Below are 57,671 nucleotides of genomic sequence, written 5' to 3'. Positions count from 1 at the left end.
TGGGCTCGCCGCGCACCGATTCGGCGATCGCCGGCCTGCCGCCGGGAATCGGTTCGGTGTACATCGTCGTCGACGACGCCGACGCCGCGGATGCACTCCACGAACGCGCTGTCGCGGCGGGCGCCACGATCACGCAAGGATTGCGCGACGAGGACTACGGTTCGCGGGGGTTCACCTGCCGTGACCCGGAAGGTGTGTATTGGAGTTTCGGCACGTACGCCGGGGAGTAAGCCTCGCTGCGACCTATCGGGTGGCCCAGTGCTCTGCTGGAACCACTTCCGACGGGATGGGCGGATGAGGAGGTGTCCCGTCCCCGAACGGTCGGCCACCCAATTGTTCGCGGCCGTGCGGTTCGAGCCAGTGTGTCAATTCCGGTCCCTTGGGCACGATTCCGGAGGGATTGATCTCCGAATGCACGATGTAGTAGTGAGCTTTGATCTGTGTGAAGTCGATGGTGTCACCGAATCCGGGAGTTTGGAAAAGATCGCGCGCGTAGTCCCACAGCACCGGCATTTCGCTGAGTTTGCTTCTGTTGCACTTGAAGTGACCGTGATAGACGGGATCGAATCGCGCCAGCGTGGTGAACAGGCGCACATCGGCTTCGGTGATGGTGTCTCCTACCAGGAAGCGTTGCCGGGCAAGACGTTCGGTGAGCCAGTCGAGGCGGGCGAACAGCGTGTCGTATGCCTCGTCGTATGCCTGCTGTGATCCGGCGAACCCGCAGCGGTAGACGCCGTTGTTCACGTCGCGGAAAACGTACTCGGAAACTTCGTCGATTTCGTTTCGCAGTGGCTCCGGGTACAGGTCCGGTGCGCCTTCGCGGTGGTACTTCTTCCATTGCGTCGAGAAGTCGAGGGTGATTTGAGGGTAGTCGTTCGTGACCACCTTGCCCGTGGCGATTTCCACCATGGCGGGCACCGTGATTCCTCTGGGGTAGTCGGGATCTCGGGCGAAGTACGCATCCTGTAGTCGCGGGATCTTCAGCACGGGATCGACGCCGCCGGGGTCGAGATCGAAAGTCCAGCTTCGCTTGTCGTGAACCGGCCCGCAGATGCCCATCGAGAGTACGTCTTCGAGGCCGAGCAGTCGGCGGACGATGATGGCGCGGTTTGCCCACGGGCAGGCGCGCGCGACGATCAACCGGTATCGCCCTGGTTCGACCGGGTAACCGTCGCGACCGTCCTCGGTGATGCGGGTCGGGATGTAGTTGGTGTCGCGTGTGAATTCGCGACCCTCTTCGACGAATGTCGGTTCGCTCGCGTCGTCTTTCGTACTCATCTGCGGTCCCTCTCGTTCGAGTGTCAACTGGGCAGGTGCACGTGTACTCGAGCGTATGCCCCCAGTACGTCGAATTTGGCTTTACGTGGAAGCGTCGCGCCCACGGCGCTGCCGCGACTCGTGCGTAGTTGCGGGATCAAACCCGAATCCAGAGCGTCCTCGGCAGCGAGAAGCGTTACTGCGCAGCCGATTCCGCGACGGCGGTGCGCTGGAGCCGTCAGGGTCGTGAGATCTGCCACGAATCCCTGGAATTCGGAGTACGCCGCGCATCCGAGCACCTCGTCGGAATCGGTGAGGGCGGTGAACCACCGCGTTCGGCGCTCGAGGTCGGCTGTGGTGCTGTCGTCGGGTGGACACAGGGAAGCGACGGCGAGGGCGTCGTCGATCTCGTGGGAAATCAGCAGTTGCTCGTCGGGCGGCGTGTCGGTGTAGTCGCCGAGAAAGGCGAGATCGACGGGACCGGTGATTCGGCCGCCGTGATCGCCCGCGATCTCGAGGAGGCGCGCCGGTTGCAGAAGTGCGTCGACGGAGATGTCCGCCGTGCGCTCGATGAACCACTGTGGCCCGACGATCGCACCGGCGCCTGCAAGTTCGAGAACGTGGATGTCGTCGCCGACGACTCGGGCTGTATGTGCCGGGCGCAATGCCGAGTCACCGAGGCCCAGCTCACGTGCCCAGGCAAGTCGGATGATGTCGAGGTGATGATCGTCCACTCGCTACAGGCTAGTCCGATTCGAACGGGTTGATCGAGACGGCCGAAGGTCGTATATTCCATGTGGACTATTTCAGGTGGAATAGTCAAGAAATAGTCAATAGCGGCTTGTCAGGGAGGGGGATTCATGGGTGACGTGTCACTGACGCCTCTGGGAATCACCGTTCTGGGCCTGCTGTCCGAGCGTTCGATGCATCCGTACGAGATGTATCAACTTGCCTCGGTTCGTCGGGGCGATCAGTTGGTGAAGATCAAGCCGGGATCGCTCTATCACACGGTTTCCCGGTTGGAGAAGCAGGAACTTCTGGCTTCGATCGGGACCGATCGTGAGGGCAATCGGCCCGAGCGGACGACGTACGAGATCACCGCCCGAGGCCGTGAGGCGCTCGAGCATCAACTACGTGAGATGTTGGCGGTTCCGGTGCGGGAGTATCCGCGGTTGCCGCTCGCGCTCGCCGAAATGCACAACCTCTCCGCATCCACCGCGTGTCAGATGCTTCGGATACGTCTCGCGCACCTCGACAAGACGATTGCGAAATTCGAGGCCGACTACGAAGCGGTGAAGGCAGCGGAAAAACCACGAATCTTCACGGTGGGCGCGGACTACGCCCACGCACTCACGATCGCCGAAAGAGAGTGGATCGGCGCGTTGGTGACAGACATCGAGAGCGGCGAAATGCCCTGGCTCTCACAAGAACTTCTCGACCGGCTGGCCGGCTCCGCAGGCTCGTCCGCACTACCTAAGGACTGAAGATGGAAAAGCAGGTCAATCCCTGGCACGCGCTGTGGGCGCTGTGTATCGGGTTCTTCATGATTCTGGTGGACAGCACCATCGTCGCTGTCGCCAACCCCGCGATCATGGAGGACCTCGGCACCGACATCAACAAGGTCGTCTGGGTCACCAGCGCGTACCTGCTGGCGTACGCGGTGCCGCTGCTCGTCACCGGTCGACTCGGTGACAGGTTCGGTCCGAAGAACCTGTACATGATCGGCCTCGTACTGTTCACCGGCGCATCACTGTGGTGCGGTCTGTCCGGCAGCGTCGAGATGCTCATCGTCGCAAGGGCTTTCCAGGGCCTGGGTGCTGCCATGATGACGCCTCAGACGATGGCCGTCATCACTCGCACGTTCGCGCCGAACAAGCGTGGCGCGGCAATGGGCCTGTGGGGCGCCGTCGCCGGTGTCGCCACCCTGGTCGGTCCGCTCGCCGGTGGCGTCCTGGTGGACAATCTCGGCTGGGAATGGATCTTCATCGTCAACGTCCCGGTTGGTGTCATTGCCTTCCTCCTCGCGTGGAAGCTCGTTCCGTCGTTGCCGACCAGCGAGCACAAGTTCGACATTCCCGGCGTGATTCTCAGCGCCGCAGGCATGTTCCTGCTGGTGTTCGGAATCCAGGAAGGCAGCTCGTACGACTGGAACGGATTCGTCTGGAGTCTGATCGGCGCCGGCGTGGTGTTGCTCGCGGTGTTCGTGTTCTACCAGTCGCGCAACAAGAACGAACCCTTGCTTCCCTTGGAACTCTTCAAGGATCGCAACTTCTCACTCGCCAACGTCGCCATCACCGCTATGGGCTTTGCGATCACGTCGATGGTCCTTCCGCTGATGTTCTACACACAGGCAGTTCGCGGACTCTCCCCGACGCAGTCGGCGTTGCTGCTCGTTCCGATGGCAGTGCTGACCGGTATTTTTGCCCCGATCATCGGCAAACTCGTCGACAAGACGCATCCGCGCTACATCGCCGGCACCGGCTTCCTGCTGTTCGCGGTCGCCTTGGGCTGGCTGGCACTGGTGATGTCTCCCGACGTCGCGATCTGGGAACTGCTTCTGCCGATCGGTCTGATCGGCTTCGCCAATGCGTGCATCTGGTCTCCGCTCGCGGCCACCGCCACACACAACCTGCCTCCGATGCAGGCGGGCGCGGGCGCCGGCGTCTACAACACCACCAGGCAGGTGGGTGCGGTTCTCGGCAGCGCTGCGATCGGCGCTCTGATCACCGCGCGACTGGCTGCCCAGGGTCTGACCGGCGGTAGCTCCGAAGCCGGGGTGGGTCACCTCCCCGAGTTCGTCCGTGAACCGTTCAGCACGGCGATGTCGGAGTCGATCTGGCTGCCCGCAGGGGTGCTGCTCATCGGTTTCGTCGCCTCCGTGTGCTTCGCTCGGCCTCTACGTGGCGACGCCCACGACGACGCGATGGCCGTCAGTGCCGAAGCGCGTCGGGAAACATCACTGCGCGATTGAGATAGTCGCTCGGGTCCAGGGCTCGCTTGATCGCCCACATCGTGGCTATGTCCTCCGCCGAGAGGGCCAGATCCAGATAGTTGCGTTTGAGCGAGCCCACCCCGTGCTCGGAGCTGACGTTTCCACCGTGATCGCGAACCAGTTCGAGGACGCTGCGGTAGACGGTGTCGGCGTTCGGGCAGTTCAGGACGTTGAGGTGGATGTTTCCCTTGGCGATGTGTCCGAAGAGAACGGGGATCGCCTCCGGTGCTCGGCTCGCGATCACCGCGGCGGCGTCCTCGGCAAAGGCGGCGAGCGAGTCCAGGGGCAGTGCCGCATCGAATTTCAGTGGGGGACCGAAGAGTCCGACCACTTCGGCGAAGCATTCCCTCGCCGCCCACAAGCGCGTCGAACTCGGGCCGTCGACTGCCACCGACGGAGTTTCCGGCGGGTCGATGCGTTCGAGTGCTTCGGCCAGGCTTTCCATCGGATCGTGAGCCGCGGATACCTCGGCGAGGAGATACCACGCGCGCCCGGTCGGCACTGCCGCGTTCAACCGTCGAGCGGCCAGTTCGAGTCCGCGGCCGTCCAACAACTCCAGGGCGTCGACGCCGTCGAGGGTGCGCAACGTCCGTCCCGCGTCGACGACGTCCTCCAGTCTGTCGAAACCGGTCAGCGTCGTGACCCGATGAGCCGGTACCCGGCGTAGTTTCAGGTCGACTGCTGTGACCACGCCGAGAGTTCCTTCGCTGCCCACCCACAGAGCGGGCAGGTTGTATCCGGAGTTGTCGGACAACACTTTCGGTGACCGGCGCACCGTTGTCCCGTCGGGGAGTACCACCTCGAGGCCGAGCACCTGTTCGGCCATGTTCCCGTATCGAACCGTGTGCAGGCCACCGGCATTGGTGGAGACCATGCCGCCGATCGTCGCAGTGTCCCGCGACGCTATGTCGACACCGAACTTCAGACCGGCGGCGGCCGCCGCGGAATGTACCTGAGCGAGTGTCACTCCCGCGCCGACGGTGATCAGCCCGGTGTCCGCGTCGACGTCGCCGATCGTGGTGAGGCGTTCGGTGGAGAGCAGGACGTCGTCGTGCTCGGGCACCGTACCCGCGACCAGGCCGGTTCGTCCGCCCTGGACGGTGACCGGAACTCCGCGAGAGCGGCACGCGTTCAGCACCGCCGCGACTTCGGCGGTATTTCCCGGTCGGACCAGAGCGCCGGCACGCCCGCGGTAGCGCCCCGTCTGGTCGGTGGAACGGGTCGCCAACACGTCGGCGTCGTCGACGACGAACCGGTGTCCCACCACGTCCGCGAGCACATTTCTCAGACCGTCCACCCGACGATCGTAGGCCGGTTCGATGTGGCAGTGTGGCGGCATGACTGCTCCCGAATCGCACCCCACCCGTCTCGAGCGCTTCACCACCGATCGTGGTGCCGAGGTGGCTGTCCTGACGTTTGCGCACGGACCACTCAATCTGTTCGATCAGGCCATGTTCGACGCGGTCATCGCCGATGTTGCAGCGCTGACCGAGAACCCGCCGCGCGCAGTGCTTCTGCGCGCCGAGGGCAAGGTCAACTCGGCCGGCGTCGACGTCCACGTATTCGACGAGCTGAACCCGGAGCAGGGCGCGGAATTGTGGCGCGAACTGTTCGCCCAGATCTGCCATCCGCTCGAGGCCTTGCCGTGCCCGGTCATCTACGCGGCGCACGGGCTGACGCTGACTGCTGCCTTCGAGATCTCCTTGGCCTGCGACATCATCCTCGCGGCGCCCAAGGCAAAGTTCGGGCTGGTCGAGACAGTGGTCGGTCTGACGCCGTCCATGGGTGGACCGCAACGCCTGGCCGAGCGCGCCGGTTCCGGACGGGCCCGCGAGTTGGTCATGACCGGCGATCTGTACGACGCCGCTACCCTCCACTCCTGGGGCGTGGTCAATGCAGTTCACGAGGATGTCGACAATGCGGCGCGGGCCCTCGCAACCAGATTGGCAGACGGACCGACGCGAGCCCACGACGCCACCAAGCAGATCGTGGCAGCGTGGCGTTCCGGCGGCATCGCCCACGCGGATTCGGTGACTCCCGGGGTGTCCGGCGCGCTGTTCGACACCGACGACCTGCGCGGCGCTGTCCGTAGTTTCCTCGAGGTGGGACCAGGTAAAGCCGTCTACTCGGGAAAGTGAGTTTGCGACCTTTATCGCCAGAGACCTCCACGAACTGTGATCCACGTCATATAGTCGAAGGGCCGGTGGGTTTGTCAGTGACGTGGAGGTATCGATGCGGTCGACGCTCGTGGAATACCCGTGTTCGACTCAGCTCCTCGCCGACGCCCGCGTCACCCGTGCGGGTGACGGGGTGCTTCGGTACAGCCAACTCGACCCTTCGCTGTCCGAACTCCTCGATATCGCCGTTCATCGATTTTCCTCCCGCATTGCGGTCGAGGAGGTCGACGGCGAGCAGGTCACCTTCGCGGAACTGTGGGCCGAGGCGTCGAGGGTCGCAGGCGGGCTGAAGTCGCGCGGTGTCGAGATCGGCGACCGCGTGGCAATTCGTGTGGCCGCGGGGGTACGGTGGATGGAGGCGTGCCTCGGAGTCATCCTCGCCGGAGGTGTTCCGGTCTCCGTGGGTGTTCACCTGAGTGACGACGCGGCGGACTTCGTCATCGCGGACAGCGGCTCGGTGTTGGTGCTCGACGGGGAACTCCCACACGGTGTTCCGTTCATCGACGACGGTGCGGCCCCGGACGAGATGGCGATCCTCGCGTACACCGCCGATTCTTCGGGCGAGATGCTGGGCGTCGAGTTGAGCAACGAGAACGTGCTCTCGGCCATCGTCGGTATCCTGCACTCGCGCGACTACGGCGTCGAAGGTGTTCGGAATCTTCTGGTGGACAACGATTTCAAGTCTGTGCGTCATTTCGTGCACGTGCTTGCGACGCTGGTGGTCGGTGGAACGGTGGTCCTCGCCGGCGACTTCTGGCGCGAGAGTGTGCATACCGTCGACATCGTGACCGGGCGGCCCGAGGACTTGCTCGAACCGCGGTTGCTCACGCTCGGGCCGGCGGCGCGTGCCGGTTCGAGGTCGGTGCAGTGGATCGACTGCAGCGGATCGCCGATCACCGCGGAACAGGAATCCAAGCTGCTGACGTTGTTCCCGGCCGCTCGGCATGTGATCGGCTGGGGCAAAACCGAAACTTGTGGGGCCGGTCTCATTCTGCCGAGCGAGTCGGCACCGACTCACCTCGGAAGCGTCGGAATCGCTTTCGGCGGAATGGAAGTGGCGTTGTACGGCCCCGATGCTCCAGGTGGTTTCGGTGAGTTGCTGTGCCGCGGACCGAGTGTCACGCGCCGGTATTGGAACTCGCCGGAAGCGACCTCGACGAGGTTCACCCAGGGGTGGTTCTGCACTCACGACACCGCGCAGATCGACCCCGATGGCTTCGTCCGTATTGTCGAGCGCAACGTCGCGTAGTCACGCGGGCGTGGTCGACAAACGAGAGGGACATCATGGCGGACGAGGTTCTCACCGAGCGGCGCGGGCGGACACTGATCATCACCATCAACCGACCCGAGGCGCGCAACGCCATCAACTCGGCGGTCAGTCACGCGTTGGCCGCTGCGGTCGAAGAGCTGGATGCGGACGACGATCTGTCCTTGGCGGTGCTCACCGGTGCGGGCGGAAACTTCTGCGCGGGTATGGATCTGAAGGCATTCGTGGCCGGCGAGAACGTACTCGTTCCGGGGCGCGGTCTCGGATTCACGGAGGGGCCGCCGCGTAAGCCGATCATCTCGGCGGTCGAGGGCTTCGCGTTGGCCGGAGGCACCGAACTGGTGCTTGCCACCGACCTGGTGGTGGCGTCGTCCGAAGCGAAGTTCGGGATCCCGGAGGTCAAGCGAGGACTGGTTGCAGGCGGCGGCGGATTGTTGCGCCTGCCCAAGCGGATTCCGTACCAGAAGGCGTTGGAACTGGCTCTCACCGGTGACAGCTTCACCGCCGAGGAGGCCTACCGGTACGGGTTCGTGAACACGTTGACCGAACCGGGCAAGGCGCTCGAGGGCGCACTCGAGCTGGCTGATCGAATCACGCGCAACGGACCGCTCGCGGTTGCGGTCACCAAGGAGATCATCGTCAAAGCCGGCGGTTGGTCCGACGACGAAGCTTTCGCGAAGCAGTTGCAGGTGATGGCGCCGGTGTTCGCATCCGAAGACGCACGCGAGGGCGCAACGGCGTTCGCCGAGAAGCGCGCCCCGGTCTGGAAGGGGCGGTAAACCGAGATGGCCACACCCGTCGCAGAACTGCACATGCACATCGAGGGTTCGCTCGAGCCCGAACAGATCTACCGGCTTGCCGAGCGCAATCGAATGGATTTGCCGTACAAGGACATCGACGATCTGAAGTCGAGGTACGAGTTCACCGACCTGCAATCGTTCCTCGATCTCTACTTCGCCAACATGGCCGTCCTGCGCACCGCGGAGGATTTTGCCGACCTGACGCGGGCGTATTTCCGTCGGGCCGCAGCGGCCGGAGTCGCGCATGCCGAGTTCTTCTTCAATCCGCAGGCTCACGTGGTCCGGGGTGTTCCGCTGACCGAGGTCCTGGACGGGATCATGGACGCGGTGGCATCGAGTGAGCGCGAGTTCGGGCTCAGCAGTGCGGCAATCGCCGCCATCCTCCGTGATCAGCCCGTCAAGGACGCCGAAGAGATCTTCTCCGAAATCATTCGCTTGCAGGCGCCGATCGTCGGGCTCGGACTCGACTCCGCCGAGGTCGGCAACCCGCCTTCACTGTTCGAGGACGTGTTCGCACGTGCGCGCGCCGAGGGCTTGCACGTCGTTGCTCACGCCGGCGAGGAGGGACCGCCCGAATACATTTGGCAGGCACTCGACATCCTCGGCGCCGAGCGGATCGACCACGGCGTCCGGGCACTCGAGGATCCTGCCCTGATCGAGCGTCTGGTCGACGAGGAGATTCCACTGACGGTCTGCCCACTGTCGAACGTTCGTCTGCGCGTGTTCGATTCGCTGTCGGATCATCCGCTTCGATCGATGCTCGAGATGGGGTTGATCGTCACGGTCAACTCCGACGACCCGGCCTACTTCGGGGGATACGTCGACGACAATTTCACCGAACTCGGCCGAGCCCTGGGGCTGACCGAGGCCGAGCGAGACACCCTCGCCCGGAATTCGATCAAAGCCTCGTTTGCGAGCGACGCGCGAAAAGCGGAACTGCTGCGGCGCTGACCGTCAGTCGCCCAGTACCTGACGCAAGTACTCGTTGTCGAAGACACGATTCGCGTCGTACTTGTCTCGAACGGCGACAAAATCGTCGAGTCGGTCGTACGTGGGACGCAGGTCGTCGACGGTCCGGTTGTGCATTTTTCCCCAGTGCGGCCGGCCGTCGACGGCGCGCGCGATGGCTTCCACCGCGGCGAAGTATTCGGTTTCGGGTCGGCGGTGGTACTGATGAACCGCGATGTAAGCGGTATCGCGTCCGTGCGCGGTCGAGAGCCAGAGGTCGTCGGCAGCGGCAAAACGTACCTCGACGGGGAACGCGACGTTGGTTCCGGACTTCTTCATCCAGCGATCGATTTCGTGGAGTGTCTCGGTGACGTGTTCGCGGGGAATCGCGTATTCCATTTCCTTGAACTTCACCCGGCGCGAAGACGCGAATACTCGGTAGCTGCGATCGGTGAACTCCCGGGCACCGAGCAATCGAGATGAGACGTTGTTGATTCTCGGGATCGCGGCCGGCGCCAGGGTGGCGACGCGATTGACACCTTCGAAGAGTGTGTTGGAGAGAAGTTCGTCGTCGACGAATGCGCGGACTTTGCCGACAGGATCGGGTTCGGTGTCTCCGGGCAGTCGCGTGTTGCTCTTGGTGAGGACACGGTCGGTGTGCGGAAACCAGTAGAACTCGAAGTGATCCAGGCCCAGGCGGTCGCTCTCCAGGGTGTCCAATATGTGAGACAGCGTGTCGGGTTCCTCGATTGCACGGAGTGTGAATCGCGGAACGCAGGCGAGAGTGATCTTCGAAATGATGCCGATTGCGCCCAATCCGAGGCGGCCCGCTTCGAACAATTCGACGTTTTCGTCGGCGCTTGCGGTAACGACGGATCCGTCGGCGAGAACGATCTCGATTCCGCGGATCTGCGTGGCGATACCGCCGAAGCGGGCGCCGGTTCCGTGTGTGCCGGTGGACGTCGCGCCGGCCAGTGACTGGACGTCGATGTCACCGAGATTGGCCATGGCATATCCGCGCTGCCACAGGGCGTCGTTGAGGGCGTGAAGGCGAGTGCCTGCAAAAACTGTCACCAGCGCGCCGTCGTCGGTTGGCGTGATCGAATCGATTCCGCTCAGATTGTCCAGGCTGACGAGGACACCGTCGGTGACCGCGACACCGGTGAACGAATGGCCGGCGCCGACCGCTTTCACGCGTTGGCCACGCGCCGCGGCCTCGGCGACCAAAGACGAAAGTTCACGGGTATTTGTCGGCGTCGCAAAGCGACGCGGCGCGGCGCTTTGAGTGCCCGCCCAGTTCTGCCAAGTGTCCGAAGCCATTACGCAATAATGTACTTGGACGGTCGTCCAGGCAAGTATTGCGCGAAGATTTTGTCATTTGCGTTCTACGATCATTGGATGCTGAACAGGCTCCCGGCGGACGAACGCCGCACACAATTGGTCGAGTCCGCGTTGTCTATTGCGGAACAACGCGGTGTCAGTTCTGTGACGGTAAGGGCGGTGGCAGAAGAGGCCGGAGTATCACTCGGCGTCGTTCATTACTGCTTCGAGAGCAAGGAAGCGCTGATCGCGGCGATGGGTGAAACGCTCATCCTGCAGCTCAGTGCGTCGATGCAGTACGCATTCGCGCAGGTGCGACACGCTCCGGATCTCAGTGGTGTGCAGGGGCTCAAGGAATTGCTGCATATCGGGTTGACGGGAATGTGGCCCACGATCGAAGCAACGCCGGACCGGCAGTTGTTGACCTACGAAATCACCGCGCAGGCCCTCCGTAGTCGCAATCTCGGAGCTGAACGTGCCGGGGCCGTCGCCCACGACCAGTACCGAATCATGGACGAGCTCGCGGTGTCGTTCCTCGAAGAATGCGCGAAGATCTCCGGCACCGTGTGGACCGAGCCGTTGAGTTCGATTGCGCGACTGAGTCTTGCGCTCATCGACGGGCTCGTCCTGCGATGGCTGGTCGATCGCGACTCCGACGCGACAATTGCGGAGTTCGGAGAAATGGTTCAGGTAATCGCCAACAAAGCAGTGGTCGCGCCTCAGTAGAACCGCCATCCTGGACATACGTCCAGGATTGGTGATTGACTGGTCGCACGCCGCGACGATTGGATCATCTGTGACCAGGACCCTCGATCGACTCACTGCTGCCACGCGAGAACTCGACCCGCCTCTGGCTGCTCTGGATCTGACCACACTGCGCAGTAACGCAGCCGACCTGGTGCGCCGCGCCGGTGGAACTCCAGTGCGAGTGGCGAGCAAATCGGTCCGTTGTCGTACGGTTCTGGCCGAAACTCTCGGCGACACACTGACCGCGTCCGGTGGATTCCGCGGAATCATGGCGTACTCATTGCGTGAGGCTCTGTGGCTCGTCGGGCTCGGCGCACGGGACATCCTGATGGGATACCCGACCGCCGATCGCGGCGCCATCGCGGATCTCGCTGCCGATGACACCGCACTCGCATCGATCACGCTGATGATCGACGACGACGCACAGTTGGATCTCATTCGTTCGGCGTCGACAGGAGATGCGCCCGTCCGGGTGTGTCTCGACGTCGACGCGTCACTGCGGATCGGCCCGATCCATCTGGGAGTACGACGCTCACCGCTGCGCGAACCTGCCGCGGTCGCCGCACTCGCGGCGCGTGCTCGCCAGCGCGGTTTCTCCGTCGCAGGAGTGATGTTCTACGAAGCGCAGATTGCCGGCCTCCCGGACACCAGTGCTCCGATCGGTTGGGTCAAGAAGGCGTCCGCCCGAGAATTGGCGTCCAGAAGGGGCGCAGTGGTTGCAGCAGTCACCGATGCCGTGGGTGCACTCGAGATCGTCAACAGCGGCGGTACGGGGTCACTGGAGGTCAGCTCGGCCGATCCTGTGGTGACCGAGGTAACAGCAGGATCTGGACTGTACGTACCGACCCTGTTCGACCGCTACCGCGCCTTCCGTCCCGATCCGGCACTGTTCTTCGCGCTGTCGGCAGTGCGCAAGCCGACCCCGTCTGTCACGACCCTGTTCGGCGGCGGATACATCGCGTCGGGACCTGCGGGAGCCACCCGCGTTCCGTCGCCGGTCTGGCCCTCCGGTCTCAAACTGCTCCGCAACGAAGGCGCAGGCGAGGTTCAGACGCCGGTCACCGGAAAGGAAGCCGGAAACATCGCGATCGGCGACCGCGTGTGGTTCCGGCACGCCAAAGCCGGCGAGTTGTGCGAGCGCTTCGACCGCGTGTACGTGGTCGAAGCCGACGGCAGCAGAACCTCGGTTCCCACCTACCGTGGCGAAGGACAGTGTTTCGGGTAGGGCAGTGCTTCGGGTAGGGCAGTGCTTCGGGTAGGGCAGGCATCGCCTAGCTCGTCAACCTCATGAACGCGCCCAGTTCCACCAATCCAGCGGGCGTGCTCGGCATGTACTGCGTCAATGCGTGCGATCGAACGATGATCGCGCACCACTTGCCGCGGGAGACGGCGACGTTGAGGCGATTTCGCGACAGCAGGAACGACATTCCTCGCGGAACGTCCTCGACGGCGGAGGCGGCCATCGACACGATTGCCACAGCGGCCTCGCGGCCCTGGAACTTGTCGACGGTCCCGACCTCGACCTCCGTGAGACCGGCCTCGGTGAGATCGCGCTCGACGGTGCCGACCTGGGCGTTGTACGCCGCGACCACGAGGATGTCCGACCGCTCCAAGGGGCGGGTGCCCTCGAACTCGCTCGGGTCGGTCCATGGCGTACCGAGGAGGCTCTGGATCTGGCGAACGATCTCCTGGGACTCTTCCGGGGAGTACGTGGAATTGCCGCGGTGATCGACGAACACCGTGTGTACTCCAGCAGCGAGTCCGTCGAGTTTCCTTGCCGCACTCACGGTTTCCTGGGAATGCAGCTTGCCCTCGTACGACAGTGCGGACACGGGCGCACACAGATCGGGGTGCATCCGCCACGTTTTCTCGAGGAAGTAGCCGAGTTCGGGTGGCAGTGCGCCGTGTCCCTCGGCGAGCCAACCGAGTGCCGATTCGTCGACAGGTTCGGGGTGCGTACCTTGGCTGACCTGGGGTAGCTGCTGGGGATCGCCCAGTAGCAACAGGTTGCGTGCGGAAATCGCGACGGCAATGGTGTTGGCGAGCGCGAACTGGCCGGCCTCGTCCACCACGAGCAGGTCCAAACTGCCTGCCGGAACGCGATCGGTGTTCGCGAAGTCCCACGCAGTGCCGCCGATGACACAGCCGACGCCTTCGGCTTCGGCGATGAATCCCGCATATTCTTCGGATGCGATGTCCTGCCATTCTGCGGTCTTGCTGCGGCTGCCCTTCTTCGCGACCAGTGCAGGGTCCACGCCGGCCTTCAGAATGCCGCCGAGCATGTTCTCGACCACCGAATGTGATTGCGCCACCACTCCGATTCGCCAGTGATGCTGTTCGATCAGTGTCTTGACGACACGGGCGCCCGTGTAGGTCTTGCCCGTACCGGGGGGACCCTGCACTGCCACGTAGGAATCATCGAGGTCGAGAAGTGCGGCGGTGATGGCGTCCGCGTAGTTGTTGTCGGTCCCGACGGGCGGGAGCGGTGAACCCGAGAGTGTCCTCGGGGTGCTGCGCCGGAGAATGTCGACCGCTGCGATCCGTGGCAGCTCGGGCAGGCTCTCGCTGGCGCCGGACGCGGCAGCGGCGATCGACTTCTCCATGCGTCCGGTGGGAATCGGACGACCGGGTGCCAATGCGACGGGGGCGTCGAGGTATTCGTCACCGCTGAGCAGTTCTTCGACGGTGACCACGTCGAGTCCTTCGGACTTGACCACGGCGGTGACCTTGACGCTGCTGGTGCCGCGCTGGGTGGGGTTCTCGCTTGCAACGGCATCGGGGGAGGGGGTTGCGTAGAGAGCGAACAGATCACTGCCCGGGCTCAAAGACGTTCCGGTGCCGAAACTTCCGGTCAGCTGAATGTGGCGACGAAACTTCTTCTGCCGCGGGGTGCTCTTGTGCCAGTCCGCTTCGATCTCGGACTGATCTACCACCATGACGTCACGGACGTCGACGAGGTCTTCGATCGGAGTGACCAATCGGTCGAAATGCGCCCACCAGTACGGCTTCCGTTCGCGATTGTGGTATCCCACTGCAGCGGCCAGTAGCGCCGCAGCCTGCTGATCGGGGGTGCGTGTCGAACCGGCCTTGTGGCCTGCGAAGTCGCGGAGCGCGATTTCCGATTCGGTGAGTTCCTCGAGTGGAATTTTGATCTGTCCGGTGGGCTCACGCAGTTCCACGCCGTGTTCTGCGGCGCGCTCGGCGAGCCAATCGCGCAGGCGCAGGGTGGATTCGCAGTCGTACTCGTTGTAGTCGGAGATGCCCTGAAGAAGTTCCCTGGCCTGGTCGGCCTGTCCGCCGTCGCGCAGTTCGCAGTAGTCGGCATAAGCGACGACCGAAGCGGCGGCATTGGTGACGTCACCGTCGCGGCCGTGCTCACCCATGTAGAGCGGCTCGAGTTTCTTGATGCTGTACGAGCGTTGTCCGATCCGCAGGCAGGCGCGGACTATCGGATAGAGGTCCACGAGCACGTTCTCGCTGAGCAGCGTGTCCACCGTTTGCTCGCCGACGCCGTGACGTGCGGCCAAGCGCAACAGCGCCGATTTCTCGTACGCGGCGTAGTGATAGATGTGCATGCCGGGGTGAGCTTCTCGGCGCGCGGTGACGTAATCGAGAAAGTCGAGGAGCGCCTGGCGTTCACCCTCGCGATCGTGTGCCCAGAAGGGTTTGAACACGTAGTCGTCTGCCGGGCCTTCGACCACGCCGAACAGGTACTCCAGCCCCCAGTCGGTGGATCCGTCCTCGGCCCAGAGTGGGTCCCCCTCGAAGTCGAAGAAGATGTCGCCGTCGTCGGGGACGGGCAGACCACCGAGCGCCGAGGGTTCGTAGACCTCGAATTCGGCGTCGCCGGATTGTTCCTGGCGTAGTTGAACCGCAGCCTGTGCACGGAGTTTGTCGAGTGTTTCCCGGCGGATTCCTTCGACTGGTCCAGTGCTCACGGCGAGTTCGTCGATTGTCGTGATTCCCGAGACGATCAGTTGTTCGCGCTGGTTGCCGCGGACGCCCGCAACCAGCAGCAGATCGCGATGGTTCTCGACCTCGACGCTGCAGGTGTCGCAGCGGCCGCAGCGCAGGTATCGATCGTCGAGCCACTGGGTGGGTTTTCCCTCGGCGCGATGCTCGTCGAGGACTCGTTCCAGTTCGGCTCTGCGCGCCGCGAAAACCGGTGCGATGTCGCCGATGTCGTGTGACGACGTGCTGCCGTCGCCGAGAAGCAGATGAACCTGATCGGAGGCTGCGATTGCATTGCGCTCCAATGCGTCCGCGTACGCGGCGAGTTGGAGGAGCGCCGACACCTTGGCATGCCGGGAGAGTTTGCTGTCGTAGACCGCGTACGTGTCGCCCTCGCGGACGAGGAAGTCGCAGAAGCCGAGGAATCGGCCGTCGAAGAAGGTTCCCTGATAGATCACGGGAGCGCCGGATCGGGCCGCCTCGACGGTGGCCAGGGTGGCGGCTGTCAGGCCTGCGCGCGAGTGTTCCGGTCGCGGCATGACGACCACGCCGTCTCCGTGTTGATCGATGAACTTCGCAAGCTGTTCGCGCTCGTGGGAGTCGCCGAGGCTCGACGTCCGCTCGAGCATCGGATCCGCCTCGGCCTTCTCGGCTGAGATCAGACCGGTACGGGCGTCGAGTTGCCGCAACAGCGCGAACTCGCACGAAGCCGCGGCCGAGAGGTCACTGGCGCTGTAGACGATCTGATCATCGAGTAGGAACACACGGAGATTGTGCCATCGCTCACCGACAAGGCAACCCACCAGTAATCGCCCACGCGCCGCGGATACCGGCAACGGAGTGCAGAATGACGATCATGCCTTTCTTCGACGGACGAACCGGTCAAGTGCACTTTCGGCATTGGCCGGCGGCAGGGGGTGCGGCGCCGAAGGTGTCATTGATCTTTCTGCACGGTCTCGGTCAGCACAGCGGGCAGTATCACCGCTTCGCGAGCGCCATGACGGTGTCGGGGATCGACGTGTGGGCGATCGATCACACCGGACACGGCTTGTCGGAGGGTGATCCGGGAGTCGGGGCTCCGCTCTCCGATCTTGCTGCCGATGCAGCCACGCTGGCTGACATCGCTTTGGCCGAACTGCCCGAAGTTCCGCAGGCGGTGATGGGGCATTCGTTAGGTGCCGTGACGGCGCTGACGGTGCTGGCTCACCGCGATCACGAGTTCGCGTCCGCCGTGTTGTGTGGCATTCCGCGCAGCGCGGTGGAGCAACACGGGTGGGCGGAACTCTCCGAAGCTGGTATCCCAGTCCTGGTCGTTCACGGCACCGACGACCGGATCGCCCCGGTCGATCCCGTCCGAGACTGGGCGCGGACGCTGCGCAACGTCGAAATGCGCGAGTTCGAGGACGCCGGTCACGACCTGCTGCACGAGAAGGTTCACGCCAGTGTCACCAACGTCAGCCGTGAATTCCTTCTCGCGCATTCCAGGTAGTCCTCTCAGGAGAGCGCGTCGAGCACCTCTTTCGACGTGACGGGATGCGAGAACATCGGGTAGTCGTAGGTGATCGCGTTCTCGTGTTCGGCGACCGACGTTCCGGCCACACAATCGGTGAGTGTGATGACCCGGTAGCCGTTCTCGTAGCCGGTGCGCATGGTTGATTCGACGCAGCAGTTGGTCAGGAAGCCACCGAGAAGGATCGTGCGAATTCCTTTGCTGCGCAGAATGAAATCGAGGTTGGTGCTGGCAAATGTGTCGAGTCCGCGCTTGCCCTCGATGACGATGTCGCCGTCCTTCGGGGTGAGGTCGTCGACGATCGCGGCTCCCCACGAACCCTTCACGAAAGCCTTGCCGTCGACGACGCCCTTGAGGATTCCGTAAGGATGCGAGGTGATTTCGTTGTACCCCTCGGCGAAGGTGATCGGTGCGTGCATCACGGTGACACCCGCCGCGCGCGCCGCATCGACCAGCGCGGCGGTGTTCGCGAGGAGTCCGTTCGATTCCATGACCGGTGCGACGGCCTCGTGGAGGACACCGCCTTCGGTGGTGAAGTCGTTCTGGTACTCGATGAGCACGACGGCGGTGGTTGCGGGATCCAGTTCGAGCTTGTCGGTCATGGTCGGCACCTTCTCTGTTGTGGTCCGGGTCACGAATCTTCTCAATTAAACAGTTTGTCAGACAAGCAGGCAAGGGGTGGTAGCGTCGCGGCATGGATACGACTCCGTTGTCGCGCATGCCGCTCAGCCTTGCCGTGTCGGGAAGAATCCGCGCTGCCATTCTCGACGGCTCGCTTCCCGTCGGGGAGGCATTGCCGACCGAACAGGAACTCGCGCAGACGTTCTCGGTGGGTCGATCGACGGTGCGCGAGGCACTTCGCGTGCTGCAAGCGCAGGGATTGTTGACCGGGGCGGACACTACTTCGACTGCCAGGCCTCGGGTGACGCACGAGCATACGGCCGATTCTGCGGCCACCGCTCTCAGTACGGCTTTGCAGGTGGGGGCAGTTCCGCTCGGCGATCTTGTCGAATTGCGGGTGCTGCTCGAAGCCGCAGCGTTGCGCACACTCGTAGCCGTGCCAGGCGACGCCCGGGTTGCGATCGAGCGGATGCGAGTCGCGACGCGTGCCGACGACTCGGTCGCCTTCCACGACGCAGACGTCGACTTTCACGTCGCGCTCGCCGGAGCAGGCGGGAACAAGGCATTCGGGTTGGTCATGACGGTTCTCCGCGACAGCATTGCCGGCTACCTGCTGAGCGAACTCGACTCGCGCGAGAACTCGGCAGCCACGCTGGGCGCACTGCTGGCAGAACACGAGGGCATCGCCGACGCGATCGAGCGCGGCGCAGCCGACGAGGCTGCCGATCTGGTCGAGCGCCATGTGCGCGGATTCTACGAAGGACGAACGGAATGACCACGAGTATCGACCTGTTGGGTGAACGCTTGCAGAAAGCGCTGGGGGACAGGGCGACAACCGACCCCGACCGCATGGGCGCGTACGTCCGCGATCAATCGCTGCTCACCGCGGCCGGAAGTCCCGCTGCGTTGGTCAAGGCGAAGACTGTCGACGACGTCGTCGCGGTCATGACCGTGGCCCATGAACTCTCCGTTCCCGTGGTGACACGAGGGGCGGGTACCGGGTTGGCCGGCGCCGCCAACGCACTCGACGGATGCATCGTTCTGAGCGTCGCGGGGATGGATCGCATTCTCGAGATCGATCCCGCTGCACGTACCGCCACGGTGGAGCCCGGAGTGATCAACGGTGACCTGGCGGAAGCGGCTGCACAGCAGGGCCTTTGGTACGTTCCTGATCCGGGAAGCCGGGACATCTCGAGTATCGGCGGCAATCTGGCGACAAATGCAGGCGGCATCTGTTGCGCCAAGTACGGCGTCACCGGTGATCACGTCGCTGCCCTGACGGCGGTGCTGGCCGACGGGCGTGTGATCCGTACCGGTGCACGGACGCGCAAAAATGTTGCGGGACTGGACCTGACACATCTGCTCGTGGGGTCGGAGGGGACTCTGGCGGTCATCGTCGAAGCCACGATGCGTCTGCGTACAGCGCCGACAGCCGCGACCACCGTCGTCGCCTTCTTCGATTCCGCGGAGTCCGCAATCGATGCCGTCCTCGCCGTGTCGGCAGTGGCCGAACCGTGTCAGCTGGAGTTGATGGACGACGTCACGATCGGCGCGGTCAATCGCCTGACGAAGATGGGGTTGGACGAATCGGCCGGGGCGATGCTGCTCATCCAGTGCGACGGTAGGTCAGCGGCCGCCGAGGCAGCGGACTGTGCCGCGGCGTGCGAAAGCGTCGGGGCGCGAGAGGTTTTCCACACCGACGATCCGGTGGAAGGTGAAGAGTTCACTGCCGCCCGGCGGATGGCGTTGCCCGCTCTCGAGGCGTTGGGTACGGTGCTACTCGACGACGTCGCGGTGCCAGTTCCGGCGTTGCCGTCCATGCTGGGGTGCATCCGCGAGGCAGCTGAGCGTCGCGGTGTCACGATCGGAACTTTCGGTCACGCCGCCGACGGAAATCTCCACCCCACCATCGTGTTCGATGCCGCCGAACCCGGAGCGCAGGATCGTGCGCGCCAAGCGTTCGACGACATCGTTGCCGGCGCCTTGAATTTGGGCGGAACGATCAGTGGTGAACACGGTATCGGCGTTCTCAAAGCGCCGTACATGGCAGATATGGTCGGCCAGACCGAACGCGAAATGATGCTTGCAGTGAAGGCCGCATTCGATCCGAAGAACATTCTCAATCCCGGACGAGGTATCTGAGCGATTCGTCCGACCCTCACTCGTCGAGAATTGCGCTACCAGACGAACGTGTTGCTGCACGACGCTTTTCGAGTGACGATATCCGTCATGAAGCTGTTGATGCTCGGAGGAACACGGTTCCTCGGCCGTGCTCTCGTCGACGACGCTCTGGCTCGGGGCTGGGAAGTGACAGTGCTCCATCGGGGGCTCACCGGAGCGCCGCCGTCTACAGCGGAGGTCCTGTTCGCGGATCGCACCGATCAGCGAGCGATGGTTGATGCGCTCGGTGATCGTCGATGGGATTTTGTGGTCGACACGTGGTCGGGTAGCCCCCGAGTGGTCGCTGAGAATGCCCGGATCTTGCGCGGCCACGTCGACCGGTACGCGTACGTTTCCAGCGTATCGGCCTATCAGTGGGGCTTGCATGTAGACGAGACCTCACCGGTGGTTGCCGCATCTGCGACGTCCGATGACAACAGCGATTACGCGTCCGCCAAACGTGGGGCCGAACTCGCTGTCCTGGAATCCTTCCCGGAGGTGCTGCTCGCGAGGGCAGGGTTGATCCTCGGCCCGCACGAGGACATCGGGCGGCTGCCGTGGTGGCTACGGCGCATCGCTGCGGGCGGACGTGTCGTGGCCCCGGGAGCGCCGACTCGACCGCTGCAGTACGTCGATGTTCGTGACGTCGCATCGTTTGTCCTGTCCGGACTGGCGGCAAAGATCAGCGGGGCGTACGACGTCATCAGTGCGTCCGGGCACACCACTACCTCCGGGCTCCTCGAGGCGTGCGTGGACGCCACCGGTTCGGACGCGGAACTCGTGTGGATCGACGAGGGTCGACTGGCGGCAGCGGGAGCGCAGCCGTGGACGCAACTTCCGTGTTGGGTTCCACAAGAGGGCGAGTTCGCCGGCTTCCTCGAAGCCGACACCACCAAGGCAGCGCGGGCCGGGTTGCAGTGCCGTCCCGTCGAAGACACCGTGCGAGATACCTGGGAGTGGATGCAGCGGGAAACTGCCCCGACCCAGCGGGAGGATCGTGCTGTGCACGGACTGCCCTCGGCGATCGAAAGAGAACTACTCGCCGCCGAAGAATGAAACGAGTGTGGCCCGGTTCGTATTCGAACCGGGCCACCCTCGTGAAAGACGATCGATCAGGCGTACAGGTCGCTGATCTTGGTCTTGTGAGCTTCGTGAATGATGTTGCGCTTGAGCTTGAGCGTCGGCGTCAATTCACCGGTCTCCTGGGTGAAGTCGACCTCGAGGATCGTGTACTTCTTGATCTGCTCCGGGTTGGAGACCTTTCTGTTGGCGTCGGCAACGGCCGAATCGATCTCGGCGATCAGGTCGGCGTTCTTCACCAGATCGGCGATCGGGGTGCCGGCGGGCAGTCCGTTGCGCTCGACCCAACCGGGCAGGGTTTCCGGATCGAGAGTGATCAGTGCACCGATGAACGGCTGGCCGTCACCGACGACGAGGCACTGGCTGATCAGAGCATGCGCGCGCAGGGAATCCTCGAGGCCGGCCGGTGCGACGTTCTTGCCGCCGGCCGTGACGATGATTTCCTTCTTGCGACCGGTGATGGAGACGTAGCCCTCGTTGTCGATCGATCCGAGATCGCCGGTGTGGAACCAGCCGTCGACGATCGATTCGGCCGTCGCCTTGTCGTTGTGCCAGTAGCCGGCGAAGACGACCGGGCCCTGCAGGAGGAGTTCGCCGTCCTCGGCGATTCGGGCGGCGTGGCCGTTGATCGGCTTGCCGACGGTGCCGACGCGCTGCGCGCTCGAGGTGTTGACGGTGATTGCGGCGCTGGTCTCGGTGAGTCCGTAGCCCTCGTAGATGGGGATGCCGACGCCGCGGAAGTAGTGGCCGAGGCGCGCGCCGAGGGCTGCGCCACCGGAGACTGCACGCTCGCACTCGCCGCCCAGTGCTGCGCGCAACTTCGAGTAGACGAGCTTGTCGAATACCGCATGCTTGAGCTTGAGTGCCAGTCCGGGGCCACCCTTTTCGAGGGATTCGCTGTATTCGATGGCCGTGGCGGCAGCCTTGTCGAAGATGCTGCCCTTACCGCCGTCGACTGCCTTCTGGCGAGCCGAGTTGTACACCTTCTCGAACACGCGCGGCACCGAGAGGATGAAGTTGGGCTTGAAACCGGCGAACTGCTCGAGGAGCGTCGTCAGGTCCGACGTGTGGGCGACGGTGACCTTGGCGTCGAAAGCGCCGAAGGAGATCGCACGCGCGAATACGTGAGCGAGCGGCAGGAACATCAGCGTCTTCTTGCCGGGGACCATCGACTCCGGCATGGCCAGGCGGCACGCGTTGGACTCGGCGTAGAAGTTGGAATGCGTCAGCTGGACACCCTTGGGGCGTCCCGTGGTTCCGGAGGTGTAGATCAGGGTCGCGGGCGAGGCAGCGGTGACCTGGTGACGACGAGTGTGCAGTTCTTCGTCGGTGATTGCCGAACCGCGACTGGACAGCTCGTCGATCGCACCCGACTCGATGACGAGAACCTCGCGGAGGGCTTCTGCGCCGTCGGTGACTTCCTTGTGAGTCTCCGCGTGCTTGGCCGTTTCGACGACCAGAAGTGTCGTCGCGGAATCCTCGAGGATCCACTGCGCCTGGTCGGGGGAGGAGGTCTCGTAGATCGCGACGGTGCATCCGCCGGCAGTCCAGATGGCGTAGTCGAGAACGACCCACTCGTAGCGAGTCGCGGACAGGATAGCGACGCGGTCGCCGAGCTCGACACCCGAAGCGATCAGGCCCTTGGCAACTGCGGAGACCTGCTTCGCGAATTCAGCTGCAGTGACGTCGACCCATCCGCCGTTCGACGGCCTCTTGAACGGCACGAATGTGGGGTCTTCTTCGGCGTGACGGAACACGGAGTCGGCCATGGAAACGTTCTCCGGAATTGAGAACGACTGTGGAACTGAGAACTCGCGCACTATTGACCCCTCCAGTGACTACTGACATTTCTGATGTGCATTGCATCACATTAGTCGTCATTTTGCACTGTCGTTACTATTCGGTAGAACTGGTCGGGCGCTGACCTGCAGTTTAGTGTGACCGCCTGTTTACAGGTAATCAGGCGACGTGTTGGAGCGTGCGGCCGTGCACGGACAACCACCGGCGAATTGCGTAGTCCAATCGGTCCGGATCCACTCCGAGTTGCTCTGCAGTAGCTGCGAGGATCTCCGACGTGTCTCCCGGCACCTCGGTGGTGCCGAGTGTTGCGCTGATGAAGGTGTCGGCAGCGGTACCCAGATCGGTGTGTGGAATTCCGGCCAACATCAACAGGTGTGCCCAGGTCACTTCGGAACCGTCTCCGCAGGCGTCCACCCAGGCAAGGTGAACTGCGTCGAGAGCGCGGTCGGAATCAGCGGCCGACAGCAGATCCTCGACGCTGTTGATCCGCAAGTGATGGAGTTTCTCGGCGACCTGTTGGATGTGCCGTGCCTCGATCGGGACACCCGTTGCCGTGTAGCGGCGCTTGTACGAACCGATCTTGCCTGCCCACTGGTCCGAACTCCCGGCTTCTTCGAAGGTGCGGAGTAGTTCGCGTGCGCCGTCCGTGACGGGTTTGTCTTCGCGGGCTCGCCGGTAGGCGAGGTAGCGATCGACGACGGTCACTTCGCTGTGACCCGACGTGGACTGAACGGATTCGATGATGCACAGGGCGAGGCTCTGTCGATAAGCGTCTGACGCAACCCAGGCGGACGGGTCGCCCAGGCGGTCACGGCACGCGGCTGCGACGGCGTCGACGGTATCGGTCGAGATGGTCACGGTTCCTCCAGAAAGCCGAATTCTTTTTGTTCCATTTGGCCTATCGGCACCGAGGAGCGAAATGTTGCACACATCACAAATTCTCAGAATCCTCTTGGTCTGTGCGCAGGCTGGAGAGGTCTGCACTCAGGCGAGGAAGGTCAGCACTTCGTCGTCGCTGAGTTGATGAAAGTCCTCGAATGCAGCACCGACGCCGCCCAGCAGGGCAGGAACGAAGGGGCAGACGACGCGATCGGCGGAGCATGCGATCACTCTCATGGCTTCGGGGGAGGCGACGGGGACAGCGACGATCACGGAGTCAGCACCCGCGGTGCGCGCGCAGCGACAGGCAACGGCTGCACTCGCACCCGTAGCCATTCCGTCGTCGACGATCACCGCAGTGCGTCCGTGGAGGGAAACCGGCGTCCGTCCCTCGCGCAGGAGACGTGCCCGCCGGTCCAGTTCGGTTCGCTCGTCGCGTTCGACGGCGGCGAGTTCACTTTTCGAGACTCGTACCGCTGCGATGACATCGTGATTGAGGACTCGCACGCCGCCCTCACCGATGGCGCCCATCGCCAGTTCCGGGTTGTACGGGCTGCCGAGCTTGCGCACCACCACGATGTCCAGCTGAGCGTTCAGTGCCGCAGCCACCTCGGCTGCTACCGGTACTCCGCCGCGTGGAAGTCCGAGAACGACAGGCTTGTCGATACGCAAAGACTCGAGCCGCGCGGCCAGAAATTTGCCGGCGGAAGATCGATCCCGATACTGGGTCACCGCGTTGTCCTCGAGAAGCTCGAACCCCGACCAGTTCGACGCTACTCGCTGCACGTCACCGCGACGAGACCGTGAACCTCCGCAGGGCGAGAGCGGGGTTCTTCTCCCGGACTTCGGCGATGCGAGCGGCCGACACGGTTGCGGTGGCGACCCCGACCTGCTCGCCCAGTGAGCACATCACGACGCCCATCGGGTCGACGATCATGCTGGCACCAGCGCCGCCGCGCGCGCTCTGATCAGCCGCTGCGATGTACATCGTGTTCTCGATGGCCCGGGCGCGTACGAGAGTGGTCCAGTGATCTTCCTTGAGTGGCCCGGGCACCCACTGGGCGGGCAGGAGCAGGATGTCCGCGCCGACGTCGACAATGCGCCGGGTGACTTCCGGAAAGCGCAGGTCGTAGCAGGTCTGGAGGCCGAAGGTCAGGCCGTCGCACCCGAAAGTCTGCGGTTCCGTGATGTCGCCGGCACGGATCACGGCCGACTCCTGGTATCCGAAAGCGTCGTAAAGATGCAGTTTCCGGTAGGTCGCCACCAGTTCGCCGTTCGGGTCCATCGCGACGAGAGTGTTGGAGATTCTGCTCACGTCGTCGATCTGCTCGTTCATTCCCGCGACGAGGAAGATTCCCAACTCTGCGGCGACCGCCGCCAGTGCCGAACCGAATTCGCCGTCAAGGCCCTCTGCGGACTCGATCAGCCGTTCATCCGTCTTCGGTGCGGTGAACATCGAGTATTCCGGCGCCACGACAACTTTCGCGCCCCGTGCTGCTGCATCGGAAGCCAGTGATCGCAGCGATTCGAGGTTGGCTTTCTTGTCCGTCCCCGGGGCGAATTGGGCAATCGCGACAACGGTCTGGGCGGGGGTGGCTGCGGTGGCTTCGGTCATGCTTCCTACGCTAGGCGAAACCCGCTGGGAGGGTGGATCTGTCGTAAATGCACCCCCGGTATGTCGTCGTGTCTATACTCTATCCGCTAAACTGCTGGTCAAATGAGTGATATTGAGCGTGACCCCGAACCCCCAACATTTGCCGACCTCGACATCGATGATCGGGTACTGAAGGCACTGTCAGACGTGGGCTACGAGTCGCCCTCGCCCATTCAGGCTGCCACCATTCCGCCGCTGCTCGAAGGCAAGGACGTCGTCGGTCTCGCACAGACCGGTACCGGCAAGACCGCAGCCTTCGCAGTTCCAGTCCTGTCGCGGATCGACACGTCGATCAAGCAGACCCAGGCGCTGGTGCTTGCTCCCACGCGTGAGCTGGCGCTTCAGGTTGCCGAGGCATTCGGCAAGTACTCCGCGCACATCCCCGGACTCAACGTCCTGCCGATCTACGGTGGCCAGAGCTACGGTGTCCAGCTGTCCGGCCTGCGCCGCGGTGCACACGTCGTCGTCGGTACCCCGGGTCGTGTCATCGACCATCTCGAAAAGGGCACCCTCGACCTGACCAATCTCAAGTACCTCGTTCTCGACGAGGCCGACGAGATGCTCAAGATGGGTTTCCAGGAGGACGTCGAGCGCATCCTCCGCGACACCCCCGGCGACAAGCAGGTCGCCCTGTTCTCCGCAACGATGCCCGGCTCGATTCGCCGGATCTCGAAGCAGTACCTGAACAATCCGGTCGAGATCACCGTCAAGTCCAAGACGTCGACCGCTTCGAACATCACACAGCGCTACATTCAGGTTGCTCACCAGCGCAAGCTCGACGCACTGACCCGAGTCCTCGAGGTCGAGGCATTCGAGGCGATGATCATCTTCGTCCGCACCAAGCAGGCCACCGAAGACCTGGCGGAGAAGCTGCGAGCCCGCGGGCACTCGGCCGCCGCGATCAACGGCGACATCGTCCAGGCACAGCGTGAGCGGACCATCGGTCAGCTCAAGAGCGGGGCCCTCGACATCCTCGTCGCCACCGACGTTGCTGCGCGCGGCCTCGACGTGGATCGAATCTCCCACGTCGTCAACTACGACATCCCGCATGACACGGAGTCGTACGTTCACCGCATCGGTCGTACCGGCCGCGCCGGTCGTCAGGGTGACGCGTTGCTGTTCGTGGCACCGCGTGAGCGGCATCTGCTCAAGTCCATCGAGAAGGCGACGCGTCAGCCGCTTGCGGAGATGCAGCTTCCCAGTGTCGACGACGTCAACGCCCAGCGTGTGGCCAAGTTCGGTGACTCCATCACCGAGAGCCTGGCCTCGGAGAATCTCGCGATGTTCCGCAAGATGATCGAGGACTACGACCAGGAACACGACGTTCCGCTCATCGACATCGCTGCCGCTCTGGCACTGCAGTCGCGCGACGGCGAAGCATTCTTGCTTTCTCCCGAGCCGCCGGCACCGCCGCGTCGTGAGCGCGAGCCGCGTGAACCGCGTCCCCCTCGTCGTTTCGACGACGGCCCGGCTCCTCGCTCGCGTGGACCCGAGGGCCAGGAGTTGGCTGCGTACCGCATCGCCGTCGGCAAGCGTCACCGCGTCGTTCCGGGTGCCATCGTCGGTGCCATAGCCAACGAGGGTGGACTCCGTCGAAGCGACTTCGGGCACATCAGCATTCGCCCGGATCACAGCATCGTCGAGCTGCCGGCCGATCTCTCCAACGAGACTCTCGAAGCTCTGCGTCGTACGCGCATCTCCGGCGTCCTGATCCAGTTGCAGCCTGATTTCGGCCCGCCCCAGGGACGTCCGAGTGGCCGTGGCGACCGTGGTGGCCGGGACGATCGCGGTGGACGTGACGACCGCCGCGGTGGCGGACGCGATCGCTACAACGACTGACGTACAGAGCTGAAACAGGCGCTGCCCTCCGTGAGGAGGACAGCGCCTGTTTTTTTGTCGGCCAGTTCAGCGCGCCGGGCGGTAGTCAGATCGGCGTCGGTGCGAGAGCGTCGTTCTTCCTGGCGTTGGTGTCGAACTGCGTGCGGTACAACTCGGCGTACCGACCACCGCGCGCCAGCAGTTCCTCATGATTTCCGCGCTCGACGATCTGGCCTGCTTCGACGACAAGGATCAGGTCGGCTGAACGAATCGTCGACAAACGGTGAGCGATCACCACTGCAGTCCGCCCGGCGAGTGCTTCGCCGAGTGCTTCCTGAACCGCGGCTTCCGACGTCGAGTCGAGATGCGCGGTGGCCTCGTCCAGGATCACGACGCGAGGCTGGGCCAGGAGCAGTCGCGCGATGGTCAGGCGTTGACGCTCGCCGCCCGAGAGGCGGTATCCGCGCTCACCCACCACGGTCTCCAGTCCGTCGGGCAGCGACGCAACCAGGTCGGTGAGACGTGCTCGCTCCAGAACCTCACGCAGATCTTCTTCGGTGGCATCCGGTCGGGCAAGGAGCAGGTTGGATCGAAGGCTCTCGTGGAACAGATGCCCGTCCTGCGTGACCATGCCGACGGTCTCGCGGATGGAATCGGCACTGAGGTCGCGGACGTCGACTCCGCCCAACTCGACCGATCCGGAATCGATGTCGTAGAGACGCGGAATCATCTGGGCAACGGTCGACTTTCCGGCGCCGGACGTGCCGACCAGGGCGACCATCTGTCCTGCTTCGGTGCGGAACGACAGGTCGTGCAACACGTCCTCGCCGCCGCGAGTGTCGAGGATCGCGACTTCCTCCAGAGAGGCGAGAGACACCTTGTCCGCTGACGGGTACGCGAAAGTGACGTTCTTGAACTCGACCGACACCGGGCCCTGCGGCACCGTGCGTGCATCCGGCTTCTCGGTGATGAGCGGTGCCAGATCGAGAATCTCGAATACCCGCTCGAAGCTGACCAGAGCGCTCATGACGTCCACCCGCGCGCTGGCCAGTGCGGTCAGCGGCGAGTACAGGCGCGTCAACAACAACGCCATCGCAACGACGGCGCCTGCGTCCAACTGTCCGCGCAGCGCGTAGAAGCCGCCGAGCCCGTAGACGAGGGCAAGAGCCAGGGCCGAGACCAGTGTCAGCGCTGTGACGAAGATGGACTGCAGCATTGCGGTCCGGACTCCGATGTTGCGCACACGCCTGGCACGAACCGCGAACTCCGCAGACTCTTGCGAGGGGCGACCGAACAGCTTGACCAGTGTCGCTCCGGGAGCGGAGAACCGTTCCGTCATCTGGGTGCTCATGAGCGAATTATGGTTGGCTGCTTCACGATTGAGTGCTGCAAGTTTTGCACCCATCCGCCGAGCGGGGATGACGAAGATGGGGAGAAGCAACAACGCGAGGACGGTGATCTGCCAGGAGATCCCGAGCATGACGATCAGCGTGATCACCAGGGTGACCAGGTTGCTGACCACTCCGGACAAGGTGTCGCTGAAGGCGCGCTGAGCGCCGATGACGTCGTTGTTGAGCCGGCTGACCAGCGCTCCGGTTCGAGTTCTGGTGAAGAACGCGATGGGCATCTTCTGGACGTGATCGAAGACGGTGGTGCGCAGATGCAGGATCAGATCTTCACCGATGCTGGCCGAAAGCCACCGGGTCAACAGGCCCAGAGCGGCTTCGAGAAGTGCAACCAGTGCGATCAGTGCGGCAAGTTTGACGACTACGTCCACGGCGTCGCCGCCGACTATCGCGTTGACCACGCGCCCGGCCAGGACGGGGGTTGCCACGGCAAGTGCAGCGGTGACGACGCTCAGCACGAGGTACCAGCTGAGGTTACGTTTCTGCGGAACCGCGAACGTCGCGATTCGCTTCAGTGTCGCCTTCGAGAACGGGCGCCGATCTTCTTGCGCGTGCATCGCGTTGTACATCGCGTTCCACGCGGTGACTTCCATACTCATGACTTCGCCCCTCCGGTCGCCGGCCACGAAGATTACGTGGCCGGTACGACACGAAGGTAGAACCTAAACCAAACTTCAGGTCAAGTGCGGCCTCAGCGGGCCACGTCGACCACGACTCGCGGAGGATCGCTGAGCGTCGTCACCGTGAACGGTTGCTTCTCGGTCACCCCGATGAACGACTGGGTGACACCTTCGAAGACGTTGGACCCGTTGACCTCGGTCACGACTCCGCCGACGCCGGGAACCGGGTTGGGGCCGGAGTACTGTTCGACTCCGCTGTCGAAGGGGTAGGCGGAACCGTCGATCAGGACCTGGATCACTGCGGCACCCTTGATGTCCACGGGCTTTCCGCTGCCCTCCTGCGTGGCCGCGTCGACGTACTTCACGCGCCATCCGGGTGTGCCGGTGCCGCCCATCTCGTAGACGACACGATCGAATCCGTCGTGCTCGCCCACGCGGACGTCGACGACGGTGAGCTTGGACTCGGTGCCCGCAGCCGACGTCTTGTCCGAGCTGTCCGTCGGGACTGGTTCTGTGGTCGACGCTGCGGCACTCGAGGTCGAGGTGACGGCCGAGGTGGCTGCCGTGGGAGTGGTCTCCGCGTCCTGCGAACAGGCAGTCAGGCTCACGCCCACTGCAATGGCAGCGACAGCGGCAAATGATCTCGTCCGGTTCGTTGTCATGACTCGATCGTAGGGCTCGCGTAATCGGGATCCGCGGCGGCGGTGCCCGGAGTTACCTAACCGATATCGCCGTCGACGTAGAGCCACTTGCCGTCTGCTCGCGCAAATCGACTGCGTTCGTGGAGCATTCCCCGATCGCGTCCGAATGCGTAGTGAGCGCGAAATTCCACGATGCCGTCGGAATCGAACAGCCCACCTCGTTCGGTGTCCAGGATCTCCAAGCGGAGCCAATTCTGGTCGGGGTCGAGATCGAGTTCGGTAGGGCGATGGTCGGGATGCCAAGTCCGCGTGAGATATTCGTCGTCCAACAACGCGAATGCGGTGTAGCGCGAACGCATCAGGGTTTCGGCGGTCGGTGCGTGCGCGTCACCGCTGACGTACTTGCCACAGCACTCGGCCAACGTGTTGCCACTGCCGCACGGGCACGGATCGTTCGGGCGAGGTCTGGTGGGGCGGCTCGAGGTCACCGCCCCATTACAGCACGGGGTCTCAGACCAACTTGTGTTCGCGGTTCTCCCAGTACGGTTTGCGGAGGTCGCGCTTGAGGATCTTTCCGGTGGGATTGCGTGGAAGGATCTCGACGACGTCGATACTGGTCGGGCACTTGAACTTTGCGAGACGTTCCTGGGTGTAGGTGATCAGTTCGGCTTCGTCGATCTGCGCATCGCCGGTGAGAACCACGACGGCCTTGACGGTTTCACCCCAACGATCGTCTGGCACGCCGATGACCGCGACCTCGGCGATCGCCGGATGCTCGACCAGAACTCGCTCGATCTCGGGGGAGTAGACGTTCTCGCCGCCGGTGATGATCATGTCCTTGAGGCGGTCCTCGATGAACACGAAACCGCCGGAGTCGGCGCGGCCCATGTCGCCGCTCCGCAGCCATCCATCTGCGGTGATCGTTTCGGCTGTCGCCTCGGGCTTACCCAGGTATCCGGGAGTGCACTGCTCTGATCGCCACCAGAGTTCGCCGGTCGTACCGGTAGGCACGTCTTCGAGCGTGACGGGGTCCACCACGCGCATCTCGACGCCGGGGATCGCTGTGCCTGCTGACGCCATGCGCTCGATCTGCGACTCGTCGCGGTGAACGTCCGGCATCAACGCCGTGACGACGCCCGCCATCTCGGTCATGCCGTAGACCTGGACGAATTCGGTGTCCGGCCAGGCTGCGAGTGCCGCACGCAACAGCGGGAGCGGCATGGGTGCGGCGCCGTACGTGATGCGTTTGAATGCCTTGAAGGCGGCGACCGCCTGCTCGCCTGCGGCCAGGACTCCGGCAATGACCGGTGGGACGAGAAAGGCGATGTTGGCTCCGGCGGCCAGACCGGCGAAGATCGACGGGCCGTCCGCTTCTCTGGTGAAGTAGCAGCGTCCGCCGGCGTGAATTCCCATGATGGCGTAGCACGTTCCGCCGACGTGGAACATCGGCATCGCGATCAGGAATCGATGATCCTCGTGGGCCGGCAGGATCTCGAGAACACTGTTGCTGTGCGCGAACAGGTTTCGATGCGTGAGCTGGACGCCTTTGGGTCGACCGGTCGTTCCGGAACTGTAGAGAACCAGTGCGGTGGCATCGGGGCTCACCTCGGGTCGGGAGCTCAGGGGGGTGACCTCGTCGATCCAGGGTTCGAATTCGTCGTGTTCACCGCCGACGGCGAAGATCGATTCGACGGCGGTCAGGCGGTCTCGCATGGCGACGATCTGGGGGAGTAGTTCGCTGCCGACGAACAGGATGCGAGCGCCACAGTCCGCGAGTACGTAATCCAGCTCTTCGCTCGAAAGTCGCCAGTTGGGAACGACATTCGCGGCGCCGAGCAGTGAGGCGGCGTAGGTGACTTCGAGGCAGGACAGATGGTTCTTGTCGACGAAGGCGACAGTATCGCCGGCGCGGATCCCGGATTCGGCGAGTGCTGCGGCGATCTTCAAGATGCGTTCCCGCCATTGGGCCCACGTGTATTCGGTTCCTTGGAAGGTCATCGCTGCTTGATCAGGCTTGACCGTCGCCCAGTGCTCTAGCCGATCGAAAATGATTCCAGCGGTGGCGTCGGACATTCGGCCGCCTCTCTCGTGTGATTGGTGTCACAAGGTTAGTGTGCGTCCGCCGTTCGTATCGCTGTTTCTCTCCAATGCACACCAGTGCATACCAGTCGGAGAGCCGTGATCTCCCAGACCCTGATCGGCTCTGCCACGGATATCAGGGTGGTCCCCGATGGCGGGGGCGCCCGCCACCCGACAGGATGGAACCAACCATTGCGGGCGTCCGTGTTTTCACGGGCGCCCGTCACGCCCGCAAAGTAGTACGAAGTGAACAGGAAAGGCGATCATGAGTTCGCACGCCCAGGATGTCGCGGCCCGCGCAGTCGGCCTGTCCAAGACCTACGGCACCGGAGATACCCAGGTCCACGCCCTCAGTTCGGTCTCCGCAGATTTTGCCCGCGGTGAGTTCACGGCGATCATGGGCCCGTCCGGCTCCGGCAAGTCGACGCTGATGCATTGCCTCGCCGGTCTGGATTCCGCCAGTTCGGGTTCTGTTCTCATCGGTGACACGGAACTCACGATGCTTTCCGACAAACAGATGACCCAACTGCGACGCGATCGCATCGGTTTCGTTTTCCAGGCTTTCAACCTGGTGCCGACGCTGACTGCGCTCGAGAACATCACGCTGCCGCTCGACATCGCGGGACGCAAAGCGGATCCGACCTGGCTGAACAGCGTCCTGACCAAGCTGGGTCTCGGAGATCGGCTCGATCACCGGCCAGGAGAGCTCTCGGGTGGTCAGCAGCAGCGTGTGGCGTGCGCGCGTGCGCTGGCGGGTCAGCCGGAGATCATCTTCGGCGACGAGCCGACCGGAAACCTCGATTCGAAGTCCTCCGGGGAGGTGCTCTCGATCCTGCGGGCGGCTGTCGACGAGTTCAACCAGACAGTGGTGATCGTGACACACGATCCGCGGGCAGCGGCGTACGCCGATCGGGTGGTATTCCTCGCCGACGGCAAGATCGTCGACGAATTGCGCGAGCCGACGGCGGATTCGGTCCTCGACCGGATGAAGCGTCTGGACGCTCCGCAGGCGGTCGTGAACGTGGAAGCCGGGGCTTGAGCACATGGCTTCGGTAAGTAACTCGCCGATGCGCAAGGTTTCCCTGCGCAACTTGGCGGCACACAAGGTGCGACTTGCGCTGACGGTTCTGTCCGTGGTGCTGGGCACGGCTTTTGTCGCGGGTTCGTTCGTTTTCACCGACACCCTCCAGAAGACTTTCGATTCGATCTTCGAGAACACCGCCCAGGGCGTCGACGTGCGGGTGTCGATGGAAGAGCGCAACACCAGCGGCGTTCCGGTCGAGGATGTCGACAAACTTGCCGCAGTCGACGGTGTCCGAGCGGTAGCTCCGGCCGTCAGCGGACAGATCGTCCTGATCAATGCAGACGGCGGCGCTGTTCAGACCGGCGGCGCGCCGAGTATCGGTCAGTCCTACCTGCCGCCCGGCCAGGCGATCGCCGAACCCGACACCTTCGTCGAAGGCGCGCCTCCGACGCAGACCGGCCAGGTGGCGCTCAACACCAGCGCCGCCGAGCGAGCCGGGCTGAAGGTGGGGGACTCCGCCAAGGTTCTGGCACCGGCCCGCGGAATCGTGGACGTGACGTTGTCCGGCATCTACGAGGGCGCCGGTAGTGACACCGGCGGATTCATCGGCGCGCTCTTCACCGACGAGCAGGCCCGTGGACTCTTCACCGACGGCCAACATGTCGAGTACATCGACGTCGCGGGCAACGGCGTGTCCCAGACGGAACTGCAGCAACGCGTCGAGCAGGTTTTCCCCGATCTCAAGGTGCAGACCGGTGACGAGGTTCGCGAGGAGACCAAGGCCGAGGTCGACTCGGCGCTGAGCTTCATCAACTACTTCCTGTTGGCGTTCGGTGCGATTGCTCTGCTCGTCGGCACGTTCATCATCTACAACACCTTCTCGATGATCGTGGCCCAGCGCCTTCGTGAGCTGGCGCTGCTGCGTGCGATCGGTGCGAGCCGGGCGCAGGTCGGCCGCTCGGTGGTCACCGAGGCGCTCGTGGTCGGACTCATCGGCAGCATCATCGGTCTGCTCGGCGGCATCGGTCTCGCCTACGGATTGCGCAGTCTGCTCAACACGTTCGACGTCGGTCTGCCCGAGGGCCCGCTCCAGGTGGGTGCCCGCACGATCATCGTCGCGTTGGTGGTCGGCGTCGTCGTCACGACGCTCAGCGCTTATGCCCCGGCTCGTCGTGCGTCGAAGATCCCGCCGGTAGCGGCCATGCGTGAGGAGTTCGCCTCGACCGGCGACTCATTGCGGGTGCGGACGCTGATCGGTGCGATTCTCGGCGTGATCGGTGTGGCACTGCTCGTATTCGGCTCTCGCGGTACCGGTGGCGGCGCGGCTCTGATCGTCGGGCTCGGTGCGTTCTCGTTGATCATCGCGGTTCTTCTCGGTGCTCCGGCCCTGTCGCGGCCGATCGTCGGCGCGCTCGGTGCCGTGTTCGCCAAGCCGTTCGGCGCCATCGGGCGGCTGGCTCGTACCAATGCAGTGCGCAATCCCCGCCGTACGGCTGCAACGGCATTCGCGTTGACTCTCGGTCTGATGCTGGTGACGGTCATCGGAGTGTTCGGATCTTCGGCCAAGGCGAGCATCAATGCTCTTGTGGACGTGGGAGTCTCGGCCGACTACATCCTGACCGGCCCCAACGCGATCGGCGTGCCGCGAGGTGCGGCCGACGCAGTCCGACAGGTGCCCGACGTGCAGAGCGTGACGTCGTTGCACGGAGTGCGTGCGAAGGTCGACGGCGAGGACGAGCAGGGCGCTTCGTTCGACGGACCGATCGAAGGCGTGCTCGAGTACAAGATTCTCGAGGGCACGGTCGATCTGACCGGCAACAACATGCTCGTCTCGAAGTCGACTGCGGACGACAAGGGTTGGACTGTGGGCTCGACTCAGACGTTGACCGGTCCCGGCGGCGTCGAGTACCAGACGGTTGTCGCGGGAGTGTTCGAGGACAACCAGCTGATCGGTTCGTGGATCGTCTCGGACGAGGCGTACCGGAAGCTGATGCCGGCGGAGAGCCTGCCGGACTTCGTGGTGCTGGTGAAGGCGCAGCCCGGCGCGGATCTGACCACGCTGCGATCCGAACTCGAAACGGCCACGGAGAAGTACGTCGTCGTCCAGGTGCAGGATCGTGAGGAGTTCAAGGGAACTCAGGGGCAACAGATCAACACGTTGTTGGCGATCCTCTACGGACTGCTTGCACTTGCGGTCGTGATCGCAATCCTGGGCATCATCAACACCTTGGCGCTGTCGGTGGTCGAGCGGCGACGAGAAATCGGAATGCTGCGAGCCGTCGGCATGCAGCGCGGACAGATGCGGCGAACGATCTATCTCGAATCGGTGCTCATTGCGGTATACGGCGCAGCGGTCGGAGTTGTTCTCGGCATCGCGTTCGGTTGGGCCTTCGTGAGCACTCTCGCGGATCAGGGCCTCGACAAGATCACGATCCCGTGGGGTCAGGTTGTCGGGATGCTGATCGGCTCGGGTGTGGTCGGTGTGTTGGCCGCACTGTGGCCGGCCAACCGAGCGGCCAAGACGAAGCCGCTGGAGGCGATTGCAGATATGTAGGGCCTTCGGCCCCCGTGCGCACTTTCGGCAGCGGAAACACCCGAAAGTGCGCACGGTACCGTTGCCACATGAGCACCCTTCAAGAAGTCGGCGAACGTGAATCCTGGCGCTGCTGGCTGTGTGACGAACCGGTCGATCCCGACATGTCCGTCAACGATCCGCGCGGCCCGAGCATCGACAGCATCAACACCGCGAAAAAGGGTGGCAAGACCAAAGGCGGTGTCGAACGCTTGGCGCACCGCGCATGTAACACCAAGAAGGGTGCGGTCAAACCTGTTGTGGAATGGCCGGATCGGTTGTTCGTGGTGGATCCCGCTCCGATCATCGGGGTCGTCGAGCAGCTCGAGCGCAAGGGTGGTCGCGTCGCCGTCGCTCGTTGCCCGGGCAAAGACGATGCCCAGGAAGCGTCGGACTGGTTGATCGACAGGTTGTCGCGACTGGCTCCGTCGCTGAACGTCGAGACGAGCATCGACGCCGCGGGCGGGGGTTACCTGTTGGTCCTCAAAACCGTGTAGGAACTCGGCCCTGAGTGCCGTCTTTCGCGGTACCTGTTCCGCCTCCAGGATCGTCGGGGTACGGTCGAACCGAACATGAATCCGGTTTCGAGTGCGAAGGAATCCCGATGAACCTGGCATTGACCGACGAGGAACTAGCGTTCCGCGACGAGATGCGGACGTTCTTCCGTACGCAAATCCCCGCGGACATCAGGGAGGCGTACGCCCACGGCGAGGAATTGGGGCGCGACCGTATGGTCGAGGCGCAGCAGATCCTCAACGCTCACGGTCTGGCGGTACCGCACTGGCCGGTCGAGTGGGGCGGCAAGGACTGGACCCCGGTCCAGCACAACATCTGGCTCGACGAACTTCAGCTTGCGTCGGTCCCCGAACCGTTGGCGTTCAACGCCAACATGGTCGGTCCGGTCATCGCGGCCTTCGGCTCGCAGGAGCAGAAGGAGAAGTTCCTTCCGGCCACTGCGAACCTCGACATCTGGTGGTGCCAGGGATTCTCCGAGCCCGAGGCCGGCTCCGATCTCGCGTCGCTCAAGACCCGCGCGGTCCGCGACGGCGACGACTGGGTCATCAACGGTCAGAAGACGTGGACGACGCTGGGACAGTACGCCGACTGGATCTTCTGCCTCGTGCGTACCAATCCCGATGCGCCCAAGCGTCAGGCCGGCATCTCGTTCATCCTGGTCGATCTCAAGACGCCTGGCGTCACGGTCCGCCCGATCAAGCTGATCGACGGCGGCTACGAGGTCAACGAAGTGTTCTTCGAGGACGTCCGTGTTCCGGGGGAGAACCTGGTCGGTGAAGAGAACCAGGGCTGGGGCTACGCCAAGTTCCTGCTCGGCAACGAGCGCACCGGTGTCACGCGCGTCGGTTTCTCGAAGGTTCGGCTGGCCCAGGCCAAGGCCCGCGCTGCCGAGGTCAAGGTCGGAAGCGGAACACTGCTCGAAGATCCGCTCTTCGCCGCCCGTCTCGCCGAACTCGAAAACGAACTGCTTGCTCTCGAGCTCACTCAGCTCCGGGTGGTCGCCAGTTCCGCTGACGGCCAGCCGAACCCGGCGTCGTCGCTGCTGAAGCTTCGTGGCTCCGAATTGCAGCAGGCGAGCGTCGAACTGCTGATGGACGTGGCCGGCCCTGATTCACTGCCGTACGACGCGGGCAGCGACATCGCCTCCGCGAGCTGGGCGCAGCACACTGCCCCGACGTACCTGAACTACCGCAAGGTATCCATCTACAGCGGATCGAGCGAAGTGCAGCGAAGCATCATCGCCTCCTCGATCCTCGGATTGTGAGGCGTGGCATGGACTTCGAACTGAACGACGAGCAGAAGCTTCTCCGCGACACCACCAAGGACCTCCTCGCGCGTAGCTACGACGCCGAGAAGCGCAACGCGATCATCGACTCCGATCCAGGGTGGAGCCCGCAGGTCTGGAAGCAGTTGGCCGAGGTCGGCCTGCTTGGCCTGACGTTCTCCGAGGACGACGGCGGCATGGACGCGGGCCCGGTGGAAATCGGCGCGGTCATGACCGAGATCGGTCGACGCTTGGCACCCGAACCGTTACTCGACGCGGTTGTGACGCCGGGCGGGCTCATAGCCGAAGGCGGCAGTGCAGAGCAGCGCTCGTCGATTCTTCCCGGAGTGTCCGAGGGCACCACGTTCCTCGCCTTCGCCGATCAGGAACCCGGAATCCGTTGGCCGGCAACCGAACGGGCCACCGCGGCGGCCCAGGTCGACGGCGGCTGGACCGTCACCGGCATCAAGAATCCGGTCGGGCACGGCGCGACGGCGGACATCCTCGTCGTGAGCGCTGCGCTCCCGGATGGCGGCGTCGGACTGTTCCTCGTCAAGAGTGATGCCTCGGGCTTGGTACGCAAGTCCTACGCCACTCACGACGGTTTGCGCGGGGCGCAGATCGAGTTCACCGATACTCCGGCCGAAGCGCTCGGTGAGGGCGGAGACGCTTCCGCGCTGATCCAGGCCGCACAGATCCGTGAGCAGGCTGCTCTGTGCGCCGAGGCTGTCGGAGCAATGGAAGAGGCGCTGCGTCTGACCACCGAATACCTCAAGACGCGTAAGCAATTCGGTGTTCCGCTCGCAAAGTTCCAGACATTGACGCATCGTGCCGCCGATCTGTACGTCTCGCTCGAGTTGGCGCGCAGCATGAGTCTGTACGCAACGATGTCCCTTGCCGACGGCGTCGTGGATCCGGTGATCGCTTCGCGGGTGAAGTTGCAGATCGGGCGTTCGGCTCGGCTCATCGGTCAAGAGGCCATCCAGATGCACGGTGGTATCGGAATGACCGCCGAATACCCGGTGGGTCATTACGTGAGTCGCCTCGTCGCCATCGAGCACACCCTCGGCAGCACCGAAGACCATCTCCGGGTGTTGGCCGCCGGCGTGGCTGATCACGAGATGGTCAGCGTCGTCTGATCTTTCACGATCGACAGAAGGGTCGCATTCCGTTCGCGGAGTGCGACCCTTCGTCGTTCAGCGGTGAGAGCGTAAGACGTCCAAGCGGAGTCGACGCTGCTCGATGTTGACCGCACTGTCGATGAACGCTTGTTGCCAGCCGGGGTCGCTCGTTCTGGACGCGGCGCTGCGGAGCAGTGGTATCGCCTCGAAAGGGAACCGAGCCTGCACACTTCGCAGGGTGGAGAAGTGGCTGTGCCGCGAGTGGATGCCCAGGTCCTCGCCTGTCGCGGCGTGCTCCAACGCCTCGTTTTCCAAGGCATTCAACAATTTTTCGGCGACGGCCAGCGGCCATGGACGGTCGATGCCGTCGAGGAGTGCGCTGCCGTCGACTCCCAGAAGGTACTCGTCCGCGTGTCCGGCGACTATGTACTCGACGCGCTCGCGTGGGTCGGCGATTGCGACGATTCTCCGGTCGGTCGTGCGCCCGTCCCTCTCCAAGAAGGCCGAAGCCCACGCTGTGTTCTTCTGGAGAACGGTTGCAGCAGTCCATGATTCGATCATCACGTCACGCCATTGTTTCTCGATGGGGATAGTGAGGGCGTCGCGCGGTGAACCGGCCATCGATTCCCACAGCGTCAGCGGAGTTGCAGTGACGACTTGGCGCAGCCACCAGCGCCGGATTCCCTTGTTCTTGTAGTGGACGTCTTCGATGCCGTCACGAAATGCGAGGTCGTCGAGTGAACCGGGCAATCGGACGGCCAGGCGCGGCCGCAGCGGTTTCGTCTCGAGCCGCACCCAGGACCGAGCCCGAGTGACCATGCGAGAGGCGAACGGTGATCGGGGGAGTTGGCGTAGTAGTTGAATTGCGCGCTCACGGACCCGCACGGCTGGATCGTCGAGTGCGCGTTCGAGGAGGGTGTAGTCGTGTTCACCCAGTCCGACGTCGAGATGATCGAGGAAATGCAGGCGGTTTGCCGTGGGCTCGTCGTCCCAGGCGATCTCGAGTTCTTCGCTCGCCAACTCCGGGTCGACCGTACGTATGTAATCGAACCAGGCGGTCCGATCGTCCGGATCGGGCGAGAGCCACAGCTCGTCCCGGCGGGACCCGATCCGCCGGAGCTGGGCCCAGTCCGGATTCTGTTCCGCCAGGTACTGCCCCCGTCGACCGGCGAGGCGAAGGAGCGCCTCGCGGTGCTCGGGATACTTCAACGCGGCTTCCATGAAGAGCGGAACACTGGCCGCTGGCGCGAGGAATCCGTGTCGGTCGGCCAGTGCGAACCATTCCGCGAGAGTCCAGGAACGAACGTGCAACAAGGACTGAAGTTGTTCGATGGCGAGGTCGGGAAGCAGCGGTTGAACCGCTGAAGCAGTCGCTGATGCGCGCGAGTGACCTGCGTGCGCGTCTGATCGCAGGGAGGTCACCCGCCTACGGTATGGCAGGGGTGCGTCGTGCTCGGGCGCAGGGGTCGGGCGCGTGTCGGCAGATTCTGGAACAGTGGTAACCGGCGACCACCAGGAGGCGTGAGATGACAGACGGAACTGACGACGTCTTTGTCGTGGCGTCGGTGACCGAACGCCGAACACTCATCTCCACTCGGGTCAGGGAGTGGTGTGCGGCGGGGACCGTCGAGTCGAACCGGCCGGAGTTGTCCGATGACGTCGCACTGCTGATAGCCGGTGGTTATGCGGACGAGTCGACTCGGTCGATCCTGGCGAACCGTCGCAGTATCGGACGTTCGTTCCCGGAGATCGGCGGCTTCTCGGAGTTGCGTTGTCTCACCGACGAACTTGCCCGCACCAGGCGTCGGCTGCTCGCGACCCGTATCGGCCCGGTTCAGGTTGTCCTCGACCGGCGGGTGCAGGCGCTCGAGAAGCGCGTTCAGTCGATGCGGTCGGCGATCGTGCACTCCAATCGCCACTTCGCGAGCAGCGTCCGTGCCATTCGCAAGGATCGCCGCGACGGACTGCATCTCGATGTGGAGCAACGTGAGGCTCTTTTCGCCGGGCTCACCCGCACCCCGGTCCCAGCCAAGCTGCCGGTGGGTCTCGGCGTCGTGGCCAGTAGCGGAAATGCTGCGCTCGACAAACTTGCCGCCCAGTTCGGGAAAGTTCAGGGAACCGGAGTCATCGCCGATGCCGGAAGACGCATCGCCGAGGTCCTCGACGGACTCGTCGATTCAGAACCCGAAGGACGCGCCGGTGAGTACGACGCCCTGCTCTACCTCGCCGGGAATCTGTTCGACCGGATCGAGAGTTCCAGCGCGTGGCATTCCGACCACTTCGTCATTCAACGCAACCAACTCGATCTGGCCGACGAGATCACCCAGATCGCGGTTGACACCGTCGCGCTGCGTTCGATTCTTGCGGAGTTGGACGATGCGGTTGCACTGGCACGCGACGAGGGGACCCGAGCCGGAATCGCTTCGCGCCGGGAAGCGCTCGGCGCGGTCTGGGACCAGTTGGTCGAGCGCGTTGCGGCCCTCGCGCGGATCGGTGACCTGGTCGCACGGGCCGAGGATCAGCTGAGCTCGCAGCGCGCGGTTGCGCATGCGGCGAGCCTCGACAGCCGGATCGACGACCTACTTGCGCGCTCCGGTTCACGTGAACTTTCGGCTGCAAACACGCACTACGTCGGTGACCAATTCGACGGTGTGGAAGAGCTGATGTTCGCTCACCGGGCAGCGCTTTACGGGGACATTGCACTGCTGACCTCTGGGAACGAGCGTCGGGCGCCGTAGTCAGGCCGTCGTCTGCGCTGTAAGGTCGAAGGTACTGACCGGCCACACGATCGAAGAACAGGCCGGGATTTCGTTCAATGCTCGACCCCGATGCCGATCCGGTGATGCGGGCATACCCGCTCGAGACAGGTCGATCATGGAAGACACCGCAAGCCGCGGCATCAATGCGTTCATTTCCGAAGCTACGCAGCGTGGGGGCAAGGCTGTCCGTCTCACTCACTCGCGTCGCAACCCCGTCGAGGTGACGGGCGCAGACGGCATCAGCCGCATCGTTCGAGTGCGATCGAAGCTCGACGGAGACTGGCAGGCCAGGCGTCAGGACGAGTCGCTCGAGAGTGACGACACCCGCTCCGAGTTCTGGGTGTTCGTCGACCTGGCGGCCGATCCGCACGAGTTCTTCATGCTGCCCTCCAACGAGGTCGCCGACGACATCCGCGCCGAGGTCGATCTGTGGATCATGGACAGCCCCGGACGTAATCGCACCGGCCATCACGCGATTCCGCGTGGGCGCGTGGTGCACGGTCACGATCGCTGGGATGCGTTGGGCCTTGCCGCGGTCAAGGATCCGAGCATTTACGTGGAGGCCCCGGTTGCGACCAAGCGCAAGACGTCGCCGGTTGCCGCGAAGAAGCGTCGCGCCAGCGGTGTCGAGGAGATCGAAGTCGTCGACAATCGCCTCGAGATGACGGCCGATTGCCATGGCTACCGCTGGGTCGGACGTTTCGACGAAACCACCGAGGTCGTGGAGATCATGCGCGGACCGATGGAAGGCCGCCGATTCCCCGATCCGACGGCGGCCGCCAATGCCGTCACCGGTCACATCTCAGGCGACACCGAGAGCCATGACGGCTGGTCGTTTTGGACGATCAACAACACGGCCCTCGGCGCTCATCTCAAAACTGCCTGATCTCAGGCTCCGACCGCCGCCGACACTAGTTCGAGAGTGTCCAGTTCATTCGACGACAGCACGAGATTCGGGGCGTCCAGTAGCGCCGGGAGCTGCTCGGGCCGGCTGACGCTCGCGATCGGTGCCGTGATGCCCGGTCGAGTCAGCAGCCAGGCCAGCGCAACCGTCGAGATCTCGCTCTCGTGGGCCTGCGCGATTGTTGCCAGCTCCGCGACGACGTCGAGTCCGGCGTCGCTGAAGTATCCGGCGGTCAGTCGTTCGCGGGAGCTGCCTTCGATGTCCGCGCGGGTCTTGTACTTTCCGGTGAGGAAGCCGGAAGCGAGAGCGAAGTACGGGAAGACGCTGATGTTGTTGTCGGTGGCGATCTGCGCGAGTTCGGGTTCGTACGACTTGCGGTGTACCAGGTTGTAGTGCGGTTGCAGCGCGATGGGCGCGGCGTAACCGTTCTCTTCGGTGATCCGCAGCCACTCCCGGACTCGGTCGGGGCTGTAGTTGGAGATTCCGAGGTAGCGAACCTTGCCCGCGACGACCAACGCATTGAAGGCTTCGAGAGTTTCCTCGAGCGGAGTCTGGGGGTCGTCGAAATGTGCGTAGTACAGATCGATGCAGTCCGTCTGCAGGCGCCGCAACGAAGCCTCTGCCGCGGCTGCGATGTTGTCTGCCTTCAGCCCCTTGAAATCGGGATGGCTACCCACCTTGGTGGCGACGACGATGTCGTTCTGCAGACCTCGGTCGGTGATCCATTTCCCGATGATCGTTTCGGATTCCCCACCGGAATTGCCGGGAGCCGACGCCGTGTACGAGTCGGAGGTGTCGATGAAGTTTGCACCGGCTTCGGCGAACGAGTCGAGGATCTCGAAGGACGTCTTCTCGTCTGCGGTCCATCCGAAAGGGTTGCCGCCCAAGCTAAGTCGGAAGATGTCGAGGTCCGAATTTCCGATGATCGCCACTGTGTGGAACTCCCGTCGATGAAGGTGGTCGCTGCATCCCGCACCGTACCCTCTCACGGCGCTGGCGATGGCGCGCCCTCGCCAGGTTCGGCGAAAAATGTATCGGATCGTGATTGCCGCCGTCAGCGTTGGGTATGGCCTCAAATACTGAATTCTTCGATGGACTGCTGATAGGAGCGTCCGATGATGATCGTGGACGAAGCCACCCGCGTGGTTCGTGGTTTGGCAGACGCAACGACGACGGTGGCCGGTGCCGTCGGTGGTGGAGTGATCGGTGGAGTGACAGGCGGGATACGCGGAACGGCGGAGGGCGTCCGAGACGGACTTCGTGCGGGTAGTTCCTCGACGCCGACCGCCGTTCTCACGATGGCCGCCGTCGGTGCGGCGGGATTGGTGGAGTGGCCGGTGGTCGTGGCGGTCGGCGGCACGGCCCTGCTACTTCACGAATGGGATCGTAAGAGCGGTCGGCCCGATCGTGAGGTCAAGGCGGTTGGCCGCGCGACCAAGACGGAACCGGCGAAGAAGGAATCGAGCGGAAACTCGCACAAGCCGGCCAGTCGGTCACAGGATCGAACTCACAGTTCTTCGCACACGCAATCCACTCACTGATGTTCACAGCGATGGCCCGGCGAGCGGTGTCGGTGGCAACTTTGCCGCCGCGCCTGGCGTTGTCGGGTCTCGCGTTAATCGGTGGTTCGACGATCCCGCGAACCGCTGTCAGTGACGTGGCGCTGCGGACCGGCACCCTTGCGCTGGCGGGCGTCGGGATGATTCCGGCAGCAGCGGGATCGATCCTTCGTGCCCCGCGAATGCCTGGTTCCGCCTATGTCTCGGCGGCAGCGTCGGCGATCAATTATCAACCCCGCGTGCGTCGGCGAATCGAACAGAGCCTCGGCCGTTCGCTCACCGACTTCGCATTGGAGTCGGCGACGTCGTTCGCGGATGTTGTGACCTATGCGCCTGCATCGCTTGGCGTGGACTTCGGATTGCGGACGATGCTGCTGCGCGAAACTTTGGCAGTGCGCACAGCTCGGCGCGTGTGCTCACTCGAACCCGGAGTTCGCCATTCATCCGTGAGGCATGAACCGAGTGGTCCGGGGGAGCGTTACGCTGACAGGATCGCTGGGGTTCAACTGCTCGCCGGGGCTGCACTCGCGGCTGTGTCTGCCGGCGGTGACACCGTCGCGACGAGCATCAAGGTTTCGGCACCGCGGCCACTTCGGATCTCGCGCGAATCGTTCGCTGCTGGTTTGTCATTCGGTCTGTGGCGGACACACCACGTCGCCGTTTCGGATCCTGCAGCGCTACGCATGCTCGATCGTGTCGACACCGTTCTCGTCGATCCGAGCGTCCTCTTCGACGACGCGCTCCGGGTGTCCGACATACGAGGGGTGGCCGAGTCCGATCGCGTCGCGGTGTGGACACGAGCCAGGAAGGCTCTGAACGACGGAACTGTCGGGGCGGGACGGCATCGCATCGGCGGCGCGGACGTCGTCGTGAGACCGGTGCGAAAAGAGTTGGCGGAAACCCTGATAGGCGAGATACGCACGGCCGGGGTCGCAGCCGTCACGATCGACGACGACGGGCTCGGATCACTCCGAAGTGGATTCGACGAGCTCTATCCGGCGCGGTCGACTCCCGAAGCCGGCCTGCGCGAGGCTCTCTCGGCATTGGTCGCCGAGGGCCGGACAGTTGCGGTCGTGTCGAGTAAGGCGATAGCGGGGCAGGCGGTGCTGCGTATCGGGATTGCGCCACCGAGCGCCGAGCACGTGAGCGCTGACATCCACACCGACTTGGCCGGGGCGTGGCGGGTGGTCCATGCGTTCCGGGCCGCCCGGACAGCGACGAGGCGCGGGGTCGAACTATCTTCGGGTTCTTCGGCATTGGGCGGCTTGATCATGCTTCCGGGAGTTCGAGGGGTTGGGCCGGGGCCGGTCACGGCTGGTTCCGCAGCGGGACTGTGGACGGGATACACCCTGTCCCGATCTGTGATTCAGGCTCCCGTCCCTGTCGGTACTCCGAGCGATACCTGGCATGAGATGGACGGTGATGCTGTCCTTCACGAACTCTCCGAATCCGTCCGACGTACGCCGCGGCGCGCTGACGCCCCTGTGCGGGCGCCCGCACGCTTCAGGTTGATCCGTGACGGATTGTCGGCGTTGCGAACAGAATTGGCCGATCCACTGACGCCGGTGTTGGCAACCGGTTCTGCGGCCAGTGCAGTCCTCGGGTCACCAGTAGATGCGATCCTGGTCGGTTCGGTCTTGGTCGGTAATGCCGCGATGTCCGCCTTTCAACGTCTGCACTCGGAACGCGCAGTGCAGCGACTGTTGCAGATGCAAGAGCCGGTAGCTCGGCGCGTGACGAACGCCGGCACGGTCGAGACAGCGGCCGACGCGTTGGAACTCGGTGACGTCGTGGCCCTCGAGTCCGGGGACATCGTGTCCGCCGATTGTCGTCTGTTGAGCGCCGAATCGCTGGAAGTCGACGAGTCGTCGTTGACGGGGGAGTCTCTGCCCGTCGACAAGCAGACCGACCCGACCCCGGGGATGCCACTGGCCGAGCGAAGGTGCATGGCCTATGCAGGGACAACAGTGCTTGCCGGCTCCGGCCGTGGCGTCGTCACGGCCACCGGAGCCCGAACGGTAACCAGGCGCGCTGATGCCGGCGTGTCCCGATCCGGGCCGGCCGTTGGCCTGTCCAACAGACTGCGCGAGCTCACGAGGGCGACCCTGCCGGCCAGTATCGGCGGCGGAGCGTTGGTGACAGTGGCGGGTCTGATTCGTGGCACCGGTCTGCGCCGCGCAGTCACCGGCGGCGTGGCCGTGGCAGTGGCTGCCGTGCCGGAGGGGCTGCCTCTGGTTGCCACTCTGGCTCAGCAGGCAGCAGCTCGAAGGCTCACTGCAGCAGGCGTACTGGTTCGTGCTCCACGTTCTATCGAAGCGCTCGGCCGTGTCGACGTGGTCTGCTTCGACAAGACTGGAACCCTCAGCGAGAACAAGCTTCGCGTGGCCGCGGTCGAACGCGTCGACGGTTGGGACGAAGGTGAGATCTTGGAAGTTGCGGCGCGCAGTGCCCTGCGACGCCGGGATGATCGGGTATTTCATTCGACGGACGCCGCCGTCGTCGATGCAGCCGAGCAAGCTCTAGGTAATGCTTCGGTGTTCGGTGACGTCGAGGCGGACAATCTCGTTCCGTTCAGGTCGGGGCGGCCGTACTCGGCAGCTCTGCTCGGTAGGCGGATCGCACTCAAAGGTTCGCCGGAGTTCGTGTCCGAAGCAGGACTCGATCCGAATGCTGTGTCGTCGAAGCACGTGCAGAGCATGGCCGGACGTGGACTGCGGGTGGTTGCCGTCGCCCAGCGAGAGTTGTCGGAACACGATGCGCGACGCGCCGGCGAAGACTCGGAGTTTCTCGAACGGTGTTGCTCCGAGGGATTGGAAGCGGTCGGCCTTCTCGGACTCTCGGACACGCTGAGACCCGAATCGACGCAACTTGTTCGAGACCTTCAAGGCAGCGGGCACCAAGTACGCGTGTTGACCGGCGATCATCCGACCACTGCGGCCGCGGTCGCCGCCGAACTGGGGTTGGACGTCGCCCGCGAGGATGTTGTCACCGGTCCGGACTGGGAAAACTTCTCTCGCGCCGAACGACGGGACGCGGTCCGCGGCAGCAGTGTCTTCGCACGCGTGACGCCCGAGCAGAAGGTCGAGATCGTGCAAGCGTTGGAGACCGACGGGCGGGTCTGCGCCATGGTCGGTGACGGCGCGAACGATGCTGCGGCGATCCGAGTGTCCAGTGTGGGAATCGGGGTGGCGTCGACCGACAGCGATCCGGCGCGCGGCGCGGCAGACATCGTGCTCCTCGACGGCCACGTCGGCGGATTGACCGACGCATTGGACGAGGGCAGTCAATTGTGGCGGCGGGTCAGATCAGCGGTGGGGGTTTTGCTAGGAGGCAACGCTGGTGAAGTCGCGTTTGCTTTGATCGGTTCTGCGTTGTCCGGCGAATCACCGCTCAACGCAAGGCAGTTGCTGCTGGTCAATCTGATGACCGACGCCTTGCCTGCTGCTGCGCTCGCGGTGAGCACCCCGTCCGAGAACGGATCCGACAAGTCCGAACAGATGGACACTCATGCGTTGTGGCAGACAATCGCTGTCCGCGGCTGTGCCACGGCAATCGGTGCGATGGCTGCGTGGCTTCTGGCCCGGACGAGCGGCAGGAGGCGGCGAGCGTCGACGGTGGCGTTGGTTGCCCTGGTTGGTGCTCAATTGGGGCAGACGCTGCTCGAATCGCGTAGTCCGCTGGTGGTCGCCACCGTTGCCGGATCCGCTGCGGCGCTGGCCACCCTCGTCAGCACACCGGTGGTGAGCCAATTTCTCGGTTGTACGCCGCTCGGTCCGATCGCGTGGGGCCAAGCAGTGGGCTGTGCATCGGCGGCGACGCTGCTGTCGGCGCTGGCTCCGCGGGTGTTGGAGCGGATCGCCGCACCTGAGGAAAACACGGAAGGTCAGTCGACGATTCGCAAAACCCCGACGCGAACCAGCACGGCGTACACCTCCCGAATCGGGGGAGTCAGCGCTCGCGACAGCGTGGAAATCAGCGAAGCGGAAATCAAAGAAGCGGGAACCGGCGAATCGGACACGCTTGTGAGCGTCGCTGCTGGAAGTGACACGTCGCCGAACTCCCGGGCGACCCGAGATGAATCCTGAGGAATCGTGACATGTCCCAGAACACCGTCGACCGCACGAACCCCGTCGATCACCGCGCCGTAGTGGAATCCGTTCGTTCGGCTCGGAGCTTCGAGTTGGAGCTACCGATCGTCGGTTCCATTCCGGTTCCGCCCCCTGAACAGATCGCCTATTTTGCGGTGATGGGACTGATGGTCGCCTTCGAGATCATCGAGTGGCCCGTGGCAGTCACCATCGCGGCGGGGCATCTGCTCGCAACAGAGCAGCACAATCATGTCCTCGAAGAGATCGGAGAGGCGCTAGAGGGCGTCTGACGCCAGCGCTGCCGGATACAAATCGAGCGACCCCGCAATTCGCGGGGCCGCTCGACGTGCGGAGAAACTTACTGCGCGAGTGCGCGCTTCATGCCGCGTTCGACTGCTGCGATGATCTGCGGACGCAGTTCTGCGGCAGGGACGATCTTATCCACCGAGCCGACCTCTCGGGCCCGCTGGATGTTGTGGATCGCTTCGAATTCGGATGCCACTTCGCCGAGCTTGTCGGAGCGGACGGCGATGCGCTGAGCGTTCAGTTCTACGCGCAGATGTGCCTTCTCCGTGTCGTCCTTGGCTGCTGCCAAGTCTGCCTCCAGTTGCTGCACCTTCGGATCGTTGTTGGTGCGGGTGTTCACCTCACGGGTGAAGACCACTGCGGCGGCGGGGGCGCCGCCGAGTACCGAGGCGAACGAACCTTCGACAGCAAGAACTTCCATGTTGTCGTTGAGCGCACCGGAGAACACGACGAACGCGCCGCCGTGGTAGCGGGAAACGACGCAGAACACGATCGGTCCGTCGAAGTTGACGATGGCGCGGCCGATTTCGGCGCCGTACTCGAGCTGGATGTTACGCAGCGACTCCGGGGAACCGTCGAAGCCTGAGAGGTTGGCCAGCACCACGATCGGACGGTTGCCGCTCGCAGCATTGATCGCGCGGGCAGTCTTCTTCGACGAGTTCGGGAACAGCGTTCCCGACGTCCAGGTGTCGGGACCGTCCGCGGGGAAGTGGCCCTTACGCGGGATCGCGCGGGATTCGATGCCCACCACTGTGACCGGATGTCCGGCGAGGTGCGCGTCCAGAACGACCGAGGTGTCGGCGCCGGCCATGTCGGCCCAACGCTCGAGAACCGAGTGGTCCTGGTCGACCACAGACCGCATCACGGTGCGAATGTCGAAGGGCTTCTTGCGATCCGGGTTCTTCGCCGAGGAGAAGATGTCGCCGACGGTCTCGAAGTCGCTCGACGGGTGGGTGTGCGGGAAGCTGCGCACGTCACGATCGACGGGGTCCGTGGTCGCTGCGCGACGCGGGAACCGTTCGCCGGGAGCGAGATACGAGTGTGCGTAGTGACGGAACAGGATCTCGCACGCCGCAGTGAGGTCGGGGGCCCAGTACTGCGCCTGGCCGTTGGGGCCCATGACGCGGTCGTAACCACCGATACCGAAGTTGTCCTCGGCCGACACACCACCGGAGTAGTCGAGAGACTGCTTGCCGGTCAGCACCATCGCGCTGTCCGGGGTCATCACCAGAATGCCCTTGGTGTGCATCAACATGGTGGCTTCGGCGTTCCAGTAGGGCTGAGCGCCGACGTTGATGCCCGTGACGACGATGTTGATCTCGCCGCCGTTCTGGGTGAAGGTGATGATCCGGCGCAGGCCGCGGGAGACCCAGTCCATGTTTTCGGTGCCACTCTCCATCGAGATGGTGGCACCCGAGGACAGTGCGAACCACTCGACCGGAGCGTTCAACTTCTCGGCCAGGTCGATGGCAGCGACCACGCGTGAGCATTCGGCCTCGGCCACGGTACCGAGCGCCTTGGTGGGGTCACCGAAGAGCGCGACACGAGTCATTCCCTCGGGATAACGCGGCGTCGGAGTGTTCACGAGGCCGACGACGATGCCGGCCTTGTTGAGTCCGTACGGACGCTCGACGGGCGAGAGGACGCCCGCTTCGTCGAAGTCGTGCTCGACGAAGGTGCCCTTGGTACCGGTCAGGAGCGGAATCAGTTCGTACGGGTACACGGTGCCGCGTGCCCGCGAACTCTGGACCTTCTGCGCGTAGGCGTCGAGGGGGAGCAGCGGTTCGGTGGGCGGGCTTGTCTTGTTGATGACCACACCGGCACCTGCGCGATAGGAGAAGCGCAGCGCAACTTCCTTGGGGGCGCCACCCTTTCGGTCCTTCAAGCGGGTGATGAGCGTGATCTCTTCGAGCCCGGCGCCGACGGTCAGTCGGGCTGCGTTCTGAGCGATCACGGAGAAGCGTTCGCTGGGAACGTCTGCGACCGGCCACACGTAGAGCACGACGCGGTTGGCTGCCAGTCGACGCTTGTCGCCGCGCTGGCTCTGCGCACGGCGGATGCCGTCGAGGCAGGCAGCGAGCGTGCGCTCGATGGCCGGGAGTGCAACCATCTGACCTTCGTCGTCCAGTTGCGGTGTCACGTCACGGATTTCCGCGAGGGCGATCAGGCGCTCGTCCTTCGGGTTCTCCTTGGCGGAGAGGTGGAACAGGTAGGTGTTCTCCGGAGCCGGCAGACGCTTTCCGTTGAAGTTCTTCAGGCGCCACATGTCCAGTCGCTGACCCGTGAGCGGGTGCATGTCGCGGATGATGTGATCCTCGACCAGTTCGCCGTCGACCGGGCGGAAGGTGACCCACCTGACCGGATCCCCGTTGGGGTTGCAGATGATCACCGTCGCGCGTCGTGATCGGGTGATCGCCTCGTTGCGGGAGAGTTCGGTGCGCAGCGTCTCGACGAGAGCGTCGCCGTCAGCGGGCTGATTCGGCCAGTCGAGGTAGATGTCGACTACCAGGCCGCGGCCCGACGGAGCGTCCTGCGCGATCGTGGCGACATCGTCGAGAGCCGTTCCGAGAGCGTCGAATTCGGCCACCGTCGAGACCAGATGCAGCCCGTCGCCCTTGAGGTCGAAGTTGCCGGTCACGAAACGGCGGTCGACGTGCTCGAAGACGCGGACGTCTTCGAAGGAGTGGATCTTGTAGTAGCGACGCGTGATGACCTCGAGCAGAGGGCCGCCATCGCGGTTGCCGAGGCCGATCTTTCGACCCAACAGGTCCAGGAGAGGCTCGGGAGTGGCGACGAGGTTGGCGATCCGCTCGTCGAAATCGGCAGCGTCCGGCTGTTCTTCGAGGTAGGCGAGGTTGCCGCGTACTCCGTCGTAGACGTCTTCGCGAACCTTGCGGATGCGCGGCTCGTCGAAGAACCGGAAGCGAAGGTTACGGGCTACGTCTCCGATGACGGGGTAGCGGACCTGCGTCGCGACGATGAGTCGATCGAGGACCTCGTTGAGCTCCTGAGCCGAGCAACCGGGGGCCTTGTCGCCGACCAGCCAGCCTTCGAGAAGTGCTGCAATGACCGGGATCTGGGCTTCCATGCGCTGCAGTGCCAGGAAGAGTCGGTACACCGCTTCCTCGACGGCCTGGCGATCGTCCAGATCGGTGACGTCGTAGTGGCGAAGTGCCCGTTCGAGTCTCGTGCGGAACGACGCCGGCAAACCTTCGCGCTCGGAGTCGAGTGAGTGCAGGAAGGTGTGGAAGTGCTCGCGGGGGCTGTGGACGGATTCGTCCTTCGCCGACTCACCCGAGGTGGGCTTGTTGCGCGAGAGCTCGCAGATGTCGGCGAAGGTGGTCAGCACTGCAAGTTCGGCCTGTACCAGTTCGCGGTCCTCGGACTCGAGCGCGCTACGAAGTGCGTCGTACTCGGCGAGGACTGCGTTCGCGTGCTTGCCGCTGACGTCGTAGCCGCTGATCATCGCGGTCAACGCTTCGAGCTGCGCCAGCGCGTCGCCACGGGTGTCGGAACCGGAAGTTGCTGCCGGAAGATCGAATTCGACGCGCGGAGCCTTTTCGGTGACGGCTTCGTCGCTGACCTGGTCGACGCGCAGGAGCGGTGCGCCGGCATCGACCTGGGAGTTGACGGTAGCGAGGACCTCACGCACCTTGCCCGCGTACGGAGCGCGAACCGCAGTCTCCATTTTCATGGATTCCAGCACGACCAGGGTGGAGCCGGCTTCGACGTCGTCGCCGACCGCGACCGGTACTGCGACCACGACGGCGGGAGCGGGCGCACGGACCACGCCGGCGTCGTCCTGGCTGATCTGGTGGCTGATGCCGTCGACCTCGACGAGATAGCGAGCCGGGCTCACGACGGAAACGACGTGGAAGCGCCGATCACCGATCACCAGACGCGACTCGAAGTCACCGAGACGATCGACGTCGACCTCGATGTCGCCGGCATCTCCGTCGACGCGGTAGCGGTGCGGGCCGATACGCCCGACGGTCAGTTTGTATGCCTGACCTTGATAGTTGAGCTCGACGGTACGGCCGATCGCGTGATTGGCGCGGGGACGGCCGCCACGTGCCGAGGCGAGGAAGGCCGCACGCTCGAGGGACTCCTCGGCGTCGTAAGCATCGATGGCGGTGGCGATCAGTGCGACGTCCGCGCGGCGAGTGGTGCCGGTGAGAGCGCCCGTGCGGTCGAGCCAACCGGTGTCCGCGGATGCCGAGACGACCTCGTCGCGATCGAGTAGATCGAGGAGGAACGACTTGGTGGTGGTGCCGCCGTCGAGTACGACAGTGGTTTCACGGAGGGCGGTACGCAGACGCGCGAGTGCCTCGGAGCGGTTGCGGCCCCACGCGATGACCTTCGCGACCATCGAGTCGTAGTCGGGCGGAATGACGTCGCCCGCGGCGATGCCGGTGTCGACGCGGATGCCCGAGCCGAGCGGAAACTTCAGGAGCTGAACGGTGCCGGGCGCCGGCGCGAAATCGTTGTCGGCGTCCTCCGCGTTGAGACGAGCCTCGACGGCATGGCCGAACGCGGGCGGGCAGTCGCCGACCAATTCGTCACCGCTGGCGACGAGGATCTGCAGCTTGACGAGGTCGATTCCGGTGGTGACCTCGGTGATCGGGTGCTCGACCTGCAGACGGGTGTTGACCTCGAGGAACGTGAACAGCTTGTTCTCGGGCTGGTAGAGGTATTCGACCGTGCCTGCGCCCTGGTACCCGGCTGCCTTGACCAGTTCGGCGGACACCTTCTTGAGGTGGTCCGACTGTTCTTCGGTCAGCACGGGGGAGGCGGATTCTTCGATGACCTTCTGGTTGCGACGCTGAATCGAGCAGTCGCGAACGCCCGGAGCCCAGACATTGCCGTGGTTGTCGGCGATGACCTGTACCTCGACGTGGCGTGCATCGGTGACGAGGCGTTCGAGGAAGACGACGGGGTCGCCGAAGGACCGCTCTGCTTCGCCCTGCGTGCGCTCGAGTGCAACTTCGAGTTCGTCCTCGGCCCAGACCTTGCGGATACCGCGTCCGCCGCCGCCGCTTCGGGCCTTGATGATCAGGGGATATCCGATGGACTGAGCATGACGACGAGCGTCGGCGCGCGTTTCGACCGGCCCGCCGCTCCACGGAGCGACAGGTACGCCGACCTTCTCGGCCAGGATCTTGGCGGCAACCTTGTCGCCGAGCAGGCGCATCGCGTCGGCGCTCGGGCCGATGAACGTGATGCCCAGTTTCGCGACGATCTCCGCGAAGGCGGGATCCTCGGCCACGAAGCCCCAGCCGACCCAGACTGCGTCGGCCTTGGCTGCGAGGAGTGCTCGCTCGAGTTCGGCGTAGTCGAGGTACGGGCTACCGGTGCCGGTGCTGCGCAGGGTCACGCCCTCGTCGGCCTGGCGGACGAACATGGCGCGGCGCTCGGCCTCTGTGTGCAGTGCAATGACGCGAATGCCGTAGTCGTGTTCGGCGTTCAGTTCGCGTACAGCCCTGATCAGCCGGACCGCGGCCTCACCTCGATTGACCACTGCGATTCGTTTGAACATTGTCACTGCCACCGTCCTTGATGAGATTCTTCGTCACGTACGTTGCGATATGAGCCGACCGTGTCCCACATACCCGGATTACCTGGTTCGTGAACTACGCCGCGATGCGCTGTGTTTCCCCCGGTTGCGCGTCGGCAAGTGATTGCCCATCCGGTTCGTAGAGTCCCCTGCGCTCAGGCACGGCGTGCCTTGTGTGCCACCCTGCAGGCGTGGACTCAGAACCGCTCCAATCACGAATCAGCAACATATTATGTCTGCTTCCAGGGAATCCCTGGTTTATCTAAGAATGCAGTATGTCGACGCTCATGTCACCTGGGCGAATTGAAGAATATTAGTCAACGTGAACCACGGTTACACCTATGGCGTTAAATCACTGTGGCGCAATAGGATTGGGCTCTGTGATACGGATCACGATGGTAATGAAATTGGCAAGGAAGTGAATACCCACTGGTAACAAAATCGCGTATTCGGAGAATTCTCCCGATTGCTCGATTATTACTGATCGGTACTACTGGCGAGTATTTTTTACGTCCTGTCGGACCGTATTCGAGAAATCGCCTTCGATGGTCGCGATGTGCTGTGCGATCGCGTCGAGTCCTCCGGAAGAGAGCTGCAATGCGTTGCCGAGAGCAAGGGAAGTCCGCTTGAAGTGCTCCACAAGGGGTTCGTATTTCGTGACCAGTCTCAGTCTGTCGGTCTCGTTCAGGTACTTCACGCTTCCCGCGTTGTCGACGAAGTCGCTGAACTTCACGAGGAACACCGCGGGATCCTCGATCGCGCGGATGACGTGATCCTGGTAGCCGGTGGTGTTGTCGTGCGGGTAGTCGATTGGATTGGTCACTGCCTCAACAAGTTCGGAGATTCTGTGGCTGAAGTGCGAGGCGATAAGTGTTGACGCACGTTCTTGCGCCTCGGATGCGGACATGTCGTCCGCAGTCTGGCCACCGAGGAGCGCGATGACGGCGTGTGGTCGGTCCTCGACCGTGTCGTGAAGTGCGGTTGCGCTCAGGATCTCGACGTCGGAGCATCCGTACCGAAGCAGCCGCAACACATTTCGAAGGGGATGAACGATGTAGGGATCCTCGTTGGATTTGATCCCGTTCTTTCTGAGCTGATCGAGATGCGCGAGGGTCGCGACCTCCATGGCGAGCCGCAGGATTTCCCCCGGGATCGCCAGCTCGTCGACGGCGCTCTCGATGGCGAAGACCAGCGTCGCAGCGTCCATCTCCTTCAGGGGTAACTGTTCGAATGCAGATCTGATCGGGTCGGAGTTGCTCATGCCAAATAGCCTTCCGGTTGGTGAGGCGTCGCGACGAATGTCCTGGTGCGGATCTGCAATCGAGTCCTGATTGACGCCGGAAACACGGGCCGAGGTCAGAATCATCTTGATTCTATCCGGAGACTACGACAGCAAGTGTTCTTAGCGTTGTAGTCGAGGTGGACGGGGAGTTTCGTTCGCTTCCATCACTGGCAGACATGGGTAGGAAGAGGTTCGATGACCACGGAGGCGACCCTGGCGTCGTTTGTCGAGACGGTTGACACGGATGTCGATACTCATCCACTGGACGACCCTGTGCGACAAGGACTTCGCGGACATCATGCGCAATTCGCTCGCTGGGCAGGGAGAGTTGCGCGATACGACCCGACAGTCGCTCCGTTTGTCGGTCATCCGCCCGAGTTGGACGCCGAAGACTGGGAGAACCTACTCACACTCGTAGGTCCAGGCGGCACAGTAGGTTTACGAGGATTTGATCATCACCCGCCGGAAGGGTGGCGCGTTGTGGATCAGTTCGGCTCGGTCCAGATGGACGGGTCCGCACTCGAAGTCTCCGTTGATCCGTCGGTCGAACTTCTCGGAACGGGTGACGTTCCCGAAATTCTGGCATTGATCGAGCGCACCAAGCCCGGACCGTTTCTTCCTCGTACCGTCGAGATGGGCAGCTACTACGGCATTCGCGTCGACGGAAGACTTGTTGCCATGGCGGGGGAGCGGCTGCACCCTCCGGGATGGACGGAAATCAGTGCGGTGTGCACTGACAGCGACTTCCGGGGTCGAGGCCTGGGTACGACGCTGATCCGTGCCGTCGCTGCCGGGATTCGCGAGCGCGGCGAGCTGCCGTTTCTCCATGCAGTGCAATCGAATACGAATGCGATCAGACTCTACGAATCACTGGGGTTCGTTCTCCGGAAGAGATCCAGGTTGACTGCGGTGCAGGCGCCTGCCTGATCAAATTCTCGCCGACGCCTGTGTTTCGGGCTCTCGGCCACTAGTCTGAACAAATGACAGTCGATCAGGCGTTGGACAGTGATTTCCTCACTCTTGCCGATCCGTACCGCCGCGAGTTGCTGGCGCACTGCTATCGCATGATGGGGTCGATTCACGACGCCGAAGACCAGGTCCAGGAGACGTTCATCCGGGCCTGGCGCGGGTTCGACGGCTACAAAGGCCAGTCGTCGCTCAGGACCTGGCTCTACCGCATCGCGACGAATACCTGCCTGACCGCGCTGGAGGGGAGATCGAGGCGTCCACTCCCGACCGGCCTCGGCGCACCTAGTTCGGACCCGGCCGACGATTTGATCGAGCGCAACGAGATTGCCTGGTTGGAACCGATCGCGGATTCTGCGTTGGGCGACGTCAATGATCCCGCCGTCATGGTCGTCAATCGCGATTCGGTCAGGCTCGCGCTTGTTGCCGCTTTGCAGCACTTGTCCGCGCGCCAACGTGCGGTTCTCGTCCTGCGCGACGTTCTGCAGTGGAAGGCATCGGAAGTTGCGGAGGCCCTCGACACCACAACCACTGCGGTCAACAGCCTGCTGCAGCGGGCTCGCGCGCAGATCAATCACATCGGGCCCACTGAGGACGATCTCGTGGAACCGACTACCGAGGCTGCCCGGAATTTGCTTCGCGACTACGTGCACAGCTTCGAGAGCTACGACGTCGAGGCCATCGTTGAGCTGTTCACGCGTGAAGCCATCTGGGAGATGCCTCCGTTCGAGGGTTGGTACCAGGGACCCGAGGCGATCGGGCAGCTCATCGGAACCAAATGCCCGGCCGACGGACCAGGAGCGATGCGTCTACTTCCGACCGCCGCCAACGGCCAGCCGGCGTTCGGCCTCTACATGCGCGAGCCCGATGGGGTTCACCGTGCTTTCCAGTTGCACGTTCTCGATGTCACCGAGTCCGGGATCTCGCACGTGACGTGTTTCTTCGATCTGAGTCTGTTCGCGCGGTTCGGATTGCCTGCAGAGCTGTAGGGGAAGGGAGTTGCGCGAGCCCTCCGGTACGGAGGACCCGCGCAGCTACTCGTTACGGCTGTTGCTCTGCGTTACTGCTGAGGAACAGTCGCAGCCGGGTCCATCCACATGACCTCCCAGACGTGATTGTCGAGGTCGCGGAATGCGCGTCCGTACATGAAGCCGTGATCCTGGGGCTCCATCCACTTACTACCGCCGGCAGCAATCGCCGCATCGACGAAAGTGTCGACTTCCTCCCTGCTGCCGGCCGACACACACATCAGTGCTTCACGAGCTTTCGACGTGTCACAGATGTCGTCGGCGATGAAGTCCCCGAATCGCGGTTCGTTCAGGAACATGACGGTGGCGGAATCACTGACGATCATCGAGACGGTGTTCTCGTCACTGAACATGTCGTTGAACTCGAAGCCGAGCCCGCTGAAGAATGCCCGGGTAGCGGCGACGTCCTTGACCGGCATGTTGACGAAGAGAAGACGAGACATGGGTGCTCCTTGAAGTCGGTTGACTGATTACTGAACGCTTCGGTTCCTGTTGGTTCCTGCTCATACAGACCGCAGTGGGCGCAGAAAGTCATCGCGAGAAGCAAAAATTCGAGAAAAGTATCGGCTGTTAACCCGCGTCAGTGCTCTGACCTGGCGATTTGGTGTTGTGTTGATCTTCGCGTAACTTTGTCCAGGTCAGAGCGACACGGACACCGACTCCCACCTGCGAGGGTGAGTGACACGAGGTTGTACGAAGTGCCTGGCGAACACAATCCAGTTCGATTTCGACGGGGTTCCGGTTTGCGCCGGTGACTTGGTTGGGATAGGCTGGAAAAGTTGCCCCGGAGCGGCGGCCCTAGGGTCGTGGTGATGGTGTGTGCGTGTTCTTTGAGAACTCAACAGTGTGTCGATGAATGTCAGTGCCAAAATTAATTTGGTACTTCACATCCGCGAATGATCAACCGCCTCTTGGGGTTTGGTTGGTTTGTGTGTGGTGTGAGTATTTTTCGTCGGTGATTGTTCATTCTTCCGTCTGAATGGTTGCCGACACATTTTTTG

45 protein-coding genes (1 of these 45 running past the window's edge) are annotated in these 57,671 nt (G+C 63.6%); 26 read left to right on the top strand and 19 right to left on the bottom strand.

Translation table 11 applies throughout. The annotated features are described in order from the left end of the window. Positions 1–230 carry the 3' portion of a VOC family protein gene (locus G8767_RS28755; protein WP_003945129.1) on the top strand. It extends 181 nt beyond the left edge of the window, so only the last 230 of its 411 coding nucleotides appear in the window; its start codon lies off the left edge, out of view; its stop codon occupies positions 228–230. Between the two features lie 13 nt (positions 231–243). Here G8767_RS28755 and G8767_RS28750 read toward each other — a convergent pair whose 3' ends face one another. Continuing rightward, a complete protein-coding gene (locus G8767_RS28750; protein WP_166813219.1) occupies positions 244–1,278 on the bottom strand; it encodes a glutathione S-transferase C-terminal domain-containing protein in 1,035 nt (344 codons plus the stop codon). 23 nt (positions 1,279–1,301) lie between these two features. After that, positions 1,302–1,991: a GNAT family N-acetyltransferase gene (locus G8767_RS28745; protein WP_095972879.1), complete on the bottom strand. Its 690-nt coding sequence runs from the start codon at positions 1,989–1,991 to the stop codon at positions 1,302–1,304. A 126-nt stretch (positions 1,992–2,117) separates the two neighbouring features. Here G8767_RS28745 and G8767_RS28740 point away from each other — a divergent pair, with 126 nt between their 5' ends. Then, positions 2,118–2,741: a PadR family transcriptional regulator gene (locus G8767_RS28740; protein ID WP_095972878.1), complete on the top strand. Its 624-nt coding sequence runs from the start codon at positions 2,118–2,120 to the stop codon at positions 2,739–2,741. Positions 2,742–2,743: 2 nt separating this feature from the next. Next, positions 2,744–4,228: a DHA2 family efflux MFS transporter permease subunit gene (locus G8767_RS28735; RefSeq protein ID WP_019749321.1), complete on the top strand. Its 1,485-nt coding sequence runs from the start codon at positions 2,744–2,746 to the stop codon at positions 4,226–4,228. On the opposite strand, the gene G8767_RS28730 is transcribed toward G8767_RS28735, so the two are convergent. Further along, positions 4,188–5,588 (bottom strand): FAD-binding oxidoreductase, encoded by a 1,401-nt coding sequence (locus G8767_RS28730; protein ID WP_166813217.1) that lies wholly within the window; start codon positions 5,586–5,588, stop codon positions 4,188–4,190. The genes G8767_RS28735 and G8767_RS28730 overlap by 41 nt on opposite strands. Here G8767_RS28730 and G8767_RS28725 point away from each other — a divergent pair. The 4 genes from G8767_RS28725 (at position 5,587) to G8767_RS28710 (ending at position 9,444) form a co-directional block, all read left to right on the top strand. Next, positions 5,587–6,387, top strand: a complete 801-nt coding sequence (locus G8767_RS28725; RefSeq protein WP_166813215.1) for an enoyl-CoA hydratase/isomerase family protein — start codon at positions 5,587–5,589, stop codon at positions 6,385–6,387. The genes G8767_RS28730 and G8767_RS28725 overlap by 2 nt on opposite strands. Positions 6,388–6,481: 94 nt before the next feature. Next, positions 6,482–7,675 carry an AMP-binding protein gene (locus G8767_RS28720; RefSeq protein WP_166813213.1) on the top strand — a complete coding sequence of 398 codons (1,194 nt, stop codon included), beginning with the start codon at positions 6,482–6,484 and terminating at the stop codon, positions 7,673–7,675. Between the two features lie 35 nt (positions 7,676–7,710). Next, a complete protein-coding gene (locus tag G8767_RS28715) occupies positions 7,711–8,472 on the top strand; it encodes a crotonase/enoyl-CoA hydratase family protein (protein WP_003945127.1) in 762 nt (253 codons plus the stop codon). Positions 8,473–8,478: 6 nt separating this feature from the next. Beyond that, positions 8,479–9,444 carry an adenosine deaminase gene (locus G8767_RS28710; RefSeq protein WP_019749316.1) on the top strand — a complete coding sequence of 322 codons (966 nt, stop codon included), beginning with the start codon at positions 8,479–8,481 and terminating at the stop codon, positions 9,442–9,444. A 3-nt stretch (positions 9,445–9,447) separates the two neighbouring features. Here the strand turns inward: G8767_RS28710 and G8767_RS28705 are convergent, their stop codons facing one another. After that, a complete protein-coding gene (locus tag G8767_RS28705; RefSeq protein WP_019749315.1) occupies positions 9,448–10,761 on the bottom strand; it encodes a D-arabinono-1,4-lactone oxidase in 1,314 nt (437 codons plus the stop codon). Positions 10,762–10,839: 78 nt separating this feature from the next. Between G8767_RS28705 and G8767_RS28700 the strand changes: the two genes are divergently transcribed. Both G8767_RS28700 and G8767_RS28695 read left to right on the top strand, forming a co-directional pair. After that, on the top strand, positions 10,840–11,487 hold the full coding sequence (locus G8767_RS28700; RefSeq protein WP_166813211.1) for a TetR/AcrR family transcriptional regulator: 648 nt from the start codon (positions 10,840–10,842) through the stop codon (positions 11,485–11,487). 70 nt (positions 11,488–11,557) lie between these two features. After that, positions 11,558–12,733: an amino acid deaminase/aldolase gene (locus G8767_RS28695; RefSeq protein WP_124569897.1), complete on the top strand. Its 1,176-nt coding sequence runs from the start codon at positions 11,558–11,560 to the stop codon at positions 12,731–12,733. A 46-nt stretch (positions 12,734–12,779) separates the two neighbouring features. Here G8767_RS28695 and G8767_RS28690 read toward each other — a convergent pair whose 3' ends face one another. Beyond that, a complete protein-coding gene (locus G8767_RS28690; RefSeq protein ID WP_166813209.1) occupies positions 12,780–16,223 on the bottom strand; it encodes a bifunctional RecB family nuclease/DEAD/DEAH box helicase in 3,444 nt (1,147 codons plus the stop codon). Positions 16,224–16,306: 83 nt separating this feature from the next. Here G8767_RS28690 and G8767_RS28685 point away from each other — a divergent pair, with 83 nt between their 5' ends. Beyond that, entirely contained in the window at positions 16,307–16,948 is a 642-nt protein-coding gene (locus G8767_RS28685; RefSeq protein WP_095972871.1) for an alpha/beta fold hydrolase, read from the top strand. Positions 16,949–16,953: 5 nt separating this feature from the next. Here G8767_RS28685 and G8767_RS28680 read toward each other — a convergent pair whose 3' ends face one another. Beyond that, the gene (locus G8767_RS28680; protein ID WP_172436706.1) at positions 16,954–17,571 is read right to left on the bottom strand and encodes a cysteine hydrolase; all 618 of its coding nucleotides are present in this window, start codon (positions 17,569–17,571) and stop codon (positions 16,954–16,956) included. A gap of 92 nt (positions 17,572–17,663) precedes the next feature. Here G8767_RS28680 and G8767_RS28675 point away from each other — a divergent pair, with 92 nt between their 5' ends. The 3 genes from G8767_RS28675 (at position 17,664) to G8767_RS28665 (ending at position 20,806) form a co-directional block, all read left to right on the top strand. Continuing rightward, positions 17,664–18,365: an FCD domain-containing protein gene (locus G8767_RS28675; protein ID WP_095972869.1), complete on the top strand. Its 702-nt coding sequence runs from the start codon at positions 17,664–17,666 to the stop codon at positions 18,363–18,365. Then, complete coding sequence (locus G8767_RS28670) at positions 18,362–19,732, top strand: FAD-linked oxidase C-terminal domain-containing protein (protein ID WP_166813207.1); 1,371 nt, start codon at positions 18,362–18,364, stop codon at positions 19,730–19,732. The genes G8767_RS28675 and G8767_RS28670 overlap by 4 nt, the downstream gene beginning before the upstream one ends. Positions 19,733–19,819: 87 nt before the next feature. Next, the gene (locus G8767_RS28665; protein WP_166813205.1) at positions 19,820–20,806 is read left to right on the top strand and encodes an NAD-dependent epimerase/dehydratase family protein; all 987 of its coding nucleotides are present in this window, start codon (positions 19,820–19,822) and stop codon (positions 20,804–20,806) included. A gap of 56 nt (positions 20,807–20,862) precedes the next feature. Here the strand turns inward: G8767_RS28665 and G8767_RS28660 are convergent, their stop codons facing one another. From G8767_RS28660 to G8767_RS28645, 4 genes are all read right to left on the bottom strand, one after another. Further along, complete coding sequence (locus G8767_RS28660) at positions 20,863–22,650, bottom strand: long-chain fatty acid--CoA ligase (protein ID WP_166813203.1); 1,788 nt, start codon at positions 22,648–22,650, stop codon at positions 20,863–20,865. Between the two features lie 139 nt (positions 22,651–22,789). Beyond that, entirely contained in the window at positions 22,790–23,488 is a 699-nt protein-coding gene (locus tag G8767_RS28655; protein ID WP_166813201.1) for a heme peroxidase, read from the bottom strand. A gap of 126 nt (positions 23,489–23,614) precedes the next feature. Beyond that, positions 23,615–24,241: a phosphoribosyltransferase family protein gene (locus tag G8767_RS28650; RefSeq protein ID WP_166813199.1), complete on the bottom strand. Its 627-nt coding sequence runs from the start codon at positions 24,239–24,241 to the stop codon at positions 23,615–23,617. Positions 24,242–24,296: 55 nt separating this feature from the next. Further along, positions 24,297–25,124 carry a carbon-nitrogen hydrolase family protein gene (locus tag G8767_RS28645; protein ID WP_166813197.1) on the bottom strand — a complete coding sequence of 276 codons (828 nt, stop codon included), beginning with the start codon at positions 25,122–25,124 and terminating at the stop codon, positions 24,297–24,299. Positions 25,125–25,226: 102 nt separating this feature from the next. On the opposite strand from G8767_RS28645, the gene G8767_RS28640 reads away from it, so the two are divergent. Further along, positions 25,227–27,002: a DEAD/DEAH box helicase gene (locus G8767_RS28640; RefSeq protein WP_095972864.1), complete on the top strand. Its 1,776-nt coding sequence runs from the start codon at positions 25,227–25,229 to the stop codon at positions 27,000–27,002. Between the two features lie 85 nt (positions 27,003–27,087). On the opposite strand, the gene G8767_RS28635 is transcribed toward G8767_RS28640, so the two are convergent. The 4 genes from G8767_RS28635 to G8767_RS28620 all read right to left on the bottom strand — a co-directional run bounded on the left by G8767_RS28635 (position 27,088) and on the right by G8767_RS28620 (position 31,721). After that, complete coding sequence (locus G8767_RS28635) at positions 27,088–28,986, bottom strand: ABC transporter ATP-binding protein (protein ID WP_166813195.1); 1,899 nt, start codon at positions 28,984–28,986, stop codon at positions 27,088–27,090. Positions 28,987–29,078: 92 nt separating this feature from the next. Continuing rightward, a complete protein-coding gene (locus G8767_RS28630; protein ID WP_095972862.1) occupies positions 29,079–29,669 on the bottom strand; it encodes a hypothetical protein in 591 nt (196 codons plus the stop codon). Between the two features lie 56 nt (positions 29,670–29,725). Next, entirely contained in the window at positions 29,726–30,136 is a 411-nt protein-coding gene (locus G8767_RS28625; RefSeq protein WP_166813193.1) for a YchJ family metal-binding protein, read from the bottom strand. Positions 30,137–30,158: 22 nt separating this feature from the next. Next, entirely contained in the window at positions 30,159–31,721 is a 1,563-nt protein-coding gene (locus G8767_RS28620; RefSeq protein WP_166813191.1) for a long-chain-fatty-acid--CoA ligase, read from the bottom strand. Positions 31,722–31,992: 271 nt separating this feature from the next. Here G8767_RS28620 and G8767_RS28615 point away from each other — a divergent pair, with 271 nt between their 5' ends. From G8767_RS28615 to G8767_RS28595, 5 genes are all read left to right on the top strand, one after another. Beyond that, the gene (locus G8767_RS28615; protein ID WP_166813189.1) at positions 31,993–32,766 is read left to right on the top strand and encodes an ABC transporter ATP-binding protein; all 774 of its coding nucleotides are present in this window, start codon (positions 31,993–31,995) and stop codon (positions 32,764–32,766) included. 4 nt (positions 32,767–32,770) lie between these two features. Next, on the top strand, positions 32,771–35,305 hold the full coding sequence (locus G8767_RS28610; protein WP_166813187.1) for an FtsX-like permease family protein: 2,535 nt from the start codon (positions 32,771–32,773) through the stop codon (positions 35,303–35,305). A gap of 68 nt (positions 35,306–35,373) precedes the next feature. Beyond that, a complete protein-coding gene (locus G8767_RS28605; RefSeq protein WP_020970172.1) occupies positions 35,374–35,820 on the top strand; it encodes a hypothetical protein in 447 nt (148 codons plus the stop codon). A 107-nt stretch (positions 35,821–35,927) separates the two neighbouring features. Continuing rightward, on the top strand, positions 35,928–37,103 hold the full coding sequence (locus G8767_RS28600) for an acyl-CoA dehydrogenase family protein (RefSeq protein WP_113683125.1): 1,176 nt from the start codon (positions 35,928–35,930) through the stop codon (positions 37,101–37,103). Between the two features lie 8 nt (positions 37,104–37,111). After that, on the top strand, positions 37,112–38,242 hold the full coding sequence (locus G8767_RS28595; protein WP_095972857.1) for an acyl-CoA dehydrogenase family protein: 1,131 nt from the start codon (positions 37,112–37,114) through the stop codon (positions 38,240–38,242). A 57-nt stretch (positions 38,243–38,299) separates the two neighbouring features. Here G8767_RS28595 and G8767_RS28590 read toward each other — a convergent pair whose 3' ends face one another. Next, positions 38,300–39,646 carry a DUF5691 domain-containing protein gene (locus tag G8767_RS28590; protein WP_166813185.1) on the bottom strand — a complete coding sequence of 449 codons (1,347 nt, stop codon included), beginning with the start codon at positions 39,644–39,646 and terminating at the stop codon, positions 38,300–38,302. Positions 39,647–39,750: 104 nt separating this feature from the next. On the opposite strand from G8767_RS28590, the gene G8767_RS28585 reads away from it, so the two are divergent. Together G8767_RS28585 and G8767_RS28580 are read left to right on the top strand one after the other, a co-directional pair. Further along, a complete protein-coding gene (locus G8767_RS28585; RefSeq protein WP_166813183.1) occupies positions 39,751–40,962 on the top strand; it encodes a hypothetical protein in 1,212 nt (403 codons plus the stop codon). 136 nt (positions 40,963–41,098) lie between these two features. Beyond that, positions 41,099–41,869, top strand: coding sequence for a hypothetical protein (locus G8767_RS28580; RefSeq protein WP_095972854.1), 771 nt, complete (start codon positions 41,099–41,101; stop codon positions 41,867–41,869). Between the two features lie 2 nt (positions 41,870–41,871). Here the strand turns inward: G8767_RS28580 and G8767_RS28575 are convergent, their stop codons facing one another. After that, positions 41,872–42,819 carry an aldo/keto reductase gene (locus G8767_RS28575; RefSeq protein ID WP_166813181.1) on the bottom strand — a complete coding sequence of 316 codons (948 nt, stop codon included), beginning with the start codon at positions 42,817–42,819 and terminating at the stop codon, positions 41,872–41,874. Between the two features lie 183 nt (positions 42,820–43,002). Between G8767_RS28575 and G8767_RS28570 the strand changes: the two genes are divergently transcribed. The 3 genes from G8767_RS28570 to G8767_RS28560 are packed head-to-tail and all read left to right on the top strand — an operon-like array spanning position 43,003 to position 47,824. Next, positions 43,003–43,428 carry a hypothetical protein gene (locus G8767_RS28570; protein ID WP_166813179.1) on the top strand — a complete coding sequence of 142 codons (426 nt, stop codon included), beginning with the start codon at positions 43,003–43,005 and terminating at the stop codon, positions 43,426–43,428. Next, positions 43,428–47,531, top strand: a complete 4,104-nt coding sequence (locus G8767_RS28565; protein WP_166813177.1) for a cation-translocating P-type ATPase — start codon at positions 43,428–43,430, stop codon at positions 47,529–47,531. Before G8767_RS28570 ends, G8767_RS28565 begins: the two co-directional genes overlap by 1 nt. 11 nt (positions 47,532–47,542) lie before the next feature. After that, positions 47,543–47,824: a hypothetical protein gene (locus tag G8767_RS28560; RefSeq protein ID WP_095972850.1), complete on the top strand. Its 282-nt coding sequence runs from the start codon at positions 47,543–47,545 to the stop codon at positions 47,822–47,824. A 68-nt stretch (positions 47,825–47,892) separates the two neighbouring features. On the opposite strand, the gene G8767_RS28555 is transcribed toward G8767_RS28560, so the two are convergent. Together G8767_RS28555 and G8767_RS28550 are read right to left on the bottom strand one after the other, a co-directional pair. Next, on the bottom strand, positions 47,893–53,376 hold the full coding sequence (locus G8767_RS28555; protein ID WP_166813227.1) for a carboxyl transferase domain-containing protein: 5,484 nt from the start codon (positions 53,374–53,376) through the stop codon (positions 47,893–47,895). Positions 53,377–53,884: 508 nt separating this feature from the next. Beyond that, the gene (locus G8767_RS28550) at positions 53,885–54,655 is read right to left on the bottom strand and encodes a hypothetical protein (RefSeq protein ID WP_240952893.1); all 771 of its coding nucleotides are present in this window, start codon (positions 54,653–54,655) and stop codon (positions 53,885–53,887) included. A gap of 216 nt (positions 54,656–54,871) precedes the next feature. On the opposite strand from G8767_RS28550, the gene G8767_RS28545 reads away from it, so the two are divergent. Beyond that, the gene (locus tag G8767_RS28545; protein ID WP_124569881.1) at positions 54,872–55,603 is read left to right on the top strand and encodes a GNAT family N-acetyltransferase; all 732 of its coding nucleotides are present in this window, start codon (positions 54,872–54,874) and stop codon (positions 55,601–55,603) included. 53 nt (positions 55,604–55,656) lie between these two features. Continuing rightward, a complete protein-coding gene (locus G8767_RS28540) occupies positions 55,657–56,631 on the top strand; it encodes a sigma-70 family RNA polymerase sigma factor (protein WP_166813173.1) in 975 nt (324 codons plus the stop codon). 71 nt (positions 56,632–56,702) lie between these two features. Here the strand turns inward: G8767_RS28540 and G8767_RS28535 are convergent, their stop codons facing one another. Further along, positions 56,703–57,113, bottom strand: a complete 411-nt coding sequence (locus G8767_RS28535; protein WP_095972845.1) for a VOC family protein — start codon at positions 57,111–57,113, stop codon at positions 56,703–56,705. Between the last annotated feature and the right edge of the window lie 558 nt (positions 57,114–57,671).

It is taken from the genome of Rhodococcus sp. IC4_135 (assembly GCF_011602025.1).
Classification (GTDB): domain Bacteria; phylum Actinomycetota; class Actinomycetes; order Mycobacteriales; family Mycobacteriaceae; genus Rhodococcus_F; species Rhodococcus_F baikonurensis.
This window is presented reverse-complemented; position numbering and strand designations above follow the sequence as displayed.

Excerpts from the sequence above, each read along its gene's own strand:
- G8767_RS28620 (WP_166813191.1), bottom strand. The coding sequence starts at position 31,721 with ATGTCCGACGCCACCGCTGGAATCATTTTCGATCGGCTAGAGCACTGG.
- G8767_RS28595 (WP_095972857.1), top strand. The coding sequence starts at position 37,112 with ATGGACTTCGAACTGAACGACGAGCAGAAGCTTCTCCGCGACACCACC.
- G8767_RS28705 (WP_019749315.1), bottom strand. The coding sequence starts at position 10,761 with ATGGCTTCGGACACTTGGCAGAACTGGGCGGGCACTCAAAGCGCCGCG.
- G8767_RS28545 (WP_124569881.1), top strand. The coding sequence starts at position 54,872 with ATGACCACGGAGGCGACCCTGGCGTCGTTTGTCGAGACGGTTGACACG.
- G8767_RS28680 (WP_172436706.1), bottom strand. The coding sequence starts at position 17,571 with ATGACCGACAAGCTCGAACTGGATCCCGCAACCACCGCCGTCGTGCTC.
- G8767_RS28715 (WP_003945127.1), top strand. The coding sequence starts at position 7,711 with ATGGCGGACGAGGTTCTCACCGAGCGGCGCGGGCGGACACTGATCATC.
- G8767_RS28730 (WP_166813217.1), bottom strand. The coding sequence starts at position 5,588 with ATGCCGCCACACTGCCACATCGAACCGGCCTACGATCGTCGGGTGGAC.
- G8767_RS28600 (WP_113683125.1), top strand. The coding sequence starts at position 35,928 with ATGAACCTGGCATTGACCGACGAGGAACTAGCGTTCCGCGACGAGATG.
- G8767_RS28640 (WP_095972864.1), top strand. The coding sequence starts at position 25,227 with ATGAGTGATATTGAGCGTGACCCCGAACCCCCAACATTTGCCGACCTC.
- G8767_RS28725 (WP_166813215.1), top strand. The coding sequence starts at position 5,587 with ATGACTGCTCCCGAATCGCACCCCACCCGTCTCGAGCGCTTCACCACC.
- G8767_RS28570 (WP_166813179.1), top strand. The coding sequence starts at position 43,003 with ATGATGATCGTGGACGAAGCCACCCGCGTGGTTCGTGGTTTGGCAGAC.
- G8767_RS28665 (WP_166813205.1), top strand. The coding sequence starts at position 19,820 with ATGAAGCTGTTGATGCTCGGAGGAACACGGTTCCTCGGCCGTGCTCTC.
- G8767_RS28550 (WP_240952893.1), bottom strand. The coding sequence starts at position 54,655 with ATGAGCAACTCCGACCCGATCAGATCTGCATTCGAACAGTTACCCCTG.
- G8767_RS28675 (WP_095972869.1), top strand. The coding sequence starts at position 17,664 with ATGGATACGACTCCGTTGTCGCGCATGCCGCTCAGCCTTGCCGTGTCG.
- G8767_RS28610 (WP_166813187.1), top strand. The coding sequence starts at position 32,771 with ATGGCTTCGGTAAGTAACTCGCCGATGCGCAAGGTTTCCCTGCGCAAC.
- G8767_RS28605 (WP_020970172.1), top strand. The coding sequence starts at position 35,374 with ATGAGCACCCTTCAAGAAGTCGGCGAACGTGAATCCTGGCGCTGCTGG.
- G8767_RS28700 (WP_166813211.1), top strand. The coding sequence starts at position 10,840 with ATGCTGAACAGGCTCCCGGCGGACGAACGCCGCACACAATTGGTCGAG.
- G8767_RS28735 (WP_019749321.1), top strand. The coding sequence starts at position 2,744 with ATGGAAAAGCAGGTCAATCCCTGGCACGCGCTGTGGGCGCTGTGTATC.
- G8767_RS28535 (WP_095972845.1), bottom strand. The coding sequence starts at position 57,113 with ATGTCTCGTCTTCTCTTCGTCAACATGCCGGTCAAGGACGTCGCCGCT.
- G8767_RS28540 (WP_166813173.1), top strand. The coding sequence starts at position 55,657 with ATGACAGTCGATCAGGCGTTGGACAGTGATTTCCTCACTCTTGCCGAT.
- G8767_RS28710 (WP_019749316.1), top strand. The coding sequence starts at position 8,479 with ATGGCCACACCCGTCGCAGAACTGCACATGCACATCGAGGGTTCGCTC.
- G8767_RS28645 (WP_166813197.1), bottom strand. The coding sequence starts at position 25,124 with ATGACCGAAGCCACCGCAGCCACCCCCGCCCAGACCGTTGTCGCGATT.
- G8767_RS28615 (WP_166813189.1), top strand. The coding sequence starts at position 31,993 with ATGAGTTCGCACGCCCAGGATGTCGCGGCCCGCGCAGTCGGCCTGTCC.
- G8767_RS28565 (WP_166813177.1), top strand. The coding sequence starts at position 43,428 with ATGTTCACAGCGATGGCCCGGCGAGCGGTGTCGGTGGCAACTTTGCCG.
- G8767_RS28635 (WP_166813195.1), bottom strand. The coding sequence starts at position 28,986 with ATGAGTATGGAAGTCACCGCGTGGAACGCGATGTACAACGCGATGCAC.
- G8767_RS28685 (WP_095972871.1), top strand. The coding sequence starts at position 16,307 with ATGACGATCATGCCTTTCTTCGACGGACGAACCGGTCAAGTGCACTTT.
- G8767_RS28670 (WP_166813207.1), top strand. The coding sequence starts at position 18,362 with ATGACCACGAGTATCGACCTGTTGGGTGAACGCTTGCAGAAAGCGCTG.
- G8767_RS28720 (WP_166813213.1), top strand. The coding sequence starts at position 6,482 with ATGCGGTCGACGCTCGTGGAATACCCGTGTTCGACTCAGCTCCTCGCC.
- G8767_RS28555 (WP_166813227.1), bottom strand. The coding sequence starts at position 53,376 with ATGTTCAAACGAATCGCAGTGGTCAATCGAGGTGAGGCCGCGGTCCGG.
- G8767_RS28740 (WP_095972878.1), top strand. The coding sequence starts at position 2,118 with ATGGGTGACGTGTCACTGACGCCTCTGGGAATCACCGTTCTGGGCCTG.
- G8767_RS28580 (WP_095972854.1), top strand. The coding sequence starts at position 41,099 with ATGGAAGACACCGCAAGCCGCGGCATCAATGCGTTCATTTCCGAAGCT.
- G8767_RS28560 (WP_095972850.1), top strand. The coding sequence starts at position 47,543 with ATGTCCCAGAACACCGTCGACCGCACGAACCCCGTCGATCACCGCGCC.
- G8767_RS28585 (WP_166813183.1), top strand. The coding sequence starts at position 39,751 with ATGACAGACGGAACTGACGACGTCTTTGTCGTGGCGTCGGTGACCGAA.
- G8767_RS28630 (WP_095972862.1), bottom strand. The coding sequence starts at position 29,669 with ATGACAACGAACCGGACGAGATCATTTGCCGCTGTCGCTGCCATTGCA.
- G8767_RS28750 (WP_166813219.1), bottom strand. The coding sequence starts at position 1,278 with ATGAGTACGAAAGACGACGCGAGCGAACCGACATTCGTCGAAGAGGGT.